The organism is Ralstonia insidiosa, from assembly GCF_008801405.1.
Taxonomy (GTDB): domain Bacteria; phylum Pseudomonadota; class Gammaproteobacteria; order Burkholderiales; family Burkholderiaceae; genus Ralstonia; species Ralstonia insidiosa.
The window spans coordinates 3468708-3526378 of sequence record NZ_VZPV01000001.1 but is presented as its reverse complement, the minus strand read 5'-3'; the positions used below and the strand labels follow the sequence as shown (position 1 = coordinate 3526378).

Below are 57671 nucleotides of genomic sequence, written 5' to 3'. Positions count from 1 at the left end.
ATGGCGTTCTTCACGTCGGCGGTGTTGCGCGGCACGCTGGCTTGCGCCACGAGCGTTACGCCCTGACCGGCCGCGGTGCCCAGCGCACGCTGCACGCCGTCCAGGCCGGACTTGCCGTAGGCGTCGTCGTTGTAGATCACGGCGATGCGCTTGAGGCCGGTCGTGCGGATCTGCTGCACGATGGCGGCGGTCTCGTCGTTGTAGCTGGCGCGCACGTGGAAGACGTTGCGCGCAAACGGCTCACGCAGCGCCATCGCACCGGAGTAGGGCGCGAAGAACGGCACGCCTGCGGGCGTGGCCAGCTTGAGTGCAGCCAGGCTGGTCGGCGTGCCGACGTAGCCGAACAGCGCGAAGACCTTGGTGTTGTCGATCAGCGTCTTGGTATTGCGCGCGGTGGCATCGGGCTCGTAGAAATCGTCGAGCACCTTCAGTTCGATCTTGCGGCCGTTGACGCCGCCCGCGGCATTGACCGCGTTGAAGTACAGCTTGGCGCCCAGGTTCATCTGCTGGCCGAGCGCGGCGGCCGGGCCGCTCATCGGCGCGGATTGGCCGACGATGATGGTGTCGTTGGTGACGCCGGTTTCTGCCTGTGCCGTACTTGCGGCTGCCATTGTTGTGATGCCGATGGCGCTGACGACGAACGCCGCCAGCCGACGCGTGATGCTGCGTGCCTGCATGGCTCTTCCCCCGAAGAAATTTACATTTGAATTGCCGGCATCATAGCGAAACAGGCTGGGCAGGCAAGCCAAATCGGGGTGTTTGCGGCAGTTTTGAGCGTTTTTGAGACACAGAAGCCGCGTGATGTGCGCGGCTCCTTTCAAGAACGAGGGGCGGTGGCGCGTCAGCTTGCCTCGGCAACGCGGCGCTTCATCACCGCCAGCAGCACCGTGGTGATGACGGTGCCGGCCACCAGCGCGATCACGTAGCCGCCCAGGTGCGTGACGGCATTTGGAATCGGCAGCACGAAGGCGCCGCCGTGCGGTACACGCAACTCCACTCCGAAGAGCATCGACAGCGCACCCGCGCACGCCGAGCCGACCACAAGGGCGGGAATCACCCGCAGCGGGTCACGCGCCGCATACGGGATGGCGCCCTCGCTGATGAAGGCGAGGCCCAGCACAGCCGTGGCGCGGGCAGCCTGGCGCTCGTCGCTGGTAAAGCGCGAGGGGAACAGCCATGCCGCCAGCGCAATGCCCAACGGCGGCGTCATGCCGGCGGCCATGGTGGCGGCCATCGGCGTGTAGACCTGGGCGCCGATCAGGCCCGTGCTGAAGGCATAGGCCGCCTTGTTGATGGGGCCACCCATGTCGAAGGCCATCATGCCGCCCAGCAGCGCCCCCAGCGGGACGGCGTTTGCGCCCTGCATGCCGCGCAGCCAGTGGGTGAGCGCGCCCAGCAATGCCGCAACCGGCGCGCCCACCACGTACAGCATCACCAGCCCGGTGAGCAGACAGCCCAGCACCGGCAGGATCAGCACGGGCTTGAGACCTTCCAGATTGCGCGGCAGCTTCAGCCAGCGGTTGATCGCATCCGTGCCGTAGCCGGCCACGAAGCCCGCCACGATGCCGCCAAGAAAACCTGCCCCCAGACTGGCCGCCAGCATGCCGCCGACCATGCCCGGTGCAATGCCGGGCCGGCTGGCGATCGAGTACGCGATGTACCCGGCCAGCGCCGGCACCATCAACGCAAAGGCCGACTTGGCGCCGATCTGGAACAGCGCGCCGCCCAGCGTGCCGCTCGCCGATGCCTCCGTCACATAGATGCCGCCGAGCGCAAAGGACAGCGCAATCAAAATGCCGCCCGCCACCACGAAGGGCAGCATGAACGACACGCCGGTCATCAGGTGTTTGTAAGGGCCGGTGCGCTGTTGTTCGGCGGGGGCAGCCGCACTGGCCGACTGGATGGCAGCCGCTTCCACCGTGGCCTCGTCCAGCGCGCGGCGGATCAGCGTTTGCCCATCGTGGATGGCCGCCTTGGTGCTGGCGCGGAAGACGTGCTTGCCGGCAAAGCGCGACACGTCCACCTGCGTGTCCGCGGCAATCAATACGAGATCGGCATCCGCAATGGCTTTGGCGGACAGCGTGTTCTGTGCCCCCACCGAGCCTTGCGTTTCCACGTGGATGGCGTGGCCGAGCGCGGCAGCGGCTTGCGTCAACGCTTCAGCCGCCATGAAGGTATGCGCGATCCCGGTCGGGCATGAGGTGATGGCGACGATGCGCTTCGGCGTGACGTGGGTGACGGGGGCCGGGGCGCCGTGGACCATGCGGTCGAGCACGGCGCGCGCATTGTCGAGCACCTCGTCGATCGTGACCTCGATCGTGCGCGGGTTGGCCTGGCGCGCGGCGTTGTCTGGGGAGACGCCCGCCCACACGACGGCATCGGCGGTCGAGAGCGCTTTGGTATCGATCGTCGGCAGGGTGTCCGGGCTGCGCACATCCACGTCGAGCTTGCAGCCGGACTCGCGCGCGGCGTGGCGCAGCGCGGCACCGGCGAGCATGGCGCGGGTCGTGCGGCCGTCCGCGCCGAGAATTGCCAACAGGTTTGCCATGGTCGGCTCCTTGATGATGTTGACTGCGGAGGTTGCTGTGGACGTCAGGCCACGCGTTGCATGCGGACGGCGGCGGCGCGTTCACGCACCAGCGCGGGTGCCGGCAGGTGCGGGCCCAGGCGTTGCAGCTTGCAGGCGGCAAAGGCCACCGACAGGCGCACGGTGTCTTCGGTGCTCGCGCCGGCATGCCAGCCGGCCAGCACGCCGGCCACCATGGCATCACCCGCGCCGACGGTGCTGGCGGCGCGCACGGGCGGCAGGCTGGCCTGCCACGTGCCCTCTGCGGTGACGAACAGCGCGCCGTCTTCACCCAGCGAGACGATGACCTGTGCCACCCCGCGCGCGTGGATACCGCGTGCGGCGTCTACGACGTCTGTCAGCGTGGGCAGCGCGGTGCCGGCCCACAGTTCCAGCTCGTGCCGGTTCGGCTTGACGGCCGTCGGCAGGGCATCGCGTGGTGCCGCCAGCGCCTGCGTGAGCGGCGCACCGCTGGTGTCGAGCAGGGTGCGCACGCCACGTTGGTTCAACCGCGCAAGCAGCTGTGCATAGGTATCGGCGGGCAGCCCGCCCGGCAGGCTGCCGCACAGCGCAACGCCTGCCACGTCAGCAACCGCGTCGATGCGTTTGCACAGCGCTTCCACATCCGCCGGCGTGGCGTCGATGCCGGGCAGGTTGATGTCGGTGGTCTGCCCGTCGGAGGCATCGCTGATCTTGATGTTGGTGCGGTTGCTGCCCGGTACGCGGCAGAAGCCGTCGAGCACACCCTTGCGCGCGAACAGCGCTTCGAACAACGCCGCATTGGTGTCGCCCAGCAGGCCGGTTGCCACCACGGGCACGTGCCAGTCGGCCAGGCAGCCGGCCACGTTGACGCCCTTGCCGCCGGCCTGGTGTGTGACGCTGCGGCCGAGGTTGACGCGGCCGCGTTCGAGGTGGTCCAGCCCGACCGTCATGTCGATGGCCGGGTTGAGGGTCACGGTGACGATGCGTGCGCTTGCGCTTGTACTTGTCTTCGTACTCATGCTGCGGCCTGCTCCTTACCAACGGCGGCGGCCTTGGGCAGGGTCGCTTCCAGTGCGCGCACGTCTTGGGCGGACGCACAGGCGAGGGCGCGGTTGGCCAGCGCGCTGAGCGCAGTGAAATCCGCCTCGCGCAGCCGCGCCTTGACGGGCGGAATGTCGCGCGGGCTCATCGACAGCTCGTGTACGCCCAGGCCCGTCAGCAGCAGCGCGCCGAACGGATCGCCCGCCAGGCCGCCGCACACGCCCACCCAGCGCTTCTGGCGCGCCGCACCTTGCACGGTCTGTTGGATCAGGCGCAGCACGGCGGGGTGCAGGCTATCGGCCTCGGCGGCGAGGTCCGGGTGCTGGCGGTCGATCGCCAGCGTGTATTGCGTGAGGTCGTTGGTGCCGATGGAGAAGAAGTCGACATGCTCGGCCAGCCGGTCGGCCAGGAGCGCGGCGGCGGGCACCTCCACCATGATGCCGAGCGGCACGTGGGGCGCGTTCACCTGCGTGCGGATGCGTTCGCATGCGGCGCGCAGGGCGATGACCTCGCTCTCCGAGGTGATCATCGGGAACATGATCGACAGGGCGCTGCTGTCGCCATGCTCGCCGGCGTTATCCGCGCCATCGCGCGCGGCGCGATATAGCGCGCGCAATTGCGGCTCCATCAGGTCGGGTCGGCGCAGCAACAGGCGCGCGCCGCGCACGCCGAGGAAGGGGTTTTCCTCCGTGGGCAGGTTCAGATGCGGCACCTGCTTGTCGCCACCGATGTCGAGCGTGCGCACGATCAGCGGCCGGCCGTTCAGGGCCTTGAGCATCTCGGCGTAGACGGCGTATTGCGTGTCTTCGTCGGGCGTGTGATCGCGTTCGAGGAAGAGGAATTCCGTGCGCATCAGGCCCACGCCTTCCGCGCCCAGCGTGATGGCCTCGGCGGCCTGCGCGGGCAGGTTGACGTTGGCGGCGATCTCTACCGTATGGCCGTCGCGGGTACGGGCGGGCAGGCTACGTTCAGCCTGTTCGCGTTGCGTGCGCGCGGCGTCTTCTTGCAGCCAGGCACGCGCGCTGGCGACGGTGGCGACATCCGGGTCCAGCACCATCCGGCCGCCGGTGCCATCTACGATGACCTGGGTGCCAGGCGCCACATCCAGTACAGCGGGGCCGGCGGCTACGACGGCGGGAATGCCCAGCGTGCGCGTCAGGATGGCAGTGTGCGAGGTCGGCCCGCCTTGCGCAGTGACGATGCCGAGGATGCAGCGCGTATCCAGCGCGGCCGTGTCCGACGGCGACAGGTCGGCCGCAACCAGGATGCACGGCGTGTCCGGCAGCGTTTGCGACGTGCCCCGCAACGCTGGATCGATATGCCCCAGCACGCGCCGCCCCACGTCGCGCAGGTCTGCCGCACGTGCAGCCAGCAGCGGGTTGCCCAACGCGGCCAGCCGTTCGGCCAGTCGCTCCACCGCCTGATGCCACGACCAGGCCACGCCGTGGCCTTCGACCATTGCCTGACAGGTCAGCGTCATCAGGTCGGTATCGCCCAGCAATTCCGCTTGGGCCTTGAAGATGCCGGCTTCGGCCTCGCCGATGCGGGCGGCGGTGTCGTGGGCGAGGGCGGCCAGTTCGGCGCGTGTGTCGGCCAGGGCCTTGTCCAGCAGGTCGCCGCCCGTGGTGAGGGCGACGGGGTGATCGGGCACCGTGGCCGCGCCATGCTGCAGCACGTGGACAGGCCCGATCGCCAGCCCCGGGCTCGCCGCAATGCCGCCGATAGCGGGCGCAGCGGCATCGGCTTGCCAGCCGTGCGCGGTCTGGCGTGCGCGGGCGGCTTGCGTGTCGCGCGCGGCCTGGGCCCGTTCCTGCGCGGTCAGGCTGCGGATGGTCTGCTGCAGGCCGTCGAGCGCGGCGGCCGCGTCCGGACCTTCGGCGGACAGCGTCAGCGTGCTGCCAGCAGCGAGCCCCAGTTGAAGCAGCGCGACGAGGTTCTTGGCATCGGCCGTCTCATCGCCATGGCGGACCTGGATGCGCGCAGCAAACCGGCGCGCGGCTTCCACCCACTGCGCGGCGGGGCGGGCGTGCAGGCCGCTGGGGTACTCCAGCGTGAGCGTGCGCTGCTCGGCGAGGTCCGTGCCCGGGGCGCTGGCCACCGGGGGCGGTACGTCGCTGGAGAGCGCGGCGACGATGTCTTCAGCGTTCTGGGTGGTGAAGAGCTGGCGCAGTCGCGCGTCATCGTTCAGCAATCGCGTCAGCCGGCGCAGCAGTGCGATGTGCTCATCCGACTGCGCGGCAATGGCGAAGACCAGATGCGTGGTCTGCCCGGGGTGCCATTCCAGCCCCTCAGGAAACTGCAGCACGGCAATGCCCGTCTGGCGGATCAGGTGACGGTCTTCGCCCATGCCGTGCGGGATGGCGACGCCGTGCCCGAGAAACGTGTTGGCCACGGTTTCGCGGCGCAAGAGGCTGTCGATATAGGAGGGGTCGATACAGCCGGAATCGGCCAGCAACTGGCCTGCGGCGCGGATGGCGCTGGCCTTGTCGGTGGCGTGCTGCTGCAAGCGGATGCGTTCGGCGCAGATCAGGGCGGAAGCCATGCGGCGGAGTCTCCTGCGGCTGCCGGGCTCACAAGGTCGCGGCCCGGCATACGTGTCATCAATGATGGCGAATTGAAATCGATTACAGTTGGGGTGTCAATGTGCGCCGCCGCGTAAAGTGACGGTGATTCCGCTGTTTACGGGGTTTTCCCTGAGAGGCGTCGACATTGGTGGCTGTGTCGCCTTTCGCTATCATGAGGTTTTTGTGGAAACGATTTCAGCATGACGGTTCGGATTAAGGACGTGGCGGCGGCGGCGGGTGTGTCGGTGGCGACCGTGTCGCGTGCGCTGGCCGGCGGCCCAGTGAGCGTGGAATTGCGCAAGCGCGTCGATGCGGCCGTGGCGGCGTCAGGGTATCGGCCGAACCTGTCGGCGCGGCGGCTGCGCTCGCAGCAGGCGCAGACGGTCGGGCTGATCGTGTCGGACATCCGCAACCCGTTCTTCACCAGCGTCAGCCGCGCGGTGGAAGACGCCGCCTACGCCGCTGGTCTGCGCGTGATCCTCTGCAATTCCGATGAAGACCCCGAGAAGGAGGCGATGTACCTGCGCCTGATGGCGGAGGAGCGCGTGACCGGGGTGATCCTTTCGCCCACACGGGGGATTGCCGAAGCGCAGCAACCGGTGGACCTGGGCTACCCCATGGTGCTGATCGACCGCGCCGGCCCGGCATGTGGTGTGGATGCTGTGGTGCTCGACAACCAGCAGGCCGCGCAGGGTTTAGCTGAGCACTTGGCATCGCAGGGCTATCGCCGCATCGGCGGGCTGTTCGGGCGCACCAGCAGCACCGGGGCCGAGCGCCAGGCCGGCTTCGCCGCCGCACTGGCGCGCAATGGGCTGACGGCCGAGGCGCGCTTCATCCTGCCCACCGCCGAGGCCGCCGAGGCCGAGACGCTGGCATGGCTATCGGCGAGTGAACAGTCGGGCGAACGCCCCGACGCGCTGGTCGCCAGTAACGCGCAATCGCTGTTGGGCGTGCTGCGGGCGCTGCGCCGCCTGTCGCTGGAAGTGCCGCGCGACATCGCCGTGGCCGGGTTTGACAACGAGCCGTGGACGGAACTGGCTGGCCCCGGTATCACCGTGATCGAGCAACCGGTGTATGACATCGGTCGCATGGCGATGGCGATGTTGCAGGATCGCCTTGCGCAACCTGACTTGCCCATCCGGCGCGTCTTGCTGACAGGGCGCTTGGTGACGCGGGGTTCCACCCCGCTGCGTGGCGCGTAGCGGGCGATTACAATTTCCGGATCATCGCGGTCACGCACGTTATGCGGCCGCCACCCCACTCCGGAGTCCCCGATGTCCACCCAAGTCATCCGTGCGGCTTGCCCGCACGATTGCCCCGACACCTGTGCCTTGCTCGTCACCGTGGAAGACGGCCGCGCCACCCGCGTGCAGGGCGACCCGGATCACCCGACCACGGCCGGCGTGCTGTGCACCAAGGTCAACCGCTACGCCGAACGCACGTACCACCCGAACCGCCTGCTCACGCCGATGAAGCGCGTGGGTGCCAAAGGTGAGGGCAAGTTCGAACCCATCACGTGGGACGAGGCGCTCGACACCATCGCCACGCGCCTGGGCGACATTGCGGCGCGCAACCCGGAAGGCATCCTCCCGTACAGCTACGCCGGCACCATGGGGTTGGTGCAGGGCGAGAGCATGGCCGCGCGCTTCTTCCACAAGCTGGGCGCGTCGCTGCTTGATCGTACGATCTGCGCGTCGGCCGGTGCGACGGCGCTGCGCTATACGTACGGCGCGAGCCTCGGCATGGACATTGAGCATGTGCAGGACGCCAAGCTGATCCTGATCTGGGGCGCCAACCCGATCGCCTCGAACCTGCATTTCTGGACGCGTGCGCAGGAAGCCAAGCGGCGCGGCGCCACGCTCGTGGCGATTGACCCATACCGCTCGCTGACGGCCGAGAAGTGCCACCGCCATCTGGCTGTGCGCCCGGGCACCGATGCGGCGCTGGCGCTGGCGATGATGCACGTGCTGATCCGCGATGATCTGCTCGATCACGACTACATCGCCAACCACACGCTCGGCTTCGAGGCGCTGCGCGAGCGCGCACAGCAATACACGCCGGAGTATGCGGCCACGCTGTGCGGCGTCGATGCGGCGGATATCGAGTGGCTCGCCAAGCTGTACGGCACGACGGTCGTGCGCGACAGGCAGCCGGCAGCCATCCGCCTGAACTACGGCATGCAGCGCGCGCACGGCGGCGGGCAGGGCGTGCGTGCGGTGGCGTGCCTGCCGTCGCTAGTGGGCGCATGGCGCGATGCGGCGGGTGGTCTGCAACTGTCGACGTCGGGCTTCTTCCCGATCGACAACGCCAAGCTGCAGCGCCCGGACCTGCTGCCCCATGGGCTTCCACGCACGATCAATATGAGCACCATCGGCGATGCGCTGTTGCATACGGGCGATGCATCGTTCGGCCCGAAGGTCGAGGCGGTGGTCGTCTACAACAGCAACCCGGTGGCCGTGGCGCCGGACTCGCGCAAGGTGGCGGCCGGCTTCGCACGCGAAGACCTCTTCACCGTGGTGCTGGAGCACTTCCAGACCGACACCGCTGACTACGCTGACATCCTCCTGCCCGCCACCACGCAGCTCGAACACGTGGATGTGCACAAGGCCTACGGCCACACCTACGTGCTCGCCAACAACGCCGCCATTGCGCCGATGGGCCAGTCGCTGCCGAACACCGAGATCTTCCGCCGCATCGCGCAACGCATGGGCTTTGCTGATGCCTGCTTCGCCGAGTCCGACGACGACATCGCCGCCCAGGCCATCCGCCGTGATGATCCGGCCGCCGCGCACATCGACTGGGCCACGCTCAAGCGCGAGGGCTGGCAGAAGCTGGCGCATCCGGCTGCGCCGCTCGCGCGTGGCGGCTATCGCACGCCGTCCGGCCGCTGCGAGTTCTATTCCGAGCTGATGGCGAAGGACGGCCTCGACCCGTTGCCCGGCTACGTGCCGCCGTACGAATCGGCCATCAGCACGCCGGAGCTGGCCAAGCGCTACCCGCTGTCGATGATCTCGCCGCCGGCGCGCAACTTCCTCAACTCGACCTTCGTCAACGTCGACAGCCTGCGCAGCACCGAAGGCGAGCCGCACCTCGACATCCACCCTGACGATGCACTGCCGCGTGGCGTGGCCGATGGCGAACTGGTCCGCATCTTCAATGACCGCGGCACGATGCAGGCGCGCGCCCGCGTGACCGATCGCGCGCGGCGCGGTGTGGTCGTCGGCCTGTCGATCTGGTGGAAGAAGCTGGCACCCGACGGCACCAACGCCAACGAGCTGACCAGCCAGCGCCTGACCGACATGGGCCGCGCGCCCACCTTCTACGATTGCCTGGTCGAGGTCGCGCCTGTCGCGCAGGCCGCCTGACGAGGCCGCGATGCGTGGCGTTCGCGCGCTGTGCGTGGTGCTGTCGCTGGCCGGCTCGGCACTGCTGACTGGTTGCGACACCCTCGGCTACTACTACCAGTCGGTCGCCGGGCACCTTTCGTTGATGGCGCAGCGCGAGCCGATCGACCAGGCCATCGAAGACGCCCGCACCGCGCACAACGACAAGCTCGCCAAGCGGCTGGAGGATGCCCGCAGCATCCGCATCTACGCCTCGCGCGAGTTGGCGCTGCCAGATAACGGCAGCTACCGCGTGTACGCCAACCTCAAGCGCCCCTTTGCGGTGTGGAACGTGTTTGCCGCGCCGGAGCTGTCGGTCAAGCTCAAGGAGTGGTGCTTCCTCGTCGTCGGTTGCGTGACGTATCGCGGCTACTACGACCGCAATGTCGCAGAGGCCTATGCCGACACGCTGCGCGCCGAGGGTTTGGACGTGGATGTGGCCGGCATTCCTGCGTATTCCACACTGGGTTATTTCGACGACCCACTGCTCAACACCTTCGTCGGCCTGCCCGAGGGCGAACTGGCGCGCCTGATCTTCCATGAGCTGGCGCACCAGGTGGTCTATGCCAAGGGCGATACGGCCTTCAATGAATCCTTCGCCACCGCAGTCGAGACGATTGGCGTTGATCGCTGGCTGGCTGACGCAGCAACGCCCGAAGTCCGCGCGGAATACGCCACATACGATGCCCGCCGCGTACAATTCCGCGCCCTGTTGCTGGACTATCGCAACCGGCTTGAGACGCTGTACGCCAGCCCCGTGTCGGACGATGAGAAGCGCGCCGGCAAACGCGCCATCTTCGCGAGCCTGCAAGCGGATTACGCCAAGCTCAAAGCAAGCTGGGGCGGCTATACCGGCTACGACCGTTGGTTTGCGCAGCCGCTGTCGAATGCGCATCTGGGCGCCGTGGCGAGTTACCTGGAGTGGGTGCCGGCGTTCACGGCGCTATATCACCGCGACGGCGGCGACTGGGCGCGCTTTTACGCCGACGTCAAAACCATGGCGCACGAGCCTAAGCCCAGGCGTGAGGCTACGCTGCGGGCATTGGCTCCGCCGGCGCTGCTTGGGGCAGATGGCGCGGTCACGCAAAAGTGATGCCAGCGGCTGTTTCTGCGCCGGTTTCAAGCACGCACGATGGGCTGAGGGAACCGTCTAAGTTATTGTTTTGACACAAACATCCGCGTACGATGCGGAAAAAATCGAACGACCATTCGAAAAAATCGACAATCGCCAGGAGACACGCCCATGGATAAACCGTGGCTGAAGCAGTACCCCGCCGGGGTGCCCGCCGACATCGATGCGTCGCAGTATCGATCGCTGGCGCATCTGCTTGAAGATTCCTTTCAGAAGAACCGCAATCGCCGCGCTTTCGAGTGCATGGGCAAGGTCCTGACCTACGGCGAGATCGATACGTACTCGCGCCAACTGGCGGCCTGGCTGCAATCGCGTGGCCTGGCGCCCGGCGCCCGCGTCGCGCTGATGATGCCGAACGTGCTGCAGTACCCGGTGGCGCTGGCTGCCGTGCTGCGCGCCGGCTACGTGGTCGTCAACGTCAACCCGCTCTACACCCCGCGCGAGCTGGAACACCAGCTCAAGGACAGCGGCGCCGAAGCCATCATCATCCTGGAGAACTTCGCGACGACGCTGCAGCAGGTGCTGCCCAACACCCCGGTCAAGCATATCGTGGTGGCCAGCATGGGCGACATGCTCGGCGGCCTCAAGGGCATGCTGGTCAACTTTGTCGTGCGCAGTGTCAAGAAGATGGTGCCGGCGTGGGAATTGCCCAGCTGCATCCGCTTCAATACCGCGCTGGAAGAGGGCGCCAAGCTGGCGCTCAAGCCGACCTCCGTCGGCCCGGACGACGTGGCCTTCCTGCAATACACGGGCGGCACGACCGGCGTGTCGAAGGGCGCAACGCTGCTGCACCGGAACATCGTCGCCAACGTGCTGCAATCCGAGGCGTGGATGAATCCGGCGCTCACCAAGCCCGGCCGCGATGGTCGCATGCTGGCTGCCGACGAAGAAATCGTCACGATCACCGCGCTGCCGCTGTATCACATCTTCGCGCTGACGGTGTGCTGCCTGCTGTCGATGCGCAAGGGCGGGCTGGCGGTGCTGATCCCGAACCCGCGCGACATCCCGGGCTTCATCAAGGTGCTCAAGCAGTACCGCTTCCACATGTTCCCGGCCGTGAACACGCTGTACAACGCGCTGCTGAACAACCCCGAGTTCAAGGATGTTGACTGCTCCAACCTGCGCGTGGCCAACGGTGGCGGCATGGCGGTGCAGGAAGCCGTGGCCAAGAAGTGGCTGGAGGTGACGGGCTGCCCGATCATCGAGGGCTACGGCCTGTCGGAAACCTCGCCGTCGGCCATCTGCAACCCAACCGATACCGACAAGTTCTCGGGCACCGTCGGCTTGCCGATTCCGGGCACCGAAATCGCCATCCGCGACGACGAAGGCCGCGATCTGCCGATCGGCCAGGCGGGTGAAATCTGCATCCGCGGCCCGCAGGTCATGGCCGGCTACTGGAAGCGCCCCGACGAAACCGCCAAGGTCATGTACGCCGACGGCTTCTTCAAGACCGGCGACGTGGGTGTGATGGACGAGCGCGGCTACACCAAGATCGTCGATCGCAAGAAGGACATGATCCTGGTGTCAGGCTTCAACGTGTACCCGAACGAGGTCGAAGGCGTGGTGGCAATGTGCCCGGGCGTGCTGGAAGTGGCCGCCGTGGGCGTACCGGACGTGCACTCGGGTGAGGTCGTCAAACTGTTCGTGGTGCGCCGTGACCCGACGCTCACCGAAGAGAAGCTGCAGGAGTTCTGCAAGGAGCAGCTCACCGGCTACAAGCGTCCGAAGTTCATCGAATTCCGCAACGAGCTGCCGAAGACCAACGTCGGCAAGATCCTGCGCCGCGAACTGCGGGATGAGGCGTTGAAGAAGCGTGCCTGAGTCTGCGTAACTCTGCGTAGGCGCAAAGAAAAAGCCGCGAGAGATCGCGGCTTTTTTACGTGTTGCGGCGGGTCAGCCCACGTACAGCAGGATGCTGATGAACTGGCACACGCTGCCTGCCAGCACGAACAGGTGCCAGATGCCGTGGAAGTGCCGTACTTTCTCGTCGAAGAGGAAGAACCCGACGCCAGCGGTATAGAGCGCACCGCCCGCCACCAGCCACCACAGACCCGGCGCAGGCAATGCAGCTGCCAGCGGCCCCATGGCAAACAGCACCAGCCACCCCATCACCACGTAGATCAGCAGCGAGAACAGGCGCGTGCGGCGGCCGATCCAGAGTTCCTGCACAATGCCGATGGCCGCCAGCGCCCAGTTGACCCCGAACAGCGTCCAGCCCCACGGGCCGCGCAGCGTCACCAGCGCAAACGGCGTGTAGCTGCCGGCAATCAACAGGTAGATGGCGCAATAGTCCAGCCGCTGCAGGACGGCCTTGGCCGGGCCGCGCAGGCTGTGATACAGCGTCGAGATCGTGTACAGCAGGACCAGCGTGGTGCCGTAGACCACGGAGCTGACCACCTTCCAGGCATCGTGGTGCAGCGCCGACGATGTCACCAGCACCGCCATGCCGGCAGTGGCAAGGATGGCCCCGGCCAGGTGGCTGAAGCCATTGAAACGTTCTCCGTGATACATGCGTGGATCTCCGGGAAGGCGTGGTGGGCGTGCAATCGTGCGAATGCGAAGGCGTTATTTTTGCACGCGTTGGCATGTTTCGATTGGCGTGCCTTGATGCCGTGGCCAACCAAGCCCACAGCGGCCCCCACCTTACAATCCCTAAATGCCCAGCACAGATCTCCAAATCACGCCAGATCTGACCATTCCTGATACGGAACTGGTCGAGCGCTTTGTGCGCGCGAGCGGGGCGGGCGGGCAGAACGTGAACAAGGTGTCCACGGCGGTGGAACTGCGTTTTGACATCGCCCAATCGCCCTCGTTGCCCGAAGCGTTGCGCGCCCGCCTGCTGGCAAAGCGCGACCGCCGTTTGACCGACGAGGGTGTGTTCGTGATTGATGCGCAACGGTTTCGCACCCAAGACCGTAACCGCCAGGATGCCCGTGAACGTTTGGCCGCATTCATTGCGGCTGGGCTGTCCGTACCCAAGTCACGTATTGCCACCAAGCCGACCCGCGCGGCCAAGGCCCGCCGCCTGGAAGGCAAGCGTGTGCGTAGTGGCATCAAGCGCGGGCGTTCCGGCCCCACCTCTTGGGATTAAGCGCGATGCCAGGCAAATCGCTTTGCCTGGCGCCATGCCGCTTGAGATGTTCGGATGGGTTCGGGTTACATCAACTGCGTATCGCGCGTCTCACGCATGCACAGCACGCCGATCAGGCTAACCGTTGCCGCCACCGACACATACATGCCCACCCAGCTCAGGCCACCTTGCGAGGCCAGCACCTGCGCGATGTACGGCGCAATCGACGCCCCGAGAATGCCGCCCAGGTTGTACGACACGCCGGCGCCTGTGTAGCGCACGTGGGTCGGGAACAGCTCCGGCAGCAGCGCGCCCATCGGTGCAAAGGTCACGCCCATCAAGAACAGCTCGATGATGAGGAACAGCGCGACCAGCGGCGTCGACCCGCTACCCAGCAGCGGTGCCATCGTGAAGCCTGACAGGATGGCCGCGATGATGCCTACGATCAGCACCGGCTTGCGCCCGAAGCGGTCGGATGCCAGGGCCGAGAGCGGCGTCGCCAGCCCCATGAACACCACTGCCAGGCACAGCAGCCCAAGGAATTCGGGGCGCGAGAAATGCAGCGTGCTCACGCCGTACGACAGCGAGAACACCGTCGAGATATAGAACAGCGTGTAGCAGACCACCATGGCCAGTGCGCCCAGCAGCGTCGGCCACCAGTGGCGCGACAGCAGTTCGGCAACCGGTACCTTTACGCGCTCCTGCCGGTCGATGGCGGCCTGGAAGGCCGGCGTTTCCGCAATCTTCAAGCGCACGTACAGGCCCAGTGCCACTAGCACCGCGCTTACCAGGAACGGCACGCGCCAGCCCCAGCTGCGGAACTGCTCGTCCGACAGGGCGACCGCCAATCCGAAGAACAATCCGTTCGAGGCCAGGAAACCTACCGACGGCCCAAGCTGCGGAAACATGCCGAACCACGCGCGCTTGCCGGCCGGTGCGTTCTCCGTTGCCAGCAGCGCTGCGCCGCCCCATTCGCCGCCCAGGCCGATGCCCTGGCCAAAGCGCAAGATGCACAGCAGGACGGGCGCCAATGTGCCGATGCTGTCGTATCCCGGCACCAGCCCAATCAGCGTGGTCGAGACGCCCATCACCAGCAGCGAGGCCACCAGCGTCGATTTGCGCCCAATGCGATCACCAAAGTGACCGAACAGGAACGAGCCGATCGGTCGCGCAATAAAGGCGATGCCGAACGTGACGAAGGCCGACAGCGCCTGCGCCGTGGCCGAGCCATGCGGGAAGAACACCGGTCCGATCACCAGCGCAGCGGCCGTGGCGTAGACGTAGAAATCGTAGAACTCGATGGCCGTGCCGATGAAGCTCGCAAAGACGATGCGCGAGCGGCTTGCTTGGGTGGCGGCATCGGTGGCTGTGTCGGCGGCAGGCGCTGCCAAGGTAGAAGGCGTCGAAGAGGACATGCAGGTCTCCCGTGGGGTTCGCGTTGTTGTCGTTATGAGGGCCGCCCATCATGCATCGGGCGGCCCGCCAGAGCATAGCGTGCGGCCATGCAAAAAGGCACCCGAAGGTGCCTTCCTGCGCCCGCCAAGGAGAGGGGCGGCGGGCAAAAACAGTCTGTGCCGCGCGTCAGAACTTGTGGCGCACACCAATCGCCACGCCCAGCTGGCTGTTCGAGTCCGGCGTGATGAAGTACGTCTGCGATGCGGCAGGCAGGTAGCCAACGGACATCCCCGTGGGCGTGTAGCCGATCGAATCCCAGTTCAGCGAGCCGTTGCGCGAATAGGCTGCGGTCAGGTACACGTCGGTGCGCTTCGAGAAGTTGTAATCGGCGATGAAGTTCCACTGCTGCGGCTTGCGCGGGTTGGTCGTCACGCCGCCGATGGTCGCTTCCTTGATGTTGTCGTAGTAGTACGACAGCGTCAGGCCCAGCGCCGTGGTTGCCTGGTAGTTCACGCCCAGCCAGTAGAGATCGTCGCGGTGCGGAATCAGGGCCGGCGTGCCGGTGCTCGGGGCCTGGGTGTTGCCATAGCGGTAGCCGCCCATCACCTTGACCGGGCCGACCGTGTAGCTGGCGGCCACGGCTGCGCGCTTGTCGCGGCCGTAGTCGTTGCCCGGGCCGCCGGCGAGTTCCTGCACCGACGGCACCTTCACTTCGTCATACGCCACGCCCAAGCCGAACGGGCCGGCAAAGTAGTTCGCACCGATACCGTAGGCCGAGTTGGCCGTGTTGCTGCCCGCGCGCTCGCCGAAGGACCAGTGGCCCACGACCGTCAGCGGACCGAACGCGCCGGTGTACTTGATCACGTTGTCTTCGCGGAAGTTCGCACCCAGCAGGCCGACCACCGGCTCCCACTGCGTGGCGTAACCGCTCGGCGAGAAGTTCGCCATCATGTCGAAGATCGTGGTGTATTGGCGGCCCAGCGTGACCTTGCCCCAATCGCCCTGCAGGCCCACGAAGGCTTGCCGGCCGAACAGGCGGCCGCCTTGCTGCAGCGTGCCAGTGTCCATGGCGAAGCCCGATTCCAGCACGAACAGGCTCTTCAGGCCGCCACCGATGTCTTCGACGCCGCGCAGGCCCCAACGGTTGGAAGACAGGCCGCCTGCCTGCATCGCAAGGCGCGAACCGCTGCTGCCCGGAATGGCGACGCCTGCCGCCGTTACGTTCTGCTCATGGTTGACGTATTCGACGTTCGCGTCGACCACGCCGTACAGCGTCACACTCGACTGAGCCTGCGCAACACCCGCAAACGTGCCCAGCACTGCCAATGCCAGCAGCGATTTCTTCATCGGTCGGTCTCCAGATCCTTATTTATTGAACTTGGTGGCAGGCAGACCCTCCGTTCCCGTCTTCCCGCCCCACGACTTTCAAGTGAAGTCGCTGATTAATGTAGCAACGTGTTACAAGCCTCGGTCGAAATTTGCGAACGAATGTTCGCAAACGCCCGTTTGCTGTCTGATCCGGGCAACAGGCTGTTTCAAATTCAGAAATAGAAATGTGATGTGCGCTTGCGATTCCTCGCAGTTTTGGATGCGATCCCAATGCCAACAGGGTTATCCCGTACAGTTGTGTTTGGTGGCCGCGCATCTGATCGGACGCAAGGCCTTGCTGGGCTGGGGTCGTACAATGACGCATGCGCCGCACGCCATTGCCGGCGGCGCCTGATCTCAGGATCGACCTGCATGCTCGACAATTTCCTTCCCGAATTCGACCGCGCCCTGCGCGCCGTGGCCGGCATCACTCGCGCCAGCCGACCGAACCCCGCCGATGCCGTCATCGCCTCCGGTGCCTCTACTTCTGCCGATGGCGCCGATGACGCGGCCAAGCTCTCTGAGGCCGAGCGTCGTCATGCCGCTGGCCTGATGCGCGTCAACCACGTTGGCGAGGTGTGCGCCCAGGCGCTGTACCAGGGGCAAGCGCTGTTTGCGCGTGACCCCGCCATCCGCGCGCAACTCGACGAAGCTGCCCGCGAAGAAGAGGACCACCTTGCCTGGTGCGCCCAGCGCCTGCAGGAACTGGGCGACCGCCCAAGCCTGCTCAACCCGCTGTGGTACGCCGGTGCCTTCGCCATCGGGGCGCTGGCCGGCCGCCTGGGTGACAAGATCAGCCTCGGCTTCGTCGCCGAGACCGAGCGCCAGGTCGAGCACCACCTGGACGGCCATCTCGACAAACTGCCCGAGCAGGACACTCGCTCGCGCGCCATCGTCGCCCAGATGCGCGACGACGAGATTCGCCACGGCGACAATGCCCGCGAGGCCGGCGGCATTGATCTGCCCGCGCCCATCCGTCAAGCCATGCGTGCCGCCTCGCGCGTCATGACGACCGCCGCCTACCGCATCTGAGCCGCATGCCGCCACCCGGCGGCAACCCGCTCTCCACCATTCGCCCGACTTGCGCTGCAGTGGCCCTTTGCCTGCCGCTGCGGGCTTTGTCGCGCTCTGTTCTCTCACGTGGTTTCTACATAAATCACGCTATCTCCTTCATTTGATTGGGAAAAGTGGCAGGGGCGCTCTGCCGGGGCTCGCTAAGTCATTGTTCTGATTGCAAATTTTCCCTCTCGCAGCCCCTGACAAGCCTTGACCGCCTAAAATGGTTCCTCTAAAGTGGGAAACAGTGTCAGAAAGTGTAGTTTTGTGGTTTGAAGAGGCGGTTTTGCGAGCCAATTGAAGGCGGTAACCCCGCCGACCGGAGAGAGAATCCAACGTGTTCCAGGGTGCGTCGGCGCTGACGCTGGATGCCAAAGGGCGGATGTCGATTCCGTCGCGGCACCGCGAAGCGCTTCAGCTGCAGGCCGAGGGCCGGGTGACTGTGACCAAGCACCCGGACGGTTGCCTCATGCTGTTTCCGCGCCCGGAGTGGGAACGCTTTCGCGAGCGCATCGCCGCGCTGCCGATGGAAGCCCACTGGTGGAAGCGGATCTTCCTGGGCAGCGCCGCCGATGTGGAGCTCGATACCGCCGGCCGCGTCCTCATCACACCTGAATTGCGCACGGCGGCCGTTCTGGAACGCGACGTGATGCTGCTCGGCATGGGCAGCCACTTCGAAGTCTGGGACGCCGCCACGTACACCGCGAAGGAGCAAGCCGCCATGGCGCAAGGCATGCCCGACGCCCTCAAGAATTTCTCCTTTTGATGACGCGAGATGACAACCCAAGCCAGTTCGGGACTGCGCCATCAAACGGTGCTCTTAGACGAAGCGGTCGATGCGCTGATCTGGCGCGACGACGGCATCTATATCGATGGAACTTTCGGGAGAGGCGGGCACAGCCGGCGCATCCTGGAACGGCTGGGGCCCGGCGGCAGACTTGTCGCCTTCGACAAGGACCCGGCAGCAATCTCCGAAGCGGGCACCATCCAGGATGCCCGCTTCGCTATTGAGCATGACAGCTTCGCGCAGATGGCCGAGTGCCTGGATGCGCGCGGCGTGGAGCGGGTGGCCGGCGTGCTGCTCGATCTGGGCATCAGCTCGCCGCAGATCGACGAAGGCGCACGTGGCTTCTCGTTTCGGATGGATGGCCCGCTCGACATGCGGATGGACACCACGCGCGGCATCACCGCAGCCCAATGGCTGGCCGAGGCTGATGAGCGCGACATTGCGAGGGTGATACGGGACTATGGGGAAGAACGGTTTGCTGTACAGATTGCAAAGGCGATTGTTGCTCGCCGGGGCCAATCCGGGGATCGAGGTCCTCTCGATCGCACATCCGAGCTTGCCGCGCTCGTGGCGCAAGCCGTCAAGACACGCGAGAAGGGTCAAGACCCTGCGACCCGCACCTTTCAAGCTTTACGGATTCACGTCAATCAAGAGCTTGCGGACCTCGAAACCGGTCTGAAGGCTGCCTTTGATCGCCTGGAACAGGGGGGACGTCTCGTCGTGATCAGCTTCCATTCGCTGGAAGATCGCATCGTCAAGCGCTTCATGCAGGCTCTGGCGCGCCCGGAGCAATCCGCCGCGCCGGAAATGCGTCGGATGCCGCTGCGTGCGCATGAGCTGCCGGCGCCGCAATTGCGCTTGCTGGGCCGTGTGAAGCCGTCGGAGGCCGAGGTGTCGGCCAACCCGCGCGCGCGCTCGGCCATCATGCGCGTGGCTGAACGCTGCTGAGCCGACGGAGACGCACGCCATGAACCGCCTGAACATGTTCCTGCTGACTGCGCTGGTGCTGTGCGCACTGTCGCTGGTCAGTTCGCAGCATCAGGCGCGGCAACTGTTTGTCGCGCTGGATCGCGCGCAGGCGGAGGAAAAGCAACTCAACACTGACTGGTCGCGCCTGCAATATGAGCAGAGCGCGCTGGGCAAGAGCGCTCGCATTGCTGACATTGCGAGCAAGCAATTGAAGATGTCGCCCGCACAGGCGGGTCGTACGCAGTATCTGCAGGGGTTTGCCGATGTGCCGGTGGCCGGGGCCGATGCCTCCGCCGCGGCCAGCGCGCCCACGGCTTCAGGAGTCCGGCCATGAGCGGCGCACGCAAATCCAACGGCACCACGGCGCGCGCGCGCCTGGGCCAGTTCTCTGCTAGCCCGGTGCTGGGCCTGCGCTTGCCGATGTGGCGCTCGAAGCTGGTGGTCTTCCTGATGTTCGCGGCGTTCATGGCGCTGATCGGCCGTGCGTTGTGGATTCAGGGCCCGGGCAACCGCTTTTACGAGGCCGAAGGCAAGAAGCGCTTCCAGCGCACGTTGGAGCTGCCGGCCACGCGCGGCAAGATCCTTGATCGCAATGGTTTGGTGCTGGCCACCAGCCTGCCGGTGAAAGCCATCTGGGCCGTGCCGGAAGACGTGCCGAACGACGTGCCCGGCACCGACATGCAGAAGCTCGCCAAGCTGCTCGGCATGAACAATAAGGAACTGGCCACCAAGCTGGGCGAAGACAAAGGCTTCGTCTACCTCAAGCGCCAGGTGCTGCCCGAGGTGGCCGACCAGATTGCCGCGCTCAAAATCGACGGTATCTATCAGACACGTGAGTACAAGCGCTTCTACCCGGAAGGGGAGGCGATGGCGCACATCGTTGGCTTCACCAACGTTGAGGACAAGGGCCAGGAAGGCATGGAACTGGCGCGCGAGGTCGACCTCGCGGGTGCGGCCGGCCAGCGTCAGGTGATCAAGGACCGCCTCGGCCGCGTGGTAGAAGACGTGGGCGTGCTCAAGGCGCCACGCGACGGCCACGATCAGACGCTGTCGATCGACGCCAAGATCCAGTATCTGACCTTCAATGAACTGAAGGCCGCCATCGAGCGCACCCATGCCAAGGCAGCCAGCGCCATCGTGCTGGATGCCCAGACCGGTGAAGTGCTGGCACTGGCGAACTATCCGACCTACAACCCGAACGATCGCACCCGCCTGTCGGGCGAGCAGCTGCGCAACCGCGTGCTGACCGACACCTTCGAGCCCGGCTCGATGATGAAGCCCATCACCATCAGCCTGGCGCTGCAACTCAAGCGCGTGACGCCCACCACGCTGGTGCAGACCAACGGCAAATACAACTTCGAAGGCGCCACCATTTCCGATACGAGCAACTACGGCACGTTGACGGTCGCGCAGGTTATCCAGCACTCGAGCAACATCGGCACGACCAAGATCGCGATGACGCTCAAGCCACAGGAAATGTGGGACATGTTCACCAGCGTCGGCCTGGGGCAGGCGCCGAAGATTGGCTTTCCAGGCGCGGTGGCGGGGCGGCTGCGGCCGGCCAACAAGTGGCGCCGTATCGAGCAGGCGACCATGTCGTACGGCTACGGCCTGTCGGTGTCGCTGTTCCAGATTGCCCATGCGTACACCATCTTCGCGCACGATGGCGAGCTGATCCCGGTCACGATGTACCGCACCAACGGCCAGCCGCCGCAGGGCGAGCGCGTGATCTCGCCGGAGGTGGCGCGGCAAGTCCGTCAGATGCTCGAGACGGTGACGGCACCCGGCGGCACCGCACCCCAGGCCCAGGTGATGGGCTATCGCGTGGGCGGCAAAACCGGTACCGCGTGGAAGCACACCGGGCGCGGTTATGACCGCTCCAAGTATCGCGCCTCGTTTATTGGCCTGGCGCCGATGTCGAACCCGCGCATCATCGTGGCGGTGAGCGTGGACGAGCCCACGGTGGGTAACCGGTACGGCGGCGGGGCGGCCGGCCCCGTGTTCTCTCAGATCGTGGGCGGCACCCTGCGCGCCTTGAACGTGCCACCGGATTCGCCCGTGCGTCAGCTCGTGATGTCCCCGGAAGTGCCGGAAGAACCTGTGGGGGGGCTGCAATGACGGCCCGATCAACGACCGTGAATTCCGATCGCCCATCCGTTGCCGCGCGCCTTACGCCGGTGCTGGATTGGCTGCGCGCGCAGGTGCCGGCCGGCGCAGACATCACCAGCGATACGCGCAAGCTCAAGACTGGCGATGTGTTTGTCGCCTACGTGCTGGGCAACGTGCGCCAGCATGGAGACGGGCGCCCGCATATTCCGCAGGCCATCGCGGCCGGCGCATCCGCCGTGCTGGCCGAAGCGCACGGCTACGCGATGCCGGCCGACGCACCGGTGCGCATCCTGCCGGTGGACGGCCTGGCTGAGCTGGCCGGGCCGCTGGCTGCGCAGTGGTATAGCGTGCCTGGGCCGGATGCGCTGCGCGTGATCGGCGTGACGGGCACCAACGGCAAGACGTCGTGCTCGCAGTGGATCGCGCAGGCGCTCACTAAACCGGGCGAGCGTTGCGCAGTGGTGGGTACGCTTGGCACCGGGTTTGTCGACGCGCTGGTGGCCACAGGCTTCACCACGCCGGATGCCATTCAACTGCAGCACAGCCTGGCCGACCTGCATCGTGCCGGCGCACGCGCCATCGCGATGGAAGTGTCCTCGCACGGCCTGGAGCAAGGCCGCGTGGACGGTACGCGTTTCGATATCGCGGTGTTCACGAACCTCACGCAGGATCACCTCGACTACCACGGCACCATGGCCGAGTATGAACTCGCCAAGGCACGCCTGTTCAACTGGCCTGACCTGCGCGCTGCCGTCATCAACCGCGACGACGCGGCCGGTGTGCGGTTGCTGAAAAACGCCCGCGCCGGCATCGAGACCTTCGAATACGGCATCGACGGCGATGCGGCCTCGCAGCACGGCGCCAAGCACTGGCTGCGCGCCACCAACGTGCGCGCACATCGCACCGGCACGACCTTCGATGTGGACGGTTCGTTTGGCCACGCGACGGTGCATGCGCCGACGGTCGGCCTGTTCAACGTCTCCAACCTGCTGGGTGTGCTGGGCGCCTTGCTGGCGGCCGGTGTGCCGTGGCAGGACGCTATCGCGCGCCTGGAAAAGCTCCAGCCGGTAAGCGGCCGCATGGAGCGCTTCGGCGGCGAAGACGGCCCGCTGGTGGTGGTCGACTACGCTCACACGCCTGACGCGCTGGAACAGACGCTGCGCGCACTCGCACCGATTACCGAGGCGCGCGGCGGCAAGCTGTGGGCCGTGTTCGGCTGCGGCGGCGATCGCGATCCGGGCAAGCGCCCGCAGATGGGGGCCATCGCCGAGCGGCTGGCGCAGCACGTGGTGCTGACCTCCGACAACCCGCGCAGCGAAGACCCGCAACACATCCTCGACGAGATCGCCGATGGCATGGACGATCCCTATGCCGCCACGCAGATCGAAGATCGCGCCGCGGCCATCCTGCACGCGGTGCGCCACGCCGATGCGCACGACGTGATCGTCGTGGCGGGCAAGGGGCATGAATCGACCCAGGAGATTGCGGGCCGCAAGCGTCCGTTCTCCGACCAGGAACATGTGCGCTTGGCACTGGCTGCACGCGGGGTGAACGCATGAGCGCCACCCGTAACGTGATGATGCAAGCCACGGATGCTGCCGCCTGGATGGCCGGCGCGCACCTCGTCGGCCCGGACGCGGCCATCCGTCGCGTGACGACCGACAGCCGTGCGGTCGAGCCCGGCGACCTGTTCGTCGCGTTGATCGGCGAGCGTTTCGACGCGCACGATTTTCTGCCGGATGTGATCGCGCGCGGCGCCGCCGCGGTACTGGTGTCGCGTGCGCTGCCTGACACGCTGGATGCGAGCAACGTCGCCGTGCTGACGGTGGCCGACACACGTATCGCGCTGGGGCAGCTTGCTGCCGGCTGGCGCCGCCAGTTCCCGATTCCGGTGGTGGCCGTCACGGGCAGTAACGGTAAAACGACGGTCAAGGAGATGATCTCCACGATCTTCGCGCAGGCCGTGGGCGAAGACGCCCGCCTTGCGACCGCTGGCAACTTCAACAACGACATTGGCTTGCCGCTCACGCTGTTCCGCCTGAACGCGCAGCACAAGCTGGCTGTGCTTGAGCTCGGCATGAACCATCCGGGCGAGACGGCTGTGCTGGCGGTCATTGCACAGCCGACCGTGGCGATGATCAACAACGCGCAGCGCGAGCACCAGGAGTTCATGGTCAGCGTGGAAGCGGTGGCGGAAGAACATGCCGCCGTGTTGGCCGCGTTGCCGGCCGATGGCGTGGCGGTGTTCCCGCGTGATGCGGCCAACGGTGGTGAATACGCTCCCGTGTGGCAAGCGGCAGCAGGATCGCGCCGCGTGCTCGATTTCGGTATCGAAGCGGGCGCGGTGACCGGTGTGGTGACCGACACCGCAGACGGTCAGCACATGGATGTGCAAGCGCCGGGTCAACACTTCGCCTTCACGCTGCCGCTGCTTGGCGTGCACAACGCGCGCAATGCGCTGGCCGCCACGGCATGTGCACTGGCAGCGGGCGTGGCACCGGACGTGATCGCGCAGGCGCTGAGCCACTTCGCGCCGGTCAAGGGCCGGCTGCAGCGCAAGCCGGGCGCCCGCGGCGGTCTCGTCATCGACGACACGTACAACGCGAATCCCGACTCCATGCGCGCCGCCATCGATGCGCTGGTCACACTGCCGGCACCGCGCTGGCTGGTGCTGGGTGACATGGGCGAGGTTGGTTCGCAAGGCCCGGCATTCCACGAAGAGATTGGCGCGTATGCGCGCGAGCACGGCATCGATGCCGTGCTGGCGACGGGCGAACTGGCGAAACACACGGTGGATGCGTTTGGCGCCGGTGCGCGGCATTTCGCATCCGCCGAAGCATTGATTGAACAAGGCGTGCCGGACATTGCGCCGGGCGCGACGGTATTGGTGAAGGGCTCGCGCTTCATGCGGATGGAACGCATTGTCGAAGCGCTGGTCTTGAAAGACCCGGCTGCAGCATCGCCGGCCGATTCCACCACGCAACAGAAGCATTAAGGGAAGCAAGAACCCATGTTATTGGCATTGGCGCAATGGCTGCAGAACGACTACGGCTTCCTGCGCGTCTTCAACTATCTGACGTTCCGGGCCGTGATGGCATCCCTCACGGCACTGGTGATCGGCCTTGGGTTCGGGCCGTGGGTGATCCGTCGCCTGACGGAAATGAAGGTTGGCCAGGCTGTGCGCAGCTATGGCCCGCAGACCCACCTGGTCAAGGCCGGCACGCCCACCATGGGTGGCGTGCTGGTGCTCATCGGCATTGCTGTGTCGACGCTGCTGTGGGCGGACTGGGGCAACCGCTTCATCTGGATCGTGCTGCTGGTCACCCTCGGCTACGGCGCCATCGGCTGGGTGGATGACTATCGCAAGGTCGTGCATCGTGACCCGAAAGGCATGTCCTCGCGCGAGAAGTTCTTCTGGCAGACCGTGATCGGCCTGTTTGCTGCCGCGTACCTGGCGTTCTCGGTATCCGAGACCAGCAACATGCGCGTGCTTGAACTCTTCCTGGATTGGGTGCGCAGCGGCTTCTCGCTGAACCTGCCAGCCAAGTCGCACCTGATCGTGCCGTTCTTCAAAGAGATCAGCTACCCGCTGGGCGTGTTCGGTTTCATCATCCTGACGTACCTCGTGATCGTCGGTTCCAGCAACGCGGTGAACCTGACCGACGGCCTTGATGGTCTCGTCATCATGCCGGTGGTACTGGTGGGCAGCGCGCTGGGCATCTTTGCCTATGTGATGGGTAGCGCCGTCTACAGCAAGTACCTGCTGTTCCCGCACATTCCGGGCGCGGGCGAACTGCTGATCTTCTGCTCGGCGATGGCCGGGGCGGGGCTTGCCTTCCTGTGGTTCAACGCACATCCGGCACAGGTGTTCATGGGTGACGTCGGCGCGCTGGCGCTGGGCGGCGCGCTCGGCACCATCGCGGTAATCGTGCGCCAGGAGATCGTTCTGTTCATCATGGGCGGCATCTTCGTGGTCGAGACGCTCTCGGTGATGCTGCAGGTGACTTGGTTCAAGTTCACCAAGAAGCGTTACGGCGAGGGCCGACGCCTCTTCCGCATGGCGCCGCTGCACCATCACTTTGAGCTCTCCGGCTGGAAGGAGACGCAGGTGGTCGTGCGCTTCTGGATCATCACCATGCTGCTGGTGCTGATTGGCCTGTCGACCCTGAAGCTGCGATGAGCACGGACATGACCGAACCCATCGCCCATCCCGACGACATGGAACCGACGCTGACGGAAGCGGCGGCTGAGTCCGTCGTGGGTGCGGACGTGGAAGCTGTGGCCGCCACGTTCGACTCTACTGAGTCGATGCCCGCCGCCGAGACCGTGCAGGAGCCGCGCATGTTCGGCGAGCAGGAATCGCCGTTTGTGCTGGTGCTCGGTCTGGGCGAATCCGGCCTGGCGATGGCGCGCTGGTGCGCACGCCACGGTGCACGCGTGCGCGTGGCTGACACGCGCGAGGCGCCCGCCAACCTGCCGACGCTGCGTGCGCATGTGCCGGATGCGGAATTCGTGAGCGGCCCGTTTGCCATGTCGCTGCTGGAAGGCGTGACGCTGGTGGCGATCAGCCCCGGCCTGTCGCCGCTGGACGCCAACGTCGCTGCGCTGCTGGCCGCCGCTAAAGAGCGCGCTGTGCCGGTGTGGGGCGAGATCGAACTGTTTGCTCGCGCACTCGCCGGCCTCAAGTCCGCGCAGGGCTACGCACCGCGAGTGCTAGCCATCACCGGTACCAACGGCAAGACGACCACCACCGCGCTCACCGGCGCTTTGGCTGAGCGCGCCGGCAAGACCGTTGGCGTGGCGGGCAATATCAGCCCGTCGGCGCTGGACAAGCTCACCGAGTGTGTTGACGCCGGCACGCTGCCGGACGTGTGGGTGCTGGAGCTTTCCAGCTTCCAGTTGGAAACCACGCATACGCTGGATGCCGACGCCGCCACCATCCTGAACATCACGCAGGATCACCTCGACTGGCACGGCACGATGGAAGCCTACGCGGCTGCCAAAGGCCGCATCTTCGGCGCCAGCACCGTGCGCGTGCTGAACCGTCAGGACGCCGGTGTGATGGCCTTCGCGAGCAAGGGCGGCGATGTGACGTTCGGCACGGACGAGCCGGCCACGCCTGACGCGCTCGGCCTGCTACGTGAAGGCGGTATGCCGTGGATCGTGCTGGCAGAAGCCGATGAGGATGATCTGCCGACAAAGCCGGTCCGCCGAAAGAAGGGCGATACCACGCCCGCCGCGCCGGTGCCGGTGCGTCTGAAACGCCTGATGCCCGCCGACGCGCTACGCATTCGCGGCTTGCACAACGCCACCAACGCGATGGCCGCGCTGGCACTGTGCCGCGCCATCGGCCTTCCGGTGAGCGCGCTGCTGCACGGTCTGCGCGACTATGCCGGCGAGCCGCACCGCGTCGAGCTGATCGCCGCGTTTGATGACATCGAATTCTTTGACGACAGCAAGGGCACCAACGTCGGCGCGACGGTGGCGGCGCTGTCGGGCCTGTCCAAGCATGTGGTGCTGATCGCTGGAGGCGAGGGCAAGGGCCAGGACTTTTCACCGCTGGCCGAGCCGGTCGCGCAATACGCGCGCGCCGTGGTGCTGATCGGGCGCGATGCACCGCTGATCCGCGAAGCGCTGGCCAATACCGGTGTCACGCTGGTTGACGCCCCGACGCTGGAAGCCGCCGTGTTGGAAGCCGCCGATCGCGCGCAACCGGGCGATGCCGTGCTGCTCTCGCCGGCGTGCGCGAGCTTCGATATGTTCCGTAACTACGAACATCGCGCGCAGGTCTTCCACGAAGCCGTGGTGGCACTCGCCGCCGACCGAGGAGTCCTCCTATGAGCGACACCCAGATCAAGCGCAGTGGCTTCATCGGCGCGACCATCGGCAACGCGTGGGGCGGCCTGCGCGATGCCGTCTCGGGCGTCAAGCCCACACGCTCCAAGATGATGGAGTACGACCAGCCGCTGATGTGGGTGGCGATCGTGCTGCTCGGCCTCGGCTTGGTGATGGTGTATTCGGCGTCGATCGCGCTGCCTGATTCGCCCAAGTACGCCAACTACAGCAACGGGCACTTCCTGACGCGCCACATCTTCTCCCTGGTGATTGGCGTGGTGGGTGCCGTCGTGGCCTTCCAGATTCCGGTCAAGTTTTGGGATAAGTACGCGCCCAAGCTGTTCATCATCGCGCTGGTGATGCTGATCGTGGTGCTGATCCCGCACGTGGGCAAGGGCGTGAACGGCGCGCGCCGCTGGCTGCCGTTGGGCGTCATGAACTTCCAGCCGTCGGAGTTGATGAAGCTGGCCGTGGTGCTGTACGCGGCCAATTACACCGTGCGCAAGCAGGACTGGATGCAGAGCGTGCGCAAGGGCTTCCTGCCGATGGGCGTGGCGGTGGCGTTTGTTGGGGCGCTGCTGCTGCTGGAGCCCGACATGGGCGCGTTCCTGGTCATCGCGGCCGTGGCGATGGGCATCCTGTTCCTGGGCGGCGTCAACGGCAAGCTGTTCGGCGGGCTGGTGCTGACGGCGGTATCGACGTTCTCGCTGCTGGTTCTGCTGTCGCCCTGGCGGCGTGAGCGGATCTTCGCGTACCTGAATCCGTGGCAAGAGGAATACGCACAGGGCAAGGCGTACCAGCTCACGCACTCGCTCATCGCCTTCGGCCGCGGTGAGTGGACCGGCGTTGGCCTGGGCGGCAGCATCGAAAAGCTGCACTACCTGCCAGAAGCCCATACCGACTTCATCCTCGCTGTGATCGGCGAGGAGCTTGGCTTCATCGGCGTGCTGATCGTGATCCTGCTGTTCTATTGGATGGTGCGCCGCGCGTTCGAGATCGGCCGCACTGCGCTGCAGCTCGACCGTACGTTCGCTGGCTTGGTCGCCAAGGGTCTGGGCATCTGGATCGGCTGGCAGGCCTTCATCAACATGGGTGTGAACCTTGGGTTGCTGCCGACCAAGGGCCTGACGCTGCCAATGGTCAGCTACGGTGGCTCGGGCATTTTGATGAACTGTGTGGCGATCGCGCTGCTGCTGCGTATCGACTATGAGAACCGCGTGCTGATGCGAGGGGGCAAGGTATGACGGCCAACGCGCCGCGCACCCTTCTCGTCATGGCCGGCGGTACCGGTGGCCACATCTTCCCCGCGCTGTCGGTGGCCAAGCTGCTGGCCGCGCGCGGCTGGAAGGTGGTCTGGCTCGGCAACGCGAATGGCATGGAAGGCCAACTCGTGCCCAAGCACGGTTTCCCGCTGGAGTCGGTGCAGTTTGGTGGTTTGCGCGGCAAGGGCCTCGTCACCAAGTTCCTGCTGCCGCTCAATCTGCTGCGGGCGTTCTGGCAAAGCCTGGGCGTGGTGCGTCGCGTGCGTCCGAACGTGGTGCTGGGCATGGGCGGCTATATCACCTTCCCTGGCGGCATGATGAGCGTGCTGCTCGGTCGCCCGCTGGTGCTGCACGAACAGAATTCGATTGCTGGTCTTGCCAACCGCGTGCTCGCGCGCGTGGCTGATCGCGTGCTGTGTGCATTCCCGAATGCGCTGGCCAGCGCCGAGTGGGTCGGTAACCCGATCCGCGCGGATCTGGCGACGCTGCCGTCGCCGCAAGCACGCTATGCCGAGCGCACCGGCCCGTTGCGCGTGCTGGTGGTGGGCGGCAGTCTGGGCGCCGCCGCGCTGAACGACGTGGTGCCCAAGGCGCTGGCGCTGTTGCCCGCCGATACGCGCCCGATCGTCATCCACCAGGCCGGTGCCAAGCAGATCGACACGCTGCGCGCCAACTACGCCGCCGCCGGCATTGATGACACGCACGCGCAGGCCGTGCCCTTCATCGACGACATGGCCGCAGCGTATGCGCATGCCGATCTGGTGATCTGCCGCGCAGGCGCAATGACTGTTTCTGAAGTGGCCGCGGCGGGTGTCGCGGCGTTGTTCGTGCCGTTCCCGCATGCGGTGGACGACCACCAGACCACCAACGCGCGCTTCCTGTCCGAACGCGGCGCGGCCTTGTTGGTGCCTCAGCCGGAACTGGGTCCGGCCTCGTTGGCAGATACACTCGCGTCCCTGACGCGTGCCCAATTAGCCGATATGGCGGCTAAAGCACGTGAACAGGCAAGGCCGGAAGCGGCCGAGCGTGTCGCCGACGTGTGTGTTGCGGTGGCACGGGCATAGGGAAGGAATCGACTGATGAAGCACATCGTTAAGAACATCCATTTCGTGGGCATCGGCGGCGCCGGCATGAGCGGCATCGCCGAGGTGCTGCTGAATCTGGGCTACCGCGTGACGGGCTCGGATTTGGGAACGAGCGCGGCGACGCAGCGTCTCGCTTCGCTGGGCGCGACCGTCATGCAGGGCCACGCGCCGGAACACGTGATCGGCGCCAATGCGGTGGTCGTGTCCACCGCCGTGCGCGGTGACAACCCGGAAGTGTTGGCCGCGCGCGCCAAGCGCATCCCCATCGTGCCGCGTGCGGTCATGCTGGCCGAGCTGATGCGCCTGAAGCAGGGCATCGCCATTGCCGGCACGCACGGCAAGACGACGACCACCAGCCTGGTCGCCTCTGTACTGGCCGAAGGCGGCCTGGACCCGACCTTCGTGATCGGTGGTCGCCTGAATTCCGCTGGCGCCAACGCGCGGCTGGGCACGGGCGACTTCATCGTCGCCGAGGCGGATGAGTCCGACGCATCGTTCCTCAACCTGTTCCCCGTGATCGAGGTCATCACCAATATCGATGCGGATCACATGGAGACCTACGGGCACGATTTCTCGCGCCTGAAGCAGGCGTTCATCGAGTTTACGCAGCGCTTGCCGTTCTACGGCATTGCCGTGCTGTGCGTGGATGACCCGAACGTGCGCGAGATCCTGCCGTTCGTCTCGAAGCCCGTCGTGCGCTACGGTTTTGCCGAAGATGCGCAGGTGCGCGCCGTCAATGCACGCGCCGTGGATGGCCGCATGGAGTTCACCGTCATCCGCCAGCTCAACGGCCATGCCGAGCCGCCGCTGTCGATCACGCTGAACCTGCCGGGCCTGCACAACGTGCAGAACGCGCTGGCCGCCATCGCCATCGCTACGGAACTGGAAGTGCCGGACGAGGCGATCGTCAAGGCGCTGGCCGAATTCAACGGCGTGGGCCGCCGCTTCCAGCGTTACGGCGAAGTGCCGACCGCCGACGGCAAGGGCCGCTTCACGCTCATCGACGACTACGGCCACCACCCGGTCGAGATGGCTGCCACGCTGGCTGCCGCACGCGGCGCGTTCCCGGATCGTCGCCTCGTGCTGTCGTTCCAGCCGCACCGCTACACGCGCACGCGCGATTGCTTTGAAGATTTCGTGAAGGTGCTCGGCACCGTCGACGCACTGCTGCTGGCCGAGGTGTACGCCGCCGGCGAACCGCCTATCGTGGCAGCCGACGGTCGTGCACTCACCCGCGCGCTGCGCGTGGCCAACAAGATCGAGCCGGTGTTCGTGGAACAGATTGAAGACATGCCACAAGCCATCCTGGATGTGGCGCAGGACAACGACGTGGTCATCACCATGGGTGCAGGGACGATCGGGCAAGTGCCGGGTCAGGTGGTTGCGCGGCAGGCTGAAGTGCGCACCTCGAATGTGGTTGATCTGAATGGAGGGGCGGCATGAGCAGTAAGCAGGGGCCCCACGTAGTGGGGATGCGCACGGCCGCGAATGACGCCGGCCCCCGACACTCGGGAGCAGTGATGACTCACGGCATTTCGGCGGGGGCAGCAGCATGAGCACCGGTCCGTTCGTTCCGCATCCGACGGTTGATCCGAAGTCCCTCGGCAAGGTCGGCGTGCTGCTGGGTGGCCGCTCGGCCGAGCGGGAGATTTCTCTGCTGTCGGGCAACGGCGTGCTGGCCGCGCTGCGTTCGCGCGGCGTGGATGCGCATCCGTTTGATCCGGGCCTGCAGCCGGTGGCCGAGCTTGCCACGCAGGGTTTTGACCGCGTGGTGATTTCGCTGCATGGCCGCTTTGGTGAAGACGGCACGATCCAGGGGCTGCTCGAGCAGTTCGGCATTCCCTATACCGGCAGTGGCGTACTCGCGTCTGCGCTGGCGATGGACAAGGAAGCCACCAAGCGCCAATGGCAGACCCATGGCCTGCCCACGCCCGACTTCGTCATGCTCAAGGCCGACACCGACTGGCAAGCCGTGGCCGACCGCCTGGGCCTGCCGTTAATCGTCAAGCCGGCGCGCGAAGGGTCGTCGATCGGCCTGACCAAGGTCACGAGCGCTGCCGAACTACCCGCCGCCTACGAAAAGGCCGCGCGCCTGGACCGTGACGTGATGGCCGAGCAGTTCATCGACGGCGACGAGCTGACCTGCCCCGTGATCGGCGAAGGCGAGAGCGCGACCGCGCTGCCGCTCATCCGCATCGTCGCGCCGCAGGCCAACTACGACTACCAGAACAAGTACTTCACCGACGACACGCGCTACGAGTGCCCGGCACCGATTCCGGCTGACGTGGCCGCCAAGGTGCAGTCGCTGGTCGTGCAGGCGTACCGCGGGCTGGGCTGCCGCGGCTGGGGCCGCGCCGACATCATGTTGCGCAAGGCTGATAACGCGCCGTTCCTGCTGGAGATGAACACGTCGCCGGGCATGACCGGCCATTCGCTGGTGCCAATGGGCGCGCGCGCTGCGGGCATCAGCTACGAAGATTTCGTGTTGCAACTGGCGGCCAGCGCGTCGCTGGAGCTGCACGCAAGCACCGATTGGAAACCTGAGTAAGCCGAACCGGCCAGCACAACGTTATGTGGCACAACACCCGTCTCCTCAACGCCGTCGCGAGTGCGCTGTATGCGCTGCTCGCGCTCGGCGGTTTGGGCGTGGGGGCGGTCTGGCTGATGCAGCGTCCGATGTTCCAGTTGCAGCAGGTGCGCGTGATGCCGATGGCGGGTAGCGAAATGCGCCACGTCAACGCGCCGAGCCTGCGCGCCAACGCGTTGGTCAAGCTGCGCGGCAACTTCTTCACGCTGAACCTGGACGACGCGCGTCAGGCCTTCGAATCGGTGCCCTGGGTGCGCCACGCCAGCGTGCGCCGCGTGTGGCCCAACGGGCTGCTGGTGGAAGTGCAGGAGCACGAAGCGCTGGGCACGTGGGGCGGCAACGACTCTGGCAAGCTGGTCAACACCTACGGCGAGGTCTTCGTTGCCAACCTGGCCGAGGCGGAAGACGACGCTGATCTGGTGGCGCTGGCCGGCCCCGACGGTACCGAGCAGGAAGTGGTCGACAAGCTGGAAACCATGACCGAGTGGTTCAAGCCGATGAACACCGAGCCCGTGAGCGTGACGCTCACCGACCGCTACGCCTGGCGCGCGCGGTTGTCCAACGGCACGGTCGTCGAGTTTGGCCGCGAGTTGAATGATGACGATCGCACCGCGCTGGCCGCGCGTGCCCGCCGCTTTGTGCGTGCGTGGCCGCAGGTCACGCAGCGCTGGGGCGGTCAGATTGAATACGCCGATCTGCGTTACCCCAACGGGTTCGCGGTTCGGGCGGCGGGTGTGCGCTTCCTGACCGATGCGCAGGCTGCGGTGCTGGCCAAGGGGGGCAAGTTGCCCGGCACCACGAATGGCACCAACAGTGCCGCAAAGCCGAAAGCCACGCTGGGGGGTAAGCCGGTGGCCAACAACAAAGCAACGCGAAGCACAGAGAAAACGCGATGAGCAAGGAATACAAGGATCTTCTGGTCGGGCTGGATATCGGCACCTCCAAGGTAGTGGCGGTGGTGGCCGAGCTGCGCCCCGACGGCGCCTACGAGGTCATCGGCATGGGCCAGACCGAATCGAAGGGGCTGAAGAAGGGCGTGGTCGTCAACATCGAGGCCACCGTCCAGTCGATCCAGAAAGCGCTCGAAGAAGCGGAGCTGATGGCTGACTGCAAGATCGGCGAGGTGTTCACGGGCATCGCCGGCAGCCATATCCGCAGCTTCAATTCGAGCGGCATGGTGGCGATCAAGGACAAGGAAGTTACCTCCACCGATGTGGCGCGCGTGATCGAGACCGCCAAGGCCGTCAACATCCCGACCGATCAGCAGATCCTGCACATCCTCACGCAGGAATTCATCATCGACGGCCAGGAAGATGTGCGCGAGCCGATCGGCATGAGCGGCATCCGCCTCGAGGTGAAGGTGCACATCGTGACGGGCGCGGTGAGCGCGGCGCAGAACATCGTCAAGTGCGTGCGCCGCTGCGGGCTGGAAGTGCACGATCTGATTCTGCAGCCGCTGGCATCGAGCTTGGCCGTGCTGACCGAAGACGAAAAGGAGCTCGGTGTGGTGCTGGTCGACATCGGCAGCGGCACGACCGACATCGCCATCTTCAGCGAAGGCGCGATCCGCCATACGGCTGTGATCCCCATCGCCGGTGACCAGATCACCAACGACGTCGCCATGGCCCTGCGCACGCCGACACCGGACGCCGAGGACATCAAGGTCCAGTACGGCATCGCCAAGCAGGTGCTGGCCGATCCGGACGAGATGATCGACGTGCCGGGCGTGGGCGACCGCGGCCCGCGCACGCTCTCGCGCCAGGCGTTGGCCGCCGTGATCGAGCCGCGCGTGGAAGAGCTGTTCTCGCTCGTGCACCAAGTGGTGCGTGAATCCGGTTACGAGGAATTGCTCTCCAGCGGCGTGGTCCTCACCGGTGGCACCGCAATGATGCCCGGCATGGTTGAGCTTGGCGAAGACATGTTCTTGAAGCCCGTGCGCGTAGGTGTGCCCGAGTACCGCGGCAACCTGCACGAGGTGGTGAAGAGCCCGCGTTACGCCACGGTGATGGGCCTGCTGCAGGAAGGCCGTGTGCAGCGCATGCGCGGGCGCAAGGTGGTTGTGCAGTCGGGATCGGCCAAGCAGATCTGGACGCGCATGAAGGAATGGTTCATCGGCAATTTCTAAGCACGCGTGTGCTGAGGATTGGCGATGTGCTCCCCGATGTGTCCACAAACGGGAGCAAGTTGAGTTTCTTGTTTTGATGTTTTTTGTTCAGGAACCAGGGGTTGCGGCGGGGAGGCTGCATCGTCTGGGACTGATCACTTCTGGAGGCAACGATGGACTTCGACATGATTGAAACGGAAATGCAGGACGGCACCATCATCAAGGTGGTCGGCGTCGGCGGCGCGGGCGGTAACGCCGTGCAGCACATGATCAGCCGCGGCGTGCAAGGCGTGGAATTCATCTGCATGAACACCGATGCGCAGGCGCTCAAGCGCTCGACCGCATCGCGCGTGCTGCAACTGGGCAGCACGGGCCTGGGCGCGGGTGCCAAGCCAGAAGTCGGCAAGCACTGCGCAGATGAAGCACGTGAACAGATCGCCGATGCACTGCGCGGCGCGCACATGGTCTTCATCACCGCCGGCATGGGCGGCGGCACGGGCACGGGCGCGGCCCCGGTGGTCGCACAGATCGCCAAGGAAATGGGCATCCTGACGGTGGGCGTGGTCTCCAAGCCGTTCGACTTTGAGGGCGCACGCCGCTCGAAGGTGGGCGAGCATGGTGCCAACGAACTCGAAGGCAACGTTGATTCGCTGATCGTCGTGCTTAACGAGAAGCTCTTCGAAGTCATGGGCGACGACGCCGAGATGGACAAGTGCTTCCAGTGCGCCGACGACGTGCTGCACAACGCTGTGGCCGGCATTGCAGAAATCATCAACGTCGACGGTCTGGTGAACGTCGACTTTGAAGACGTGAAGACCGTGATGGGCGAACAAGGCAAGGCGATGATGGGCACGGCCACCGTGTCCGGCGTCGACCGTGCACGCCTGGCCGCCGAGCAAGCTGTGGCAAGCCCGCTGCTGGAAGGCGTGGACCTGTCGGGCGCGCGCGGCGTGCTGGTCAACATCACGGCCAGCCGCTCGCTGAAGCTGTCCGAGACCAAGGAAGTGATGAACACCATCCGCAGCTATGCCGCGGAAGATGCCACCGTCATCTTCGGTACGGTCTACGACGACGCCATGGGCGATGCGCTGCGCGTGACCGTGGTCGCGACCGGCCTGGGCCGCGCTGCCCGTAACAAGCAGCAACAGCAGCAGACGATGACGTTGCTCAAGACCGGTACCGATAACCAGCCGGTGGCCTTTGGCGGTGGCGCCATGGGTCATTCGGTGGCGGCCGCGCCGGACTACAGCAACTTCGACACCCCCGCCGTGTGGCGCAGCTCGCGTGAGTCGGCGTCGGCTCACGTGGCAGCACTGCAGGAAAAGGGCGTCGACACGTACGACATTCCGGCATTCCTGCGCAAGCAGGCGGACTGAGTCAGGCAAAGCGCCCGCGCACGTCCGGCTGCCGGTGGCACCCCACGCCGCGTGCGGCTCACGGCTCCCCTCCCGTGACCGCCGTTGTGTGATGGTCTGCCGCTGAACAGTCGACAGCGCGTGACAGCAGTAGACGAATAGGACACAGTCGTTGCCGCCGGGTGGGCTGGCCTCTGGCCGCCTCCCCGGAAGGGTTCAGCCCGCCCGGCGGGTGTGCCCGTTCGTCGTGTCGCGTGTGGTGCAATGTTCCTGATGTGGTTGTCTCCCAAGACCGCCCGCGTGATCTCCTCACGCGGGCGGTCTCGTTCTATGATCGCGGTATCAGTGCGCAACGATTCATCACCATCATGATCCAGCCTGGTCAACCGCTTCCCGATGCGACGGTCTACGAGTTCTTCCAAGTGGAGAAGGATGGCTGCGCGCTCGGACCCAACGCCTTCTCGGTGGAACATCTGGCCGAAGGCAAGACGATCGTCATCTTTGGTTTGCCCGGCGCCTTTACGCCGACCTGCTCGGCGCGCCATGTGCCGGGCTATGTGGCGAACTATGACGGGCTGCGTGCGAAGGGTGTCGACGAGATCTGGTGCGTGTCCGTCAACGACGCGTTCGTGATGGGCGCATGGGCGCAAGCGCAAGGCACCGACGGCAAGATCCGCATGCTGGCCGATGGCAGCGCGGAGTTCACCCGCAAGCTCGGCCTGGACCAGGATCTCTCCAAGCGCGGCATGGGTGTACGCTCGCAGCGCTACGCGATGGTCGTGAAAAACGGTGTGGTAACAGCGCTACAAGTGGAGGCGCCGGGGCAGTTTGCTGTCAGCGACGCGGAATCGATCTTGGCGATACTCTGACGCCACGCCAAAACCCACCAAATGGCGGAGCCCAGCCCGCCAGGCTCGCCGCCACAAGACGGATGGGGCATCTGCGGAGCGTTCGCGCGCGTTAAGGTTGAGCAGAATGCGGAGGCCCCTAACATCCCGATACAAAAGTCGTTTTGAAGGCAGGGGTGTGAAAATGGTATGCTTAGGGTTATCACCTATGCAGACTGCATAGATAAAAACAATCGTACAGAATTCGTGAGTTGAGGGCGGCCATGTTGAAACAACGCACCATCAAGTCCGTCGTCAAGACCGTCGGCATCGGGTTGCACTCGGGCCGCAAGGTGACGTTGACGTTGCGCCCGGCAGCCGCAGGCACCGGCATCGTGTTCACGCGTGTCGACCTCGACCCGGCGGTTGAGATTCCCGCCAGCGCCAGCGCCATTGGCGACACCCGCCTGGCTTCCGTGCTGCAGAAGGACGGCACTCGCGTGTCGACCGTCGAGCACCTGATGTCGGCGTGTGCCGGCCTGGGCATCGACAACCTGTACATCGACGTCGATGAGGAAGAGATTCCCATCATGGACGGCAGCGCGGCCTCGTTTGTATTCCTGCTGCAATCGGCAGGCATCGAAGAGCAGGGCGCTGCCAAGCGCTTCATCCGCGTGACCAAGCCGGTGGAAATCCGTGAGGGCGACAAGCTCGCCCGCCTCGATCCGTATTTCGGTTTCAAGCTCGCATTCACGATCGAGTTTCGCCATCCGGCCATCGACAAGACCGGCCGGACTTTCGAAATCGACTTTGCCGATACCAGCTACACGCGCGAGATCGCCCGTGCGCGTACCTTCGGGTTTGCGCATGAGTTCGAGATGCTGCGCGAAGTGGGCCTGGCGCGCGGCGGCAGTCTCGACAACGCCATCGTGCTCGACGAGCACCGCATGCTGAACAACGATGAACTGCGCTACGGCGATGAGTTCGTCCGCCACAAGATTCTCGACGCCATTGGGGATTTGTACGTGGTGGGCCATCCGCTGATTGCTGCCTACACGGCGCACAAGTCGGGCCACGGCCTGAACAACGCGCTGCTGCGCGCGCTGCTGGCAGATGAAACAGCCTACGAGGTCGTCACGTTCGACAAGGTGGAAGAAGCGCCGCGCGCCTTCCTGCCGCAGTTGCAACCAGCGTTTTCCTGATCGGTTGCTGCGATTGCAAGCATGAAAAAAGCGCCCTACGGGGCGCTTTTCATTTGGGTGCCGTGCGCGGCGGGACATGCCTCGCAACCATCTCCGCCAAGGCTTGGCGTAGCGGCGAATCGGGCAATTCGTTGGCCAGCGCCGCCAGGCTGTTGATCCCAACTGCTGTCATCTTGGCGCGTTTGGGCGGCTTTTCGGTCTCTTGTGGCCATAAGCTGTCATTTCCGCCCTGCGGTTGTACCCGTACACGAATTGCGGTAATCTGCGATCCCCGGCGCTGCAGACGCTCCAGCAAGGTGGGTACCACCTGCCGTAAGCGCGCCGCAGCCGCACTATGTGCGGCGAGCAACACCAAGGTCGCTTCCCGGCTGTCGCGCGCATCGTTCTTGATGCCGCCGATTGCCACGCCGCCGCCCAAGCCGGGCGGCAAGAGCGACAACACCTCCGCTTCCAACGACGCCAATTGCTTGGCCGCCTGCATCAGCGGGCCGACCGAGCCGGCACCCGAGAGCCAGTCCTGGACCGGTTTTGCTATGGGCGTCTTGAGAGCGGGATGAACAAAGATTCGCATGCCGGCATTGTAGGGCGCTTCATTGCGCTTTCGTGCCGTTGGGCGGCTTTTTTGTCCCTTCTTGGGGCCATGGGCGAGCGATGCAGATCATCCTGATTCATCCGCGCAAGACTGGCGCGGTGCACCTGTCGCGGCGCAGTGTCGTCGCGGCTATCGGTGCGGCGCTGCTGGCCGTTGCGGCATTGTCGGGCGGGGCGATGTGGCTGGCGGTCAAGCAGGGCCTGGTGCCTGGCGCCGGCCTGTCCGGCACCTCCGGTGCCGACGCCAGCGTAACCCGCGAAAACCTCAACCTGATGGCCGCGCGCATCGGCGAAATGCAGGCGCAGATGGTGCGCCTGGATGCGCTGGGCGCACGCGTATCGGGTCTGGCTGGCGTGCCGCCGCGCGAGTTCGACTTCAAGTCGCAGCCTGGACGCGGTGGGCCGGAGGGCGCTTTCTCTCGTGCAGTGTCGATGCCGGAGATCCAATCCGAACTCGATCGCCTGACGCGCTCCGCAGACCAGCGTAACGATTACCTCAGCGTGCTCGAGAGCACTTTGATGGATCGCCAGATCCACGCCAAGATGATGCCGACGGTGCGCCCGGTGGCGGTTGGCTACGACTCGTCGGGTTTTGGCACGCGCATTGATCCATTCACCGGCCGGCGCACACAGCACGACGGCGTGGATTTCGTCGCGCCCGTGGGCACGCCCATCGTGGCGGCGGCCGGCGGCGTGGTGGTGGCCAGCGAATACCGCAGCGATTACGGCAACATGGTCGACATCGACCACGGCAACGGCTTGAAGACGCGGTATGCGCACGCATCCAAGGTGTTCGTGAAGATTGGTGACATCGTCAAGGCGGGCGAGCGCATCGCGCTGGTAGGCCGCACCGGCCGCGCTACCGGGTCGCACCTGCACTTCGAGGTGCACGTCAACGATGTGCCGCAGAATCCTGTGGCCTTCCTGGAAAACGCCGGTCAACCCAAGATGGCCGTGACCAAGGCGCCTGCCCCACAGGTTGCAGCAGCTGATATCGGCAAGAGCATGACAGCCGCTGGCCACTGACTGCGCCGGGTTGCAATTGGGGCGTCCGTCCCCAAATCAGCGTGATTGCGCGGCCGTCCCGGACTGGTTCCGGGGCGTCACGAAAGTGCGGCGTTCCTGCCACATCCGGCCGGTCTGCTGCCATCAAACGGGGGTTTGGCGCATGCTAAACTCCCGCCTTTGCGCCAACCCTATTCGGGCCGTTGCGCCGCCTGTGTTTCGCCGTCTCTCGCGAAGCGTTTTTCGGGTAGCACACCGGCCCTAGCCATCGATGATCACGGGCCTTCTCAAGAAGATTTTCGGCAGCCGCAATGAGCGGCTGATCAAACAGTACCGCCGCAAGGTGGCGCAGATCAATGCGCTCGAGCCCAAGTTCGAGGCGCTTTCCGATGCCGAGCTGCAGGCCAAGACCGAGGAGTTCCGCCAGCGCTTCGCCAAGGGCGAGACGCTGGACGCGCTGCTGCCCGAAGCGTTTGCCGTGTGCCGCGAGGCCAGCAAGCGCGTGATGAAGATGCGCCACTTCGATGTGCAGATGATCGGCGGCATGGTTCTGCACGACGGCAAGATCGCTGAAATGCGCACGGGCGAAGGCAAGACGCTCACGGCGACGCTGGCGGTGTACCTGAATGCCATCTCCGGTCAGGGCGTGCACGTCATCACGGTCAACGACTACCTCGCGCAGCGTGATGCGGAGTGGATGGGCCAGCTCTACAACTGGCTGGGTCTGTCGGTGGGGGTCAACCTGACCACCATGGACCACGACCAGAAGCAAGCCGCTTACGCGTCGGACATCACCTACGGCACCAACAACGAGTTCGGCTTCGACTACCTGCGCGACAACATGGTGTACGACGCCGGCCAGCGCGTGCAGCGTCCGTTGAACTACGCCATCGTCGATGAGGTCGACTCGATCCTGATCGATGAAGCGCGCACGCCGCTGATCATCTCCGGCCAGGCTGAAGACCACACCGACCTGTACCGCCGCATGAACGGCATCCCGGCGCAGCTCACGCGCCAGATCGGCGAAGAGAAAGCCGATGGCACGGGCGTCGAGAAGCCGGGCGACTACTACGTCGACGAGAAATCGCACCAGGTCTACCTGACCGAATCGGGCCACGAAAAGGCTGAGCAGATTCTGCTGCAGGCTGGCCTGATCGGCGAGGGCGAATCGCTCTACGCGCCGCAGAACATCACGCTGATGCACCACCTGTACGCCGCCCTGCGCGCGCACAGCCTGTTCTTCCGCGATCAGCACTACGTGGTGCAGAACGGCGAAGTGGTCATCGTTGATGAATTCACCGGCCGCCTGATGACGGGCCGCCGCTGGTCCGACGGTCTGCACCAGGCTGTGGAAGCCAAGGAAGGCGTGCAGATCCAGCAGGAAAACCAGACGCTGGCGACCATCACGTTCCAGAACTACTTCCGCATGTACACCAAGCTGGCGGGCATGACCGGCACGGCGGATACGGAAGCGTACGAATTCCAGGAGATCTACGGTCTGGAAACCGTGGTGATCCCGACCAACCGCACGCCGCAGCGCAAGGACTTGCAGGATCAGATCTACAAGACCGGGAAGGAGCGCTACGACGCCGTCATCCGCGATATTCAAGATTGCTACGAGCGCGGTCAGCCGGTGCTGGTGGGCACCACGTCCATTGAAAACTCCGAGCTGCTGTCGAACCTGCTGAACCAGGTCAAGCTGCCGCACCAGGTGCTCAACGCCAAGCAGCACGAGCGCGAGGCCGCCATCATCGCGGAAGCGGGTCGGCCCAAGGCGATCACCATCGCCACGAACATGGCAGGCCGCGGTACCGACATCGTGCTGGGCGGCAACGTGGAGAAGCAATCTGGCTTCGTGATGGCCGATGCGTCGCTCTCCGACGAAGAAAAGGCCAAGCGCGTGAAGACGCTGCAGGACGAATGGCAATCGCTGCACGAGCAGGTGAAGGCTGCCGGCGGCCTGCACATTGTCGGCACCGAGCGCCATGAATCGCGCCGCATCGACAACCAGCTCCGTGGCCGTGCCGGCCGTCAGGGTGACCCGGGTTCGTCGCGTTTCTACCTGTCGCTGGACGACCAGCTGCTGCGCATCTTCGCGGGCGACCGCGTGCGCGCCATCATGGATCGCCTGAAGATGCCCGAAGGCGAGCCGATCGAAGCCGGCATCGTCACGCGCTCGATCGAATCGGCCCAGCGCAAGGTGGAAGGCCGCAACTTCGACATCCGCAAGCAACTGCTGCAGTACGACGACGTTGCCAACGACCAGCGTCGCGAAATCTACAAGCTGCGTAACGAGATCCTTGAAGCCGGTGATATTGGCGATGTCGTCAAGAACCTGCGCGAATCCGTGTTCACCGAGCTGTTCCGCAACTACGTGCCGGCGGAAACAATGGAAGAGCAGTGGGATGTCGCCGGGCTGGAGAAGGCGCTGCGTGACGACTGGGGTGTTGACCTGCCGCTGGTGAAGACGCTGGAAGACGCCCAGTCCATCGAAGACGAAGCGCTGCTGAAGATGGTGCTGGACGCCGCCGAAGCCGTGTACGAGGGCAAGGTGGCGCAGGTTGGCCGCGAGTCCTTCGCCGGCTTCGAGCGTTCGGTGATGCTGCAGAGCCTCGATACGCACTGGCGTGAGCACCTGGCTGCGCTCGATATGCTGCGCCAGGGTATCCACCTGCGCGGCTATGCGCAGAAAGATCCGAAGCAGGAGTACAAGCGCGAGTCGTTCGAACTGTTCGGCCGCCTGCTCGATACCATTCGCAACGAAGTCACGCGTATCGTTTTCACGGTGCGCATCCAGTCGCAGGAGCAACTGGAGCAGGCTTCGGAGCAGATCGAGGAAGACCTGTCGGCGCTGAGCAACGTGCAGTACAAGCACGACGAGTTCAACGAGCTGGCCGAAGTGGCGGCTGGCGATGCCGAGATTCACGGTGCAGAGCCGGGCATGCCGGCCCACCGTTCGGCGGCATCTGCTGCGGCAGCGGCGCTGGCAGGCGAAGTGCCCAAGGTTGGCCGCAACGATCCGTGCCCGTGCGGTTCGGGCAAGAAGTACAAGCAGTGCCACGGCAAGCTGGCCTGATGCTGCTCACACGCGCCGCTAATGCGGCGCCGCATTTTCCTGCCGTTTTCTGTTGATTCACGATGCCCGCAATGCGGGCATCCTCATTTGAAAGGTGTGCTCCATGGCTGTGAATCTCGTCGCCCCCGCCGCTGACTCCCTGTTGCCGATCGACGGCGTAGACCTTGGCTGGGCCGAGGCTGGTGTCCGCAAGGCCAATCGTAAGGACGTGCTGCTGGTACGCATTGCCGAGGGTTCGAGCGTGGCCGGCGTATTCACGCAGAACCGTTTCTGCGCCGCACCCGTGCAGGTGTGCCGCGAGCATCTGGCGAGTGGCCAGGGCGCACGCGCCATCGTCGTGAATACGGGCAACGCCAACGCGGGTACGGGCGCACCGGGTCTCGCGCATGCACGCCAGACCTGCGATGCGGTGGCCAAGCTGCTGGGCGTGTCGGCGGAGCAGGTGCTGCCGTTTTCGACGGGCGTGATTCTGGAGCCGCTGCCGGTTGATCGTATCGTTGCCGGATTGCCGGCGGCCCAGGCCAATGCCAAGGCGGACAACTGGCTGGCCGCCGCTGAAGCCATCATGACGACCGACACCGTACCCAAGGCCGCGTCCGCCACGTGCACGCTGTCGGGCAAGACGGTGCGCATGTCGGGCATCAGCAAGGGCGCGGGCATGATCCGCCCGAACATGGCGACGATGCTCGGCTTCATCGCCACCGATGCCAATGTCGACGAAGCCGTGTTGCAGGGTCTGGTGCGCTACGCAGCCGACCACTCGTTCAACAGCGTGACGGTGGACGGCGATACGTCGACCAACGACTCGTTCGTCGTGATCGCCACGGGCCGCGCCGGCACGCCGCGCATCGATTCCGAGTCGCACCCCGACTACGTCGCACTGCGCGACGCACTGACCGGCCTCGCACAAGAACTCGCACAGAAGATCGTGCGCGACGGCGAGGGCGCCACCAAGTTCATGGCCATCCAGGTGGAAGGCGGTCGCAACGTGGATGAGTGCCGCCAGATCGCCTACGCGGTCGCGCACTCGCCTCTGGTCAAGACGGCGTTTTACGCATCGGACCCCAACCTGGGCCGTATCCTGGCGGCCGTCGGCTATGCCGGTGTCAATGACCTCGACGTGAATGGCGTCAACCTGTGGCTCGACGACGTGTGGGTCGCCCGCGATGGTGGCCGCAACCCCGAGTACCGCGAAGAAGACGGCCAGCGCGTGATGAAGCAGGCCGAGATCACCGTGCGCATCGCACTCGGCCGCGGCGACGCCACCGCCACAGTGTGGACGTGCGACTTCTCGCACGACTACGTGTCGATCAACGCGGATTACCGCTCGTAATCCGGAGTCTGCCGCTATGTCGTCTGATCTTTCCGCACGGCTCGACCGCTTCCTGGGGCGGCTTGAGCAGTGGCTGCCCCCTGAACTGACCGAAGCCGACTGGAACGAGGCGGTTGCCTTCCGCTGGCGCAAACGCCAGAGCCTGTTCGGCAACATCGGCTATCTCGCGCCGATCCGCCAACTGCCTCCGATCCATCTGAGCGATTTGCACAACATCGAGCGTCAGAAGGACGCCATCGTCGCCAACACACGCCAGTTTGTGCAGAAGCTGCCGGCCAACAACGTGTTGCTCACAGGCGCGCGTGGCACGGGCAAGTCGTCGCTCATCAAGGCGTGCCTGAACGCATTCGTGAAGGACGGCCTGCGCCTGGTTGAAGTCGACAAGGATGACCTGGCTGACCTGGGCGATATCGTCGAGCGGTTGTCGCAGCGCCCCGAGCGCTTCGCGATTTTTTGCGACGATCTCTCGTTCGAAGAGGGCGAGTCGGGCTACAAGGCGCTGAAGTCTGCGCTGGATGGTTCGGTGGCAACGCAGTCGGACAACGTGCTGATCTACGCCACGTCCAACCGGCGCCACCTGCTGCCGGAATACATGAAGGACAACGAGACCTATCAGCACACGTCGGACGGCGAAATCCATCCGGGTGAAGTGGTGGAAGAAAAGATCTCGTTGTCGGAACGCTTCGGGCTGTGGCTGTCGTTCTATCCGCCCAAGCAGGACGAGTACCTGACCATCGTCGGCCACTGGCTCAAACACTTCGGCTGCAGCGATGAAGACATCGCCGCCGCCCGTGGCGATGCGCTGGTGTGGGCGCTGGAGCGCGGCTCGCGCTCGGGCCGTGTGGCATGGCAGTTTGCGCGTGACTGGGGTGGCAGGCATGGGCGGCAGCATGTCGACTGACAACCTGACGCAAGTGCCGCCGACGGGTGTGCCAACCCACACGCCCGACGGCCGCAAGATCACCGAAGTCGCCGTCGGCGTGCTTGTGCAGCCGGATGGCCAGTTCCTGCTGGCGCAGCGCCCCGAGGGCAAGCCGTATGCGGGCTACTGGGAGTTTCCTGGCGGCAAGCTGGAGGCGGGCGAATCGGTCGAAGCTGCGCTCACGCGTGAGCTGAAGGAAGAGCTGGATGTCACGCTGCGCACCTGCGTGCCGTGGCACACCATCGAGCACGACTATCCGCACGCGTATGTGCGGCTGCACTTCTGCAAGGTGACGTCGTGGGAAGGCACGCTGCGGGCGCTGGAAGGTCAGGACTTCGCCTGGCAGACGCTGCCGATCAATGTCGATCCGGTGCTGCCGGCGACGCTGCCCGTATTCGAATGGATGCGTGAGGAAGCGACGGCTAGTTGAGCTTGCCGCTCGGATCACCGCCCGGCGCGTCGGGCGGTAGGTCGTCGTCTTCCACCACCGGAATCGTGTACTGCTCGGCAGCCCAGGCGCCCAGGTCGATTTGTTTGCAGCGCTCGGAGCAGAATGGACGGTAGCGGCTCTCAGATACCCAAGGTACTGGCTTGCCGCAGGTCGGGCATTTGACGGTCTTCACATCCATGGCGCGGCTCAGAAGTTGCAGAGCTTGAGTTGGAACGGGATATCCGCATCGACCGGCTTGGGTCGCAGGTCACCATCCTGCTGGGTGAAGCGTACCCAGAGCATGTACTTGTTGGCGCTGATCTCTGGAATGAAGCCCAGCGCTGACTCATCCAGGCGCACCTGCATGAGCTGGTACACGCGGCCCGACAGCATCTGCTGATAACTACCGGCGTTGGCAATCACCTTGCCGCTCTGGCCAGATTCACGCAGCAGGCGCAGCACGATCATCGTGGCGTCACGCAGCGGTACCAGGGGCTGGGCCCATTTGATGATGTCGGCGCGGCGGCGCTCGGCCGGATGATGCTGCCATGCAAAATACGCCGGCAGATCGAATTCACACGTGCCACCGGGGATGATGGCGCGGCTACGGATGCTCGTCAGCCACTCGTTGTCGGCGATGAGCTGCCCGGCCTTGCCGTGTGTGGCGGTGAGGTTGCCCGAGGCGGTTTCCAGCTCGCTGATGACGGCGTCGAGCGCGTCCTGATCGATCTGCGGATTGGCGCGCAGCGCGGTGAGCGTCTGGCGCTGGCGATCGAGTTCTTTGAGCAGGTCGGATTTGAGGTCGGCGCGGCCGGCCACGTCGACCACCTCGAACAGCGTAGTCAGCGCCACATGGTGCTGCAGCGGGTGTTCCTGCACGAGAAAGAAATCCAGCCGCTCGAACAGATCTTCGAGCCGCAGCAGCGTTCGAATGCGTTCGTTGAAGGGATATTCGTACAGGATCAAAACTTGGGTGCCCGTTCGGGTGGCATTCGGCTGGCACGAAGCCCGTTTGGCTTCGATCTGCCCGCATTCTATGCGAGACCCTCGCGCATCACAATGCAAAGGGGCCACAAGGCCCCGTTCTGCCGCCTTTCAGATGGTTTCAGCGCGTCCGCCAGGCTTGGTCCAGTCGGTCGATCTGCGGAAGGAGGTCGGCCAGCGTTCCGCTGTTGTCGATCACGTCGTCGGCGGCAGCCAGGCGAGCTTCGCGCGAGGCCTGGCGGGCGATGATGGCCTCCACTTGCGTACGTGGCAGGCCATTGCGGGCGATCACACGGGCGATCTGGGTTTCGACCGGGCAGTCGACCACCAGAATGCGGTCGACCAGCGCGCGCCAGCTTTGATGACCGGCCCGCGATTCCACCAGCAACGGAACGACGTAGACGAGGTACGGATGTGCCTCCGACGCCTGCGCGGCTGCGCCACGTGACAGGGCAATCTCCCGGATCAGCGGATGCGTGATTTGCTCGAGCCGCGTCTTGGCCGTTGCATCGGAGAAGGCGAGGGCGCGCATGGCGTCGCGGTCCATGGCACCGTCGGCACGCAGGATGCCGGGGCCGAAGGCTTCGACGAGCTTGGGAATGGCGGCGCCGCCCGGCGCGCTGATTTCGTGGGCGATGGCGTCGGTGTCGACGATGGCGGCACCGCGCTCAGCCAGGCGGTCCGCCACATAACTCTTGCCGCTGCCAATGCCGCCGGTCAGTCCGATCACACGCATGCTGAGGGTGCCTTTACGGTGCCAGCAGGGGCCCGAGCCCCGTCAGCATGACCAACTGCGGACCAGCCAGCAGGGCGATCACGCCGGCGCCGGCAATGAACGGTCCGAAAGAGAAGGGGGTTTCGCTGCTGATGCCGCGTGCCATGCGGAACAGCCCGAAGACCAACCCCACCACCGAAGACAGCAGCACGAGCAGCGGCAACGCCTGCCAGCCGAACCATGCGCCGAGTGCAGCCATGAGCTTGAAATCGCCGTAGCCCATGCCTTCGCGGCCGCGCAGCAGCTTGTAGGCCCAGTAGATCGACCACAGGAAGAGGTAGCCGGCCATCGCACCGATCACTGCGTCGTGCAGGTGCGCGAACATGCTGAACAGGTTCACGCCCAGCCCGAGCCACAACAGCGGCTGGGTGATGGCGTCGGGCAACAGTTGGGTGTCGGCGTCGATCATCGTGCCGGCGACCAGAAACCACAGCAGCACGGCCGAAGCCACCGCCACCCAGGTCGGCCCAAAGTGCCAGAAGCAGGCTCCCGTAAGCAGGCCGGTGACCAGTTCGACAGCAGGGTAGCGCCATGAGATCGACGTCTTGCAGGCACTGCAGCGCCCGCGCAGCGCCAGCCAGCTCACCACGGGAATGTTTTCAACGGCCGTGATCTGGTGGCCGCACGACGGGCAGGCCGAGCGCGGTACGACCAGGTTGTACGCGTCAGGATGCGGGAGCGGTTCCTCGCGCAACTCGGCGATGTAGTTGGCTTCCTCGCGCTCGATCATGCGGGGCAGACGGTGGATCACCACGTTGAGGAAGCTGCCGACGAGCAGGCCGACCAGCCCACCCATCCCGATTACAAACCACGCCGGCAGTTGTGCCAACGTGGGGATGACAAAGACATCTGGCATTGCCTCAGACCACCGTGCCAAGCTTGAAGATCGGCAGATACATCGCCACCACCATGCCGCCAATCATCACACCCAGGAAGACGATGATGATTGGCTCGATCAAGGTAGAGATGTTGGCGACAGCATCATCCACTTCGCGCTCGTAGAACTCGGCCACCTTGAGCAGCATGTTGTCGAGCGCGCCGGATTCTTCGCCGATCTGCGTCATCTGCAGGACCATGTTGTCGAAGACATGGGTGGCCTGCATGGCATTGGTCAGGCTGGTGCCAATGCGCACCGCCTGTTGGATTTCCAGGGTGGCATCGTGATAGATCCAGTTGCCGGCAGCGCCAGCCACGGAGTCCATCGATTCCACCAACGGTGTGCCTGCTGCAAACATGGTAGCCAGCGTACGTGTCCAGCGGGCGATCGTTGCCTTGCGGATGATGTCGCCGAAGATGGGTATTCTCAGAATGAAGCGATGTGTGGAGCGCTGAACGTTCTCGGACCTCTTGAACGCGCGTGTAAATAGTGCAATGCCGATGACTGGGCCCAGCACAATGGGAATCCACCACTTTACAAAGAAGTCCGAGATTGCGATCACGAAAAGTGTCGGGGCCGGCAGATCCGCGCCAAAGCTGGAAAACACGCCCTTGAACGACGGCACCACGAAGATCATCAGCACCACCGTCACCGCAAACGCCACCGTCAGCACCGAGATCGGGTAGATCATGGCCGACTTGATCTGCGCTTTCAGTGCTAGCGACTTCTCCATATACATCGACAGGCGCTCGAGCAGGGCATCGAGAATACCGCCCTGTTCACCGGCGTCGATCAGGTTGCAGTACAGCGTGTCGAAGTACTTCGGATGACGGCGGAACGCGGCCGCCATGCTGCTGCCCGACTCGATGTCGACGCGGATTTCCGTCAGCAGCTGTGTGAAGTTCGGGTTGGCGTGGCCCTTCGCAATGATGTCGACGGATTGCAGCAGTGGCACACCGGCCTTCAGCATGGTCGAGAGCTGGCGCGTGAAGTACGCCACATCCTTCGGCGTGATCTTCTTGCCACGGGCGGCACGGCGGCGCTTGGACTTGGTGATCGACAGGCCCTGCTTGCGCAGGACGGCATTCACCTCGGTGATGCTCTCGGCACGCATCTCGCCCTTGAAGATCTTGCCTTTGCGGTCCTTGCCTTCCCACTCGAAGATGTACTGCGTGGGTGCCTTTGTCTTGGCGGTCTTGCCGGTTTTGCGATCGGGCGCGGCGGCCGCGCGGTTTGCGGCGGGTGCTCGTGTGGCCATGGTTGGTTCCTACCCCCCGGTATGGGAACGATTGATCGAGAAGGTTATTGGTCGCTTATTGGTTTGTGGTGGCCAGCACTTCCTCGAGGGAAGTCTGTCCCGTCTTGACTTTTCTCAGGCCCGATTCGCGCAGCGACAGCACGCCATCCTTGCGCGCCTGTTCGGCGATCTGCAGTGCGGTGCCGTGCGTCAGGATGATCTCCTGGATTGCCTCGGTGATCGGCATGACCTGGTAGATACCGACCCGGCCCTTGTAGCCGCTGCCATTGCAGGTCTCGCAGCCGACCGGGTGATACGGTTGCCACGAGCCGTCGAGATCGGCCTCGGTAAAGCCTGCGTCGAGCAGCGTTTCCTTGGGCAGCGGACCGGGTTTCTTGCAGTCCTTGCACAGCCGGCGCGCCAGACGCTGCGCCGTGATCATCAGCACCGACGACGCGATGTTGAACGGCGCCACACCCATGTTCATCAGGCGCGTCAGCGTGGTCGGAGCATCGTTGGTGTGCAGTGTGGAGAACACCAAGTGACCGGTCTGCGCGGCCTTGATTGAGATGTCCGCCGTTTCCAGATCCCGGATTTCGCCCACCATGATGATGTCCGGATCCTGTCGCAGGAACGATTTGAGCGCCGCCGCAAAAGTCAGCCCCGCCTTGTCGTTCACGTTGACCTGGTTGATGCCGGGCAACTGAATTTCCGCCGGGTCTTCGGCCGTGGAAATATTGATGTCGCCCTGGTTCAGCTTGTTCAGGAACGTATACAGCGACACCGTCTTGCCCGAGCCGGTCGGGCCCGTCACCAGCACCATGCCGTACGGGCGCTTGATCACGTCCAGCAGCAACTGCTTCTGCTCAGGCTCGTAGCCGAGTTGGTCGATGTCGAGCCGCTCGGTGGACGACTCCAGAATCCGGATCACGATCTTTTCGCCGAACAGCGTCGGCAGCGTCGACACCCGGAAGTCGATGGCGCGCTCGACCGTCTCCTTGTTGTCCTTGTCCTTGCGGTCTTTCGGGACGGTGATGAGCAGCTTCATGCGGCCGTCTTGCGGCACGCGTTTCTCGGAAATGTCCAGGCGCGAGAGCACCTTGATGCGGGTCGCGATCTTGTCGCGGATGTCCAACGGCGGTTGCGCGACCTGCGCCAGGATGCCGTCGATGCGGAATCGCACGCGGTAAAACGTTTCAAACGGCTCGAAATGCAAGTCCGAGGCGCCGCGCAGCAGGGCTTCGGTAAAGAGCTTTTGCAGGAAACGCACGACGGGAGCGTCGTCGATGCCGTCTGGGGTGGTGCGGCGCGTGGCGGCTGCGGCCCCCGCGTCATACTCGATCTGTGTCGCCTCCTGCATGGGGAAGAGCGACTTAATCTCGGCCGGCGCCTCGTTGGCAAGGCTCAACTGGCGCACCAGCTTGTCGTGCTCGACGATGACCGTTTCGATTGCCACGTTCATCTTCTGACGCAGCTCTTCGATCGGCTTGGGGTCGCTCGGGTCGGACGTGGCCAGGATCAGGCGGTTGTCGCGGCGGCCCAACGGCAGCAGGCGCAACTGGGCGAAATGCTTGTTGGCCGATAGGACGGCCGGCACGGTGTCGAGCTTGTACTGGGCCAGGTCCAGCAGCGGCATCTGGTACTTGCCGGCCACGAACACGGCCAGATCGTGCGCGCTCATGATCCCGCTGCCCACCAGCTCGTCGATCAGTTGCGTGCGTTTTTCGCGCGCGCTCTGTTCCAACTGGGTGAGTAGCGTCGGCGCGATCCGCCGGCTCTGCGCTAGAGCGAGTCCGAGTGTCATGAGTCCAGTCCGTCAGGCTGCCGCTGACCATTTCAGCGCACACTCGGCCCCACCGCCTTGCGTGTGCGCCCGCCCCCCAAGGCGAGTTTGTTCTATGTTTGCAGCCGGTACCCCACCCATTCGTGGGGGGTGGCGCCCGGAATCGGGGCAGTTTGCCGACCGCCCCTGGATTTGTAAAGCGCACATCAGTGTGCAGCTTGCATTTGTGCCACATCGGCAGAAAACCGCCCGGGCTGAAGTTTTTGGCCCAGTTTCTGTCTTGCGAGTGGTCTCAGCTACGCTTGCCTGCCGCCGGCCGGTGCAGCCGCACCGTGCGGATCGACTGGCTGTCCATCTGCACGATGTCCATCACGCACCCAGCAATCTTCACGCTGACCGTTGCTTCGGGAATCTCCTCCAGCACTTCCAGCAACAGCCCGTTGAGCGTCTTCGGGCCGTCGGTCGGCAGGGTCAGGCCCAAACGCCGGTTCAGGTCGCGCAGCGACATGCCTGCATCGGCAAGATAGGCGCCCTCGGCATCCCAGGCGAGCTTGCCAGCGTTCGGTAGCGTGGTGGTGAACTCACCAATCATCTCTTCGATGATGTCTTCCAGCGTCACCAGCCCCAGCATGTCGCCGTATTCATTGACGATCAGGCCGATGCGGCGGCGGTTTTCCTGAAAGTACTGTAGTTGCCGAAATACGGGCGTGCCGCTCGGCACGAAGTAGGGCTGCACCAGCAGTGCACGAAAGTCGTCATGCGTGAGCTCGGTGTCGCCCAGCAGCGACAGCACCTTGCGCACATGCAGGATGCCGATCACCTGGTCGCTGTCCTGTTCGAACACGGGCAGTTTGTTGTGATAGCAGGTCTCGAGTTGCTGGATCACCTCGTCGATCGGGCGCGACAGGTCGAGCGACTCCACCCGCGCGCGCGGCGTCATCACATCGTCCACGGTGATGGCGTCGAGGTCGAACAGGTTGAGCAGGATGCTGCGGTGCTTGTGCGGGATGAAGTTGCCCGATTCCAGCACCAGCGTGCGCAGCTCCTCGGTGGACATGCGCTGCTCCGGCGCGGCTTTCGTGTTGATGCGCGCCAGGCGCAGCACCCCCATGGCGAGCGCGTTGACCACAGCCACCAGCGGCATCGTGATCTTGAGCAGCGGTGCTATGGCAAAGCTTGCCGGAAACGCAATGCGCTCCGGGTACGTCGCCCCGACGATCTTGGGTGCGATCTCGCAGAAGATGATGATGAGGAAAGCGACCACTGCCGTGGCGATGGACAGCGTCGTCCCGCTATTGCCGAAGTAGTGGATGGCAAGGGTGGTGATCAGCACCGGCACAGCGGTATTGATCAGGCTGTTGCCGATCAGGATGAACGAGAGCAGCTTGTCGGTCTGGCCGAGCAATTGCTGGGTATTGCGCGCGCCCGAGACGTTGGACTTGGCGAGATGGCGCAGGCGATGGCGGTTGAGCGCCATCATCGCGGTTTCGGAAATCGAGAAGAAGGCGGAGCAGCACAGCAGCAGCGCGACGGCGCCGATTTGTGCCCAGAGCGGCCAAGAGTCCAAGGTGGGAGCGGAAGAAAAGCAAGGCGCCCACTATAGCAGAGGGGTTTGTCGCGCCAATGCGGGCGGCTGCGCGAGCCGTTGCCGCAGGCGGACGTCCAGAAACAAAAAAGCCCAGCAGTTGCTGGGCTTGATGTCCTTGATCGACAAGGGAATTTCTGGTCGGGGTGAGAGGATTCGAACCTCCGGCCTCTACGTCCCGAACGTAGCGCTCTACCAGGCTAAGCTACACCCCGATGCTTCTTCGTAGTTCTCGTACTGGTCAGGACTGACGTTGCAGCGAGAAAGCACACAAGTCTATCAGCGTCTGGCGGAAAAGGGAAGGGGGTAATGCATTTGCTGCGGTTTCTGCAGCTGCGGCTTCGCGTTCAGCGGCTTGGCGCGTGTATTCCAGCGCGCCGGAAGCCTGGATAGCGGCGAAGATTGCGTCGAAATGCTCGGTGCCGCCTTGCTCGATCGCCTGACGCGCCAGGGCGCGTTGCTCTTCCGTGCCGTTGCGTAGCAGATAGATGAGCGGCAGCGTCGGCTTGCCTTCGCGCAAATCATCTCCGGCGTTCTTGCCCATCTGGTCGGCGGTGGCGGTGTAGTCGAGCAGGTCATCGACGATCTGGAAGGCGGTGCCGATGCGGCGGCCGTATTCAGCGGCGGCCTCTTCGGTGGCGGCATCCGCGCCTGAGAGCACTGCGCCGATCTGCGCGGCGGCCTCGAACAGCTTGGCGGTCTTGTAGCGGATCACCTGCAGGTAGCGGTCTTCCGTCACGTCGGGGTCGTGCATGTTCAGCAACTGCAGGACCTCGCCTTCGGAAATGATGTTGGTCGCGTCGGCCAGGATCTGCATGATGCGCATGCTGTTGGCCTGCACCATCATCTGGAAGGCGCGCGAGTACAGGAAGTCGCCCACCAGCACGCTGGCCGCGTTGCCGAACACGGCGTTGGCGGTCTTGCGGCCGCGGCGCAGGTCGGATTCGTCGACCACGTCGTCGTGCAGCAGCGTGGCGGTGTGGATGAACTCGACCACCGCGGCTAACTCGTGGTGATGCTCGCCCTTGTAACCCAGCGCATTGGCCACCAGCAGCAGGATCACCGGGCGCAGGCGCTTGCCGCCGGCGCTGATGATGTACTCGCCAATCTGGTTGATCAGCACCACCTCGGAGCCCAGGCGGCGGCGGATCACGGCATCGACGGCGCGCATGTCTTCAGCGACAGGGGCGAGCAGGACGGAGGCGGAGGTCTGGGTCAAGGCGAATTCCGGCGGAAGGCGGTGTGACGGATGATTGGCTTGCGCGCGTTCGATGCAGCGCAAAAACCGCGAGATTATAGAGCAAGCAGGTGACTTGCCCCGGCAGTGCGGCCACAGCCAAGCGGCGTGGCAGGCCGTTGCGCGGGCAACACGCGATTAGTCTTTGATTTGCTTGGGTTTTTCTTGTATAGTTGCGAGTTCTCTGTGTCCGCTTTCCGCGCAGGCGGGTTGCAAGCGGCGCAAGAGTCACGTTTAGTTCAAGAATTAACGTTCTTTTATCGAGGTCCGACAATGTACGCGGTCGTAAAAACCGGCGGTAAGCAATACAAGGTTGCTGCTGGCGAAAAACTTAAAGTAGAACAGATACCGGCGGACGTTGGCGCAGAAATCACGCTTGACCAGGTGCTCGCAGTGGGCGCTGGCGACCAACTCAAGGTTGGTGCGCCTCTGGTGAGCGGTGCTGCCGTCAAAGCCACCGTCATCTCCCACGGTCGTCACGACAAAGTGCACATCTTCAAGATGCGCCGTCGTAAGCACTATCAAAAGCGCCAAGGGCATCGTCAAAATTACACCGAGTTGCGTATCGACTCGATCGTGGCCTAAGGCTGCATCGTCTACGTAACCGGATAGGAGTTCAGTCATGGCACAGAAAAAAGGCGGCGGTTCCACACGGAACGGCCGCGATTCCGAGTCGAAGCGCCTGGGCGTTAAGGTGTATGGCGGCCAAGCAATCAATGCTGGCGGCATCATCATTCGCCAACGCGGCACCCGCACCCACGCTGGTGTGAACGTCGGCATGGGCAAGGACCACACCCTCTTCGCGCTGGTCGATGGCCACGTGAAGTTCGCCAACCGCGGCGAAGGCAAGAAGCAGTTCGTCGACGTTGTTCCGGCGGCCTGATTCAGCCTTGTAGTGCAAAGGCCCCGCACCCGTGCGGGGCTTTTTCGTTTCTGGCCGCTAACAAAACGCGACGCCTGATCCTGGGCGCTACGCTGGTCCCTGGCGTGTTATTCCAGCCGCGTTTTGTTAGCGATGGCGCTTGTGACGCCGATTCTTTTTTACCTGCCGTGCGCACGTCGCACGGGCGGAGACCTCCATGAAGTTCATCGACGAAGCCCGGATTGAAGTGATCGCTGGTGATGGCGGCAACGGTAGCGCCTCGATGCGCCGCGAGAAATTCGTCCCGTTCGGCGGCCCGGACGGCGGCGACGGCGGGCGTGGCGGCAGCGTGTGGGCGGTCGCTGATCGCAACATCAACACGCTGATCGACTACCGCTTTGCCAAGAAGCACCTCGCGCGCAACGGCGAAAACGGCCGCGGTGCGGATTGCTATGGCGCTGCCGGTGAAGACATCACCCTGCGCATGCCGGTCGGTACCGCCATCTATGACGCCGACACGGAAGAGCTGATCGCTGACCTGACGCTCGATGGCCAGCGCCTGTGCCTGGCGCAGGGCGGCGAGGGCGGCTGGGGCAACATCCACTTCAAGTCGAGTACCAACCGCGCGCCGCGCCAGAAGACCGACGGCAAGGCCGGCGAGCGCCGCAACCTGCGCCTGGAGCTGAAGGTGCTGGCCGATGTGGGCCTGCTCGGCATGCCCAATGCCGGCAAGTCGACGCTGATCACGGCCATCTCCAACGCGCGCCCCAAGATTGCCGACTACCCGTTCACGACGCTGCACCCGAACCTGGGTGTGGTGCGCACGGGCCCATCGAAGTCGTTCGTGGTGGCCGACATTCCTGGCCTGATCGAAGGCGCTGCCGAAGGTGCGGGCCTGGGTCACCAGTTCCTGCGACACCTGCAACGCACGCGCGTGCTGCTGCACGTGGTGGACCTTGCCCCGTTCGACGAGGCAGTCGACCCGGTAGCTGAAGCCAAGGCCATCGTCGGCGAGTTGAAGAAGTACGATGCCGAGTTGTTCGACAAGCCGCGCTGGCTGGTGCTCAACAAGCTCGACATGGTGCCCGAGGACGAACGCGAAGCCCGCGTGAAGGACTTCGTCAAGCGCTTCAAGTGGAAGGGCCCGGTGCACCGCATTTCTGCGCTGACGCACGACGGCACGCAGGCGCTGGTCCACGCCATTCAGGAGTACCTCGACGAGCTGCGTGCCGAAGAGGACGCCGCAGCGGCTGCACCTGACCAACGGCTGGACCCGTCGCTGCACAACGTCAGTCACGACAGCGGCGACGGCAGCGCCAACGCATAAAACACACAACACCAACATCCTTCGGAGACACGCCCACCATGGCCCTGCGTTCGCTGATTGCCGATGCGCGCCGCCTTGTCGTCAAGGTTGGTTCCAGCCTGGTTACCAACGATGGTCGCGGTCTGGACCAGGCGGCCATCGCCCGCTGGGCCGCGCAGATCGCGGCGCTGCGTGCGGCCGGCAAGGAGGTAGTGCTGGTGAGCTCCGGCGCCATCGCCGAGGGCATGCAGCGTTTGGGCTGGACCAAGCGCCCGAAGGAAATCCATGAGCTGCAGGCCGCCGCTGCCGTCGGACAGATGGGGCTGGCGCAGGTGTATGAATCCGAGTTCGCGCGGCACGGCATCCGCACGGCGCAGGTGCTGCTCACGCATGGCGACTTGGCGGACCGCGAGCGCTACCTTAATGCGCGTTCCACGCTGCTCACGCTGTTGAGCCTGGGCGTGGTGCCGATCATCAACGAGAACGACACGGTCGTCACCGACGAAATCAAGTTCGGCGACAACGACACGCTGGGTGCGCTCGTCACCAACCTGATCGAAGGCGATGCGCTGATCATCCTGACGGACCAGCGCGGCCTGTACACCGCTGACCCGCGCAAGGACCCGGATGCGCGCTTCGTCGATGAGGCACAAGCCGGCATGCCCGATCTGGAACAGATGGCCGGTGGGGCAGGTTCCAGCATCGGCAAGGGCGGCATGCTGACCAAGATCCTGGCGGCCAAGCGTGCGGCCAAATCGGGGGCGCACACCATCATCGCTTCGGGGCGTGAGGCCGACGTGCTCGCGCGGCTGGCGAATGGCGAGGCCATTGGCACGCAACTGCGCGCGCAGACCGGGCGCATGGCGGCTCGCAAACAGTGGATGATCGACCATCTGCAATTGCGTGGTCGCGTGGTGCTGGACGCCGGTGCGGTGGACAAGCTCACCGCGGGCGGCAAGTCGTTGCTGCCGATCGGCGTGACCGAAGTGCAGGGCGAGTTCGCGCGCGGGGAGGTGATCTCCTGCGTGGATGCCGCCGGACGCGAGGTGGCGCGGGGGCTGACGAACTACTCGTCGGCCGAGGCGCGGCTGATTGCGCGCAAGGCATCGTCGGAGATCGAGGCGGTGCTGGGCTACGTCAGCGCTGCTGAGCTGGTGCACCGGGACAACCTAGTACTGCTCTGATCGCCGATGTGAGCTACCAGGGCTCAACGAGCAACAGCAAAAAATAAGGGGATGAACCCAACGGTCATCCCCTCAGATCAAGCCGTTATCTCTTACGGCCCGGTGAACCCTCTTCCCGAATCCTTCAGCCGGCGCACCAGCGTCGCGGGTTTTCCGTCCCCGGCTACCGACCGTACGTCACAGAAGTACGTGCGCATCAGCGCCGAGGCGTAGTCCGTCGGGCCGCCGTTGCCCACGCGCTGCCAGTCGGTGGCAGGCTTGTACGCGTTCATGCTGGCGGATTCCGCATTCGCGGTTTCGTTCATGTCGACGGCGCGGTTGCCGATCCACTGGTTGGTGTCGTTGCGCAGCGTGGCGTAGATGCGGCGCTCGGCGGTGTCGCAGCGCAGGCCTTCGTAGTTGACGTTGCGCGCGCCGGTCTTGCTGGTGATCAGCACGGTGTAGCGCACCACGTTGTCCGTGCCAATCGACACCGACTTCGGATCGATGGCAAAGCGCAGCGGCGAATCATTGCGGCCACCCACATCGAACGGCACGGCATCACGATCGACCGGCGGGGCCGGGAAGGTGACGGCATCTTCCTTGAAGGGCTTGTCGTTGAACGGGTCCATCAACAGCTTGTCTTCGATGTTGCCGGTGGGGGCGTGGCCGCATGCCGTCAGCGCCAGCGCAGTCGCCAGCGCGAGCGGCACGAGAGCGCGGCGCGCTCCACGTGTCGTCGTCTTCACATTCACGAGTTGTCCTTGGGACGTGTGTCGTCAGGGTTGGAGGATGAGGCTGGTTCCGACGTCGTCACCGTCTCGAC

The 57671-nt window shown here is 64.9% G+C and carries 50 protein-coding genes and 1 tRNA gene (2 of these 51 cut by a window edge); 32 read left to right on the top strand and 19 right to left on the bottom strand.

The window, feature by feature from the left end; all coding sequences use genetic code 11:
- The 4 genes from F7R11_RS16720 to ptsP form a co-directional block, all read right to left on the bottom strand.
- On the bottom strand, positions 1-677 hold the 5' portion of the coding sequence (locus F7R11_RS16720) for an ABC transporter substrate-binding protein (RefSeq protein WP_064805293.1). 493 nt of this gene lie to the left of the window's left edge; 677 of the gene's 1170 nt are visible here — the first part of the coding sequence; its start codon is at positions 675-677; its stop codon lies beyond the left edge, outside the window.
- A gap of 164 nt (positions 678-841) precedes the next feature.
- Positions 842-2548 (bottom strand): PTS fructose transporter subunit IIC, encoded by a 1707-nt coding sequence (locus F7R11_RS16715; RefSeq protein ID WP_064805291.1) that lies wholly within the window; start codon positions 2546-2548, stop codon positions 842-844.
- 44 nt (positions 2549-2592) lie between these two features.
- The gene (gene pfkB, locus F7R11_RS16710; protein ID WP_064805289.1) at positions 2593-3567 is read right to left on the bottom strand and encodes a 1-phosphofructokinase; all 975 of its coding nucleotides are present in this window, start codon (positions 3565-3567) and stop codon (positions 2593-2595) included.
- Positions 3564-6131 (bottom strand): phosphoenolpyruvate--protein phosphotransferase, encoded by a 2568-nt coding sequence (gene ptsP / locus F7R11_RS16705; protein ID WP_064805287.1) that lies wholly within the window; start codon positions 6129-6131, stop codon positions 3564-3566. Before ptsP ends, pfkB begins: the two co-directional genes overlap by 4 nt.
- A gap of 222 nt (positions 6132-6353) precedes the next feature.
- Between ptsP and F7R11_RS16700 the strand changes: the two genes are divergently transcribed.
- The 4 genes from F7R11_RS16700 (at position 6354) to F7R11_RS16685 (ending at position 12489) form a co-directional block, all read left to right on the top strand.
- The gene (locus tag F7R11_RS16700) at positions 6354-7355 is read left to right on the top strand and encodes a LacI family DNA-binding transcriptional regulator (protein ID WP_064805285.1); all 1002 of its coding nucleotides are present in this window, start codon (positions 6354-6356) and stop codon (positions 7353-7355) included.
- 72 nt (positions 7356-7427) lie between these two features.
- A complete protein-coding gene (locus F7R11_RS16695) occupies positions 7428-9518 on the top strand; it encodes a molybdopterin-containing oxidoreductase family protein (protein WP_064805283.1) in 2091 nt (696 codons plus the stop codon).
- A 10-nt stretch (positions 9519-9528) separates the two neighbouring features.
- Complete coding sequence (locus tag F7R11_RS16690; RefSeq protein WP_064805281.1) at positions 9529-10629, top strand: aminopeptidase; 1101 nt, start codon at positions 9529-9531, stop codon at positions 10627-10629.
- A 150-nt stretch (positions 10630-10779) separates the two neighbouring features.
- Positions 10780-12489 (top strand): long-chain fatty acid--CoA ligase, encoded by a 1710-nt coding sequence (locus tag F7R11_RS16685; RefSeq protein WP_064805279.1) that lies wholly within the window; start codon positions 10780-10782, stop codon positions 12487-12489.
- A 72-nt stretch (positions 12490-12561) separates the two neighbouring features.
- On the opposite strand, the gene trhA is transcribed toward F7R11_RS16685, so the two are convergent.
- Complete coding sequence (gene trhA / locus F7R11_RS16680) at positions 12562-13179, bottom strand: PAQR family membrane homeostasis protein TrhA (RefSeq protein WP_064805277.1); 618 nt, start codon at positions 13177-13179, stop codon at positions 12562-12564.
- A 145-nt stretch (positions 13180-13324) separates the two neighbouring features.
- On the opposite strand from trhA, the gene arfB reads away from it, so the two are divergent.
- Positions 13325-13759 carry an alternative ribosome rescue aminoacyl-tRNA hydrolase ArfB gene (arfB, locus tag F7R11_RS16675; RefSeq protein WP_064805275.1) on the top strand — a complete coding sequence of 145 codons (435 nt, stop codon included), beginning with the start codon at positions 13325-13327 and terminating at the stop codon, positions 13757-13759.
- Positions 13760-13824: 65 nt separating this feature from the next.
- Here the strand turns inward: arfB and F7R11_RS16670 are convergent, their stop codons facing one another.
- Together F7R11_RS16670 and F7R11_RS16665 are read right to left on the bottom strand one after the other, a co-directional pair.
- Entirely contained in the window at positions 13825-15153 is a 1329-nt protein-coding gene (locus tag F7R11_RS16670) for an MFS transporter (protein WP_064805273.1), read from the bottom strand.
- 166 nt (positions 15154-15319) lie between these two features.
- Entirely contained in the window at positions 15320-16480 is a 1161-nt protein-coding gene (locus tag F7R11_RS16665; RefSeq protein WP_064805271.1) for a porin, read from the bottom strand.
- 393 nt (positions 16481-16873) lie between these two features.
- On the opposite strand from F7R11_RS16665, the gene coq7 reads away from it, so the two are divergent.
- From coq7 to lpxC, 18 genes are all read left to right on the top strand, one after another.
- Positions 16874-17533 (top strand): 2-polyprenyl-3-methyl-6-methoxy-1,4-benzoquinone monooxygenase, encoded by a 660-nt coding sequence (gene coq7, locus F7R11_RS16660; RefSeq protein WP_021196113.1) that lies wholly within the window; start codon positions 16874-16876, stop codon positions 17531-17533.
- A gap of 361 nt (positions 17534-17894) precedes the next feature.
- The gene (mraZ, locus tag F7R11_RS16655; protein WP_064805269.1) at positions 17895-18323 is read left to right on the top strand and encodes a division/cell wall cluster transcriptional repressor MraZ; all 429 of its coding nucleotides are present in this window, start codon (positions 17895-17897) and stop codon (positions 18321-18323) included.
- Positions 18324-18332: 9 nt separating this feature from the next.
- Positions 18333-19292, top strand: a complete 960-nt coding sequence (gene rsmH, locus F7R11_RS16650; RefSeq protein ID WP_064805267.1) for a 16S rRNA (cytosine(1402)-N(4))-methyltransferase RsmH — start codon at positions 18333-18335, stop codon at positions 19290-19292.
- A gap of 19 nt (positions 19293-19311) precedes the next feature.
- The gene (gene ftsL / locus F7R11_RS16645) at positions 19312-19647 is read left to right on the top strand and encodes a cell division protein FtsL (protein ID WP_021196110.1); all 336 of its coding nucleotides are present in this window, start codon (positions 19312-19314) and stop codon (positions 19645-19647) included.
- Positions 19644-21431, top strand: coding sequence for a peptidoglycan D,D-transpeptidase FtsI family protein (locus F7R11_RS16640; protein WP_064805266.1), 1788 nt, complete (start codon positions 19644-19646; stop codon positions 21429-21431). The genes ftsL and F7R11_RS16640 overlap by 4 nt, the downstream gene beginning before the upstream one ends.
- Before the next feature lie 17 nt (positions 21432-21448).
- The gene (locus F7R11_RS16635) at positions 21449-22981 is read left to right on the top strand and encodes a UDP-N-acetylmuramoyl-L-alanyl-D-glutamate--2,6-diaminopimelate ligase (RefSeq protein ID WP_390624426.1); all 1533 of its coding nucleotides are present in this window, start codon (positions 21449-21451) and stop codon (positions 22979-22981) included.
- A complete protein-coding gene (locus F7R11_RS16630) occupies positions 22978-24417 on the top strand; it encodes a UDP-N-acetylmuramoyl-tripeptide--D-alanyl-D-alanine ligase (RefSeq protein WP_064805262.1) in 1440 nt (479 codons plus the stop codon). Before F7R11_RS16635 ends, F7R11_RS16630 begins: the two co-directional genes overlap by 4 nt.
- 15 nt (positions 24418-24432) lie before the next feature.
- Positions 24433-25602: a phospho-N-acetylmuramoyl-pentapeptide-transferase gene (mraY, locus tag F7R11_RS16625; RefSeq protein ID WP_021196106.1), complete on the top strand. Its 1170-nt coding sequence runs from the start codon at positions 24433-24435 to the stop codon at positions 25600-25602.
- A 161-nt stretch (positions 25603-25763) separates the two neighbouring features.
- Entirely contained in the window at positions 25764-27263 is a 1500-nt protein-coding gene (gene murD / locus F7R11_RS16620) for a UDP-N-acetylmuramoyl-L-alanine--D-glutamate ligase (RefSeq protein ID WP_197495045.1), read from the top strand.
- On the top strand, positions 27260-28501 hold the full coding sequence (ftsW, locus tag F7R11_RS16615; RefSeq protein ID WP_021196104.1) for a putative lipid II flippase FtsW: 1242 nt from the start codon (positions 27260-27262) through the stop codon (positions 28499-28501). The genes murD and ftsW overlap by 4 nt, the downstream gene beginning before the upstream one ends.
- Positions 28498-29583 carry an undecaprenyldiphospho-muramoylpentapeptide beta-N-acetylglucosaminyltransferase gene (gene murG / locus F7R11_RS16610; RefSeq protein ID WP_064805260.1) on the top strand — a complete coding sequence of 362 codons (1086 nt, stop codon included), beginning with the start codon at positions 28498-28500 and terminating at the stop codon, positions 29581-29583. Before ftsW ends, murG begins: the two co-directional genes overlap by 4 nt.
- 15 nt (positions 29584-29598) lie before the next feature.
- Entirely contained in the window at positions 29599-31047 is a 1449-nt protein-coding gene (gene murC, locus F7R11_RS16605; protein WP_064805258.1) for a UDP-N-acetylmuramate--L-alanine ligase, read from the top strand.
- Between the two features lie 109 nt (positions 31048-31156).
- Positions 31157-32152, top strand: a complete 996-nt coding sequence (locus F7R11_RS16600) for a D-alanine--D-alanine ligase (protein ID WP_064805256.1) — start codon at positions 31157-31159, stop codon at positions 32150-32152.
- 23 nt (positions 32153-32175) lie between these two features.
- The gene (locus F7R11_RS16595; RefSeq protein WP_021196100.1) at positions 32176-33087 is read left to right on the top strand and encodes a cell division protein FtsQ/DivIB; all 912 of its coding nucleotides are present in this window, start codon (positions 32176-32178) and stop codon (positions 33085-33087) included.
- Positions 33084-34316, top strand: coding sequence for a cell division protein FtsA (ftsA, locus tag F7R11_RS16590; protein ID WP_021196099.1), 1233 nt, complete (start codon positions 33084-33086; stop codon positions 34314-34316). The genes F7R11_RS16595 and ftsA overlap by 4 nt, the downstream gene beginning before the upstream one ends.
- A gap of 152 nt (positions 34317-34468) precedes the next feature.
- Positions 34469-35671, top strand: coding sequence for a cell division protein FtsZ (gene ftsZ, locus F7R11_RS16585; protein WP_064805254.1), 1203 nt, complete (start codon positions 34469-34471; stop codon positions 35669-35671).
- Positions 35672-36018: 347 nt separating this feature from the next.
- Positions 36019-36519, top strand: coding sequence for a peroxiredoxin (locus tag F7R11_RS16580; RefSeq protein WP_064806444.1), 501 nt, complete (start codon positions 36019-36021; stop codon positions 36517-36519).
- 242 nt (positions 36520-36761) lie between these two features.
- A complete protein-coding gene (gene lpxC / locus F7R11_RS16575) occupies positions 36762-37679 on the top strand; it encodes a UDP-3-O-acyl-N-acetylglucosamine deacetylase (RefSeq protein ID WP_064805252.1) in 918 nt (305 codons plus the stop codon).
- Between the two features lie 49 nt (positions 37680-37728).
- Here lpxC and F7R11_RS16570 read toward each other — a convergent pair whose 3' ends face one another.
- Positions 37729-38250: a DciA family protein gene (locus F7R11_RS16570; protein ID WP_021196095.1), complete on the bottom strand. Its 522-nt coding sequence runs from the start codon at positions 38248-38250 to the stop codon at positions 37729-37731.
- Positions 38251-38330: 80 nt separating this feature from the next.
- Between F7R11_RS16570 and F7R11_RS16565 the strand changes: the two genes are divergently transcribed.
- The 5 genes from F7R11_RS16565 to F7R11_RS16545 all read left to right on the top strand — a co-directional run bounded on the left by F7R11_RS16565 (position 38331) and on the right by F7R11_RS16545 (position 45036).
- Positions 38331-39296, top strand: coding sequence for a M23 family metallopeptidase (locus tag F7R11_RS16565; protein ID WP_064805250.1), 966 nt, complete (start codon positions 38331-38333; stop codon positions 39294-39296).
- 250 nt (positions 39297-39546) lie between these two features.
- Positions 39547-42351 carry a preprotein translocase subunit SecA gene (secA, locus tag F7R11_RS16560; RefSeq protein WP_064805247.1) on the top strand — a complete coding sequence of 935 codons (2805 nt, stop codon included), beginning with the start codon at positions 39547-39549 and terminating at the stop codon, positions 42349-42351.
- A gap of 103 nt (positions 42352-42454) precedes the next feature.
- The gene (gene argJ, locus F7R11_RS16555) at positions 42455-43684 is read left to right on the top strand and encodes a bifunctional glutamate N-acetyltransferase/amino-acid acetyltransferase ArgJ (protein ID WP_064805244.1); all 1230 of its coding nucleotides are present in this window, start codon (positions 42455-42457) and stop codon (positions 43682-43684) included.
- Between the two features lie 16 nt (positions 43685-43700).
- Positions 43701-44585 carry an ATP-binding protein gene (locus F7R11_RS16550; RefSeq protein ID WP_064805242.1) on the top strand — a complete coding sequence of 295 codons (885 nt, stop codon included), beginning with the start codon at positions 43701-43703 and terminating at the stop codon, positions 44583-44585.
- Entirely contained in the window at positions 44575-45036 is a 462-nt protein-coding gene (locus F7R11_RS16545; protein WP_082932887.1) for an NUDIX domain-containing protein, read from the top strand. The genes F7R11_RS16550 and F7R11_RS16545 overlap by 11 nt, the downstream gene beginning before the upstream one ends.
- Here F7R11_RS16545 and yacG read toward each other — a convergent pair.
- The 9 genes from yacG to ispB form a co-directional block, all read right to left on the bottom strand.
- A complete protein-coding gene (gene yacG, locus F7R11_RS16540; protein WP_064805238.1) occupies positions 45029-45235 on the bottom strand; it encodes a DNA gyrase inhibitor YacG in 207 nt (68 codons plus the stop codon). The two genes, F7R11_RS16545 and yacG, sit on opposite strands and share 8 nt — an antisense overlap.
- Before the next feature lie 8 nt (positions 45236-45243).
- Entirely contained in the window at positions 45244-46002 is a 759-nt protein-coding gene (zapD, locus tag F7R11_RS16535) for a cell division protein ZapD (protein ID WP_004633038.1), read from the bottom strand.
- Between the two features lie 139 nt (positions 46003-46141).
- Positions 46142-46756 (bottom strand): dephospho-CoA kinase, encoded by a 615-nt coding sequence (gene coaE, locus F7R11_RS16530; protein ID WP_064805235.1) that lies wholly within the window; start codon positions 46754-46756, stop codon positions 46142-46144.
- Between the two features lie 13 nt (positions 46757-46769).
- Positions 46770-47651 carry a prepilin peptidase gene (locus F7R11_RS16525; protein WP_064805233.1) on the bottom strand — a complete coding sequence of 294 codons (882 nt, stop codon included), beginning with the start codon at positions 47649-47651 and terminating at the stop codon, positions 46770-46772.
- Between the two features lie 4 nt (positions 47652-47655).
- Positions 47656-48930 (bottom strand): type II secretion system F family protein, encoded by a 1275-nt coding sequence (locus tag F7R11_RS16520; protein WP_064805226.1) that lies wholly within the window; start codon positions 48928-48930, stop codon positions 47656-47658.
- Positions 48931-48985: 55 nt separating this feature from the next.
- Entirely contained in the window at positions 48986-50713 is a 1728-nt protein-coding gene (gene pilB / locus F7R11_RS16515; RefSeq protein ID WP_031329739.1) for a type IV-A pilus assembly ATPase PilB, read from the bottom strand.
- Positions 50714-50984: 271 nt separating this feature from the next.
- Positions 50985-52259, bottom strand: coding sequence for an HlyC/CorC family transporter (locus tag F7R11_RS16510; RefSeq protein ID WP_021196084.1), 1275 nt, complete (start codon positions 52257-52259; stop codon positions 50985-50987).
- Between the two features lie 156 nt (positions 52260-52415).
- Positions 52416-52492 (bottom strand) — tRNA-Pro (locus tag F7R11_RS16505).
- Between the two features lie 26 nt (positions 52493-52518).
- Positions 52519-53448 carry an octaprenyl diphosphate synthase gene (gene ispB / locus F7R11_RS16500; RefSeq protein ID WP_064806442.1) on the bottom strand — a complete coding sequence of 310 codons (930 nt, stop codon included), beginning with the start codon at positions 53446-53448 and terminating at the stop codon, positions 52519-52521.
- Between the two features lie 339 nt (positions 53449-53787).
- Between ispB and rplU the strand changes: the two genes are divergently transcribed.
- From rplU to proB, 4 genes are all read left to right on the top strand, one after another.
- Entirely contained in the window at positions 53788-54099 is a 312-nt protein-coding gene (gene rplU / locus F7R11_RS16495) for a 50S ribosomal protein L21 (RefSeq protein ID WP_004633023.1), read from the top strand.
- Between the two features lie 37 nt (positions 54100-54136).
- Positions 54137-54397 carry a 50S ribosomal protein L27 gene (gene rpmA / locus F7R11_RS16490; RefSeq protein ID WP_020747472.1) on the top strand — a complete coding sequence of 87 codons (261 nt, stop codon included), beginning with the start codon at positions 54137-54139 and terminating at the stop codon, positions 54395-54397.
- Between the two features lie 196 nt (positions 54398-54593).
- Positions 54594-55703, top strand: a complete 1110-nt coding sequence (obgE, locus tag F7R11_RS16485; RefSeq protein WP_021196081.1) for a GTPase ObgE — start codon at positions 54594-54596, stop codon at positions 55701-55703.
- A gap of 38 nt (positions 55704-55741) precedes the next feature.
- Positions 55742-56866 (top strand): glutamate 5-kinase, encoded by a 1125-nt coding sequence (gene proB, locus F7R11_RS16480; protein WP_169341068.1) that lies wholly within the window; start codon positions 55742-55744, stop codon positions 56864-56866.
- A gap of 92 nt (positions 56867-56958) precedes the next feature.
- Here the strand turns inward: proB and F7R11_RS16475 are convergent, their stop codons facing one another.
- Complete coding sequence (locus tag F7R11_RS16475; RefSeq protein ID WP_082932851.1) at positions 56959-57600, bottom strand: CNP1-like family protein; 642 nt, start codon at positions 57598-57600, stop codon at positions 56959-56961.
- On the bottom strand, positions 57597-57671 hold the 3' portion of the coding sequence (locus F7R11_RS16470) for an RNA pyrophosphohydrolase (RefSeq protein WP_021196078.1). 636 nt of this gene lie beyond the right edge of the window; the window shows 75 of its 711 coding nt (coding positions 637-711); its start codon lies beyond the right edge, outside the window — the gene reads right to left on this strand; it ends in the stop codon at positions 57597-57599. The genes F7R11_RS16475 and F7R11_RS16470 overlap by 4 nt, the downstream gene beginning before the upstream one ends.

Excerpts from the sequence above, each read along its gene's own strand:
- F7R11_RS16700 (WP_064805285.1), top strand. The coding sequence starts at position 6,354 with ATGACGGTTCGGATTAAGGACGTGGCGGCGGCGGCGGGTGTGTCGGTG.
- F7R11_RS16695 (WP_064805283.1), top strand. The coding sequence starts at position 7,428 with ATGTCCACCCAAGTCATCCGTGCGGCTTGCCCGCACGATTGCCCCGAC.
- coq7 (WP_021196113.1), top strand. The coding sequence starts at position 16,874 with ATGCTCGACAATTTCCTTCCCGAATTCGACCGCGCCCTGCGCGCCGTG.
- murD (WP_197495045.1), top strand. The coding sequence starts at position 25,764 with ATGTTCGGCGAGCAGGAATCGCCGTTTGTGCTGGTGCTCGGTCTGGGC.
- F7R11_RS16545 (WP_082932887.1), top strand. The coding sequence starts at position 44,575 with ATGTCGACTGACAACCTGACGCAAGTGCCGCCGACGGGTGTGCCAACC.
- arfB (WP_064805275.1), top strand. The coding sequence starts at position 13,325 with ATGCCCAGCACAGATCTCCAAATCACGCCAGATCTGACCATTCCTGAT.
- rpmA (WP_020747472.1), top strand. The coding sequence starts at position 54,137 with ATGGCACAGAAAAAAGGCGGCGGTTCCACACGGAACGGCCGCGATTCC.
- F7R11_RS16690 (WP_064805281.1), top strand. The coding sequence starts at position 9,529 with ATGCGTGGCGTTCGCGCGCTGTGCGTGGTGCTGTCGCTGGCCGGCTCG.
- F7R11_RS16640 (WP_064805266.1), top strand. The coding sequence starts at position 19,644 with ATGAGCGGCGCACGCAAATCCAACGGCACCACGGCGCGCGCGCGCCTG.
- yacG (WP_064805238.1), bottom strand. The coding sequence starts at position 45,235 with ATGGATGTGAAGACCGTCAAATGCCCGACCTGCGGCAAGCCAGTACCT.
- murC (WP_064805258.1), top strand. The coding sequence starts at position 29,599 with ATGAAGCACATCGTTAAGAACATCCATTTCGTGGGCATCGGCGGCGCC.
- ftsA (WP_021196099.1), top strand. The coding sequence starts at position 33,084 with ATGAGCAAGGAATACAAGGATCTTCTGGTCGGGCTGGATATCGGCACC.
- F7R11_RS16520 (WP_064805226.1), bottom strand. The coding sequence starts at position 48,930 with ATGGCCACACGAGCACCCGCCGCAAACCGCGCGGCCGCCGCGCCCGAT.
- F7R11_RS16630 (WP_064805262.1), top strand. The coding sequence starts at position 22,978 with ATGAGCGCCACCCGTAACGTGATGATGCAAGCCACGGATGCTGCCGCC.
- F7R11_RS16570 (WP_021196095.1), bottom strand. The coding sequence starts at position 38,250 with ATGCGAATCTTTGTTCATCCCGCTCTCAAGACGCCCATAGCAAAACCG.
- F7R11_RS16525 (WP_064805233.1), bottom strand. The coding sequence starts at position 47,651 with ATGCCAGATGTCTTTGTCATCCCCACGTTGGCACAACTGCCGGCGTGG.
- ftsL (WP_021196110.1), top strand. The coding sequence starts at position 19,312 with ATGAACCGCCTGAACATGTTCCTGCTGACTGCGCTGGTGCTGTGCGCA.
- ftsZ (WP_064805254.1), top strand. The coding sequence starts at position 34,469 with ATGGACTTCGACATGATTGAAACGGAAATGCAGGACGGCACCATCATC.
- lpxC (WP_064805252.1), top strand. The coding sequence starts at position 36,762 with ATGTTGAAACAACGCACCATCAAGTCCGTCGTCAAGACCGTCGGCATC.
- F7R11_RS16600 (WP_064805256.1), top strand. The coding sequence starts at position 31,157 with ATGAGCACCGGTCCGTTCGTTCCGCATCCGACGGTTGATCCGAAGTCC.
- F7R11_RS16715 (WP_064805291.1), bottom strand. The coding sequence starts at position 2,548 with ATGGCAAACCTGTTGGCAATTCTCGGCGCGGACGGCCGCACGACCCGC.
- murG (WP_064805260.1), top strand. The coding sequence starts at position 28,498 with ATGACGGCCAACGCGCCGCGCACCCTTCTCGTCATGGCCGGCGGTACC.
- F7R11_RS16670 (WP_064805273.1), bottom strand. The coding sequence starts at position 15,153 with ATGTCCTCTTCGACGCCTTCTACCTTGGCAGCGCCTGCCGCCGACACA.
- pfkB (WP_064805289.1), bottom strand. The coding sequence starts at position 3,567 with ATGAGTACGAAGACAAGTACAAGCGCAAGCGCACGCATCGTCACCGTG.
- rplU (WP_004633023.1), top strand. The coding sequence starts at position 53,788 with ATGTACGCGGTCGTAAAAACCGGCGGTAAGCAATACAAGGTTGCTGCT.
- F7R11_RS16580 (WP_064806444.1), top strand. The coding sequence starts at position 36,019 with ATGATCCAGCCTGGTCAACCGCTTCCCGATGCGACGGTCTACGAGTTC.
- F7R11_RS16665 (WP_064805271.1), bottom strand. The coding sequence starts at position 16,480 with ATGAAGAAATCGCTGCTGGCATTGGCAGTGCTGGGCACGTTTGCGGGT.
- ispB (WP_064806442.1), bottom strand. The coding sequence starts at position 53,448 with ATGCGCGCCGTCGATGCCGTGATCCGCCGCCGCCTGGGCTCCGAGGTG.
- rsmH (WP_064805267.1), top strand. The coding sequence starts at position 18,333 with ATGACAACCCAAGCCAGTTCGGGACTGCGCCATCAAACGGTGCTCTTA.
- proB (WP_169341068.1), top strand. The coding sequence starts at position 55,742 with ATGGCCCTGCGTTCGCTGATTGCCGATGCGCGCCGCCTTGTCGTCAAG.
- mraY (WP_021196106.1), top strand. The coding sequence starts at position 24,433 with ATGTTATTGGCATTGGCGCAATGGCTGCAGAACGACTACGGCTTCCTG.
- pilB (WP_031329739.1), bottom strand. The coding sequence starts at position 50,713 with ATGACACTCGGACTCGCTCTAGCGCAGAGCCGGCGGATCGCGCCGACG.
- F7R11_RS16595 (WP_021196100.1), top strand. The coding sequence starts at position 32,176 with ATGTGGCACAACACCCGTCTCCTCAACGCCGTCGCGAGTGCGCTGTAT.
- ftsW (WP_021196104.1), top strand. The coding sequence starts at position 27,260 with ATGAGCGACACCCAGATCAAGCGCAGTGGCTTCATCGGCGCGACCATC.
- argJ (WP_064805244.1), top strand. The coding sequence starts at position 42,455 with ATGGCTGTGAATCTCGTCGCCCCCGCCGCTGACTCCCTGTTGCCGATC.
- trhA (WP_064805277.1), bottom strand. The coding sequence starts at position 13,179 with ATGTATCACGGAGAACGTTTCAATGGCTTCAGCCACCTGGCCGGGGCC.
- ptsP (WP_064805287.1), bottom strand. The coding sequence starts at position 6,131 with ATGGCTTCCGCCCTGATCTGCGCCGAACGCATCCGCTTGCAGCAGCAC.
- F7R11_RS16565 (WP_064805250.1), top strand. The coding sequence starts at position 38,331 with ATGCAGATCATCCTGATTCATCCGCGCAAGACTGGCGCGGTGCACCTG.
- F7R11_RS16550 (WP_064805242.1), top strand. The coding sequence starts at position 43,701 with ATGTCGTCTGATCTTTCCGCACGGCTCGACCGCTTCCTGGGGCGGCTT.
- secA (WP_064805247.1), top strand. The coding sequence starts at position 39,547 with ATGATCACGGGCCTTCTCAAGAAGATTTTCGGCAGCCGCAATGAGCGG.
- F7R11_RS16685 (WP_064805279.1), top strand. The coding sequence starts at position 10,780 with ATGGATAAACCGTGGCTGAAGCAGTACCCCGCCGGGGTGCCCGCCGAC.
- obgE (WP_021196081.1), top strand. The coding sequence starts at position 54,594 with ATGAAGTTCATCGACGAAGCCCGGATTGAAGTGATCGCTGGTGATGGC.
- coaE (WP_064805235.1), bottom strand. The coding sequence starts at position 46,756 with ATGCGTGTGATCGGACTGACCGGCGGCATTGGCAGCGGCAAGAGTTAT.